Below are 55,620 nucleotides of genomic sequence, written 5' to 3' on the forward strand. Positions count from 1 at the left end.
GACGACCCCTGCTACGGCCAGACCTTCGCCGGGGAGCGCCTCGTCGGTCCCCTGCTGCCCGGCCGGATCAGGGTGCCCGAGATCCTGCAGGTCGTCCCGGACGAACAGGGTGACGACCGGTTCGCCGTCTTCGAGTTCGTCGACGGTCACACCCCCGACTGGGACGACCCCGAGGTGCTGACCGCGCTGGCCGACCGGCTCCTCGACGTGCACGCGATCCCCGCCGACGGTCTCGGCGACGTCGGCGGGCCGCTCAGCCGTACGGCGGTGCCCGCCTACCTGCTCGGCCTGCTGCGGCGCGAGTGCGAGCTGCTGCCCGCCCACGCGGGCGAGCTCACCGGCGCGGCCGGCCTGCTCACCGGCGCGATGGCCTGCTTCGAGGACGAACGGCCCTGCCTGTGCCACGGCGACGTGCACCGGGGCAACTGGCTGGTCGACCGGTCGGGGGAGCTGTGGACGCTCGACTGGGAGGCGGCGCGTTTCCGGGTCGCGGCGGCGGACTTCAACCAGATGCGCGCCGACTGGCTGACGGCCGCGCAGGAGGAGACCGTCCTGTCGCGCTACCTGGAACGATCCGGAAGGGACCGGGCCGTCTTCACCCGGCAGATCGCGATCCTGCGCCTGCTGTGGCACCTGCGGACCTACAACTTCCAGGTCCTGGTCAGAGGCCGCTCCCCGCGGCGGCACCTGGAGAACCTGGAGGCCGCGCGCGCCCTCCTCGGAGAGATCCTGGGAGAGGGCCCGTGACGATCCCCGCGCACCTGACACCCGCCGTGCCCGTCTCCGGCGACGCCGGCCTGGCCACCCCCTGCCTGATCCTCGACGAGGACCTCGTCACCGCCGCCTTCACCGGCTTCCGCGCGGCCTTCCCCTCGGTCGGCGTCCACTACGCGGTCAAGTGCAACCCCGACCCGGCGCTGCTGCGGCACCTGCGGGGGCTCGGCTGCGGCTTCGAGATCGCCTCCCACCCCGAACTCGAACTGCTCACGAGCGTGGGCGTCGACCCGGCCGAGGTGCTCTACAGCAATCCCGTACGGCCCCGCGAGCACATCTCCCGCTGCCACGACGCCGGAGTGTGGCGTTTCTGTGTCGATTCGCCGCACGAAATGGCGAAACTGTCACAGGCGGCGCCGGGAGCGCACGTCTACGCCAGGCTCGGCACCGGCCAGGCGGCCAGCGTCGTGCCGAGCGAGGGGAAATTCGGCGTCTCGAAGGACGATGTCTGCGACCTTCTCCTCGGCGCCGGAAAAATGGGGTTGAAACCCCATGGAATCGCCTTTCACGTCGGTTCCCAGATGACGGATCCGCACGCCTGGGACGCCCCGCTGCGCGACGCGGCCGAAATCATGGAACGGCTCGCCGAAAAAGGCGTGAGAATCGCCATGCTCGACATCGGCGGCGGATTTCCGGCGCGCTATGACAAGCCGGTCCCCGGCATCGGGGAATTCGGACGGCACATAACCGGTCTTCTCAATGCGCTGCCGTACCCCGTCGAGGTCGTCGCCGAGCCGGGACGCGCGCTGGTCGCCGAGGCCGGGGTCATGGTCTGCCGGGTCCTGCAGGTCGTCCGCAGGGGCGGGACCTGGTGGGCCCACACCGACCTGGGCGTCTTCAACGGGATGATGGAGGTCCTGGAGACCGCGGGCGCGCTGGTCTACCCGATCTCCGGAGAGCGGGAGAGCGGCCCGCCGCGCAGGTACAACGTCACCGGGCCCACCTGCGACAGCCAGGACACCTTCGCGACCGGCGTCGAGCTGCCCGAGGACCTGGCCGAGGGCGACCTGCTGTTCGTCGGCTCCGCGGGCGCGTACACCACCGCCTACTCCTCGCAGTTCAACGGCTTCTCCACACCCCACACCGTGCTGCGCCGCCCGTCGGGCCCCCGCGTGACCACCGACCGTCCCGAGTTCGGAGAGTGAGACAAGTGAGTGCTCTGACCGGCGCCGAGGAACTGCTCGGCGACGTCGAGGACGCCGCGGCCAAGGCCCGGTGCGAGGTCGCCGCGGCCTGGAACGTGGCGGGCCTCGAACTGGACGTGCGCTGCGGTGACCAGGCCCTGTTCGAGGCCCTGCACGCCTACCTCGGCTCGCACACGGGCCCGCCCGCGGGGGGACGTCCCGACGTCGAGATGACGTTCGTCGCGGACGACGCCCTGGTGGGGCGCCTTGAGGAGGCCGCCGCCCGGCTGGCCGCCCCGGCGCCCGCGATGATCTCCTACTGCAGCACGGAGAAGGGCAGGCTCCCCGTCGAGCACTGGCGGGCGGGGGAGGCCGTGCTGCTGCGCACGGTGAAGACCCCCACCTGGCTGCTGGCCGACGCGGGCTACACCCGCCTGACGTTCGTCGTCGGCGGCGCCTACCCGGCCGCGCCGACCGTCCACAAGGACCTGGCGCTGCTGATCCTGCACGTCATCCAGCGCACCCTGGAGGTTCGCGGGCAGCTGCAGGTCCACGCCTCGGCCGTCGTCGTCGACGGCAGGGCCGTCCTGTTCTCCGGGCCGAAGCGCTCGGGCAAGACGACCTGCTTCCTCGACGCGATCGTCAGGACCGGCGCCAGGCCGCTGTCGGTCGACAAGGTCCACCTGGCCGAGGACCCGGCCACCGGGCGGCTGCGGGTCTTCGGCGTCCCCACCCGCCTGCGGGTTCTGGCGGGCACGCTGCAGAAGTATCCGGGAAGCTGGGACACCTTCATCCCCGAGGACTACCGGGGAGTCGACGAGGAGCGCCTGTGGCGCGGCGAGAGCGACTCCAAGGTGACCGTCCCGCTGACCAGCCTGCGTTCGATCACCGGCGCCGACTTCGAGCTGAGCGCGCCGCTCGGCATGATCGTCCTGCCGGACGTCGCCAGGGGACGCGACCCCCTGCTGCGCGAGGTCACGGACCCCGGGGAGATCGCCTCCCTCATGCGGCCCAACGTCTACACCCCGGACAACCCGGAGGAGGACTGGTGGTCCGGGATCGGCGAGCACCTGGCCGCCGACCTCAGGGCGCGGGCCGAGGCGTTCCTGACGGGCGTCGGTTCCAGGGTGCCGATCCTGCGTCTTGAGGGAGCAGAGCGGATCGACCACCTGCTCCAGGACGCCTGGCGCAGGCTCGCCGCCGTACCCGTCACCGTTCCGGGCCCATGACCAGGGCACTGGTGCTCGGCGGCACCCGGTTCGTCGGGCGGGCGGTGGTCGAGGCGCTGCTGCCCTCCTGCGAGGTGACCGTGCTCAACCGGGGGACACGGCCGCTGTGGGACCCCAGGATCGTCCAGGTCGTCGCCGACCGGCGGGACGCGGCCTCGACGCGCGCCGTCCTGCGCGGGAGCTACGACGTGGTCGTGGACGTCTCGGGCACCGAGCCGGTCCACGTGCGCAACGTTCTGGACACGCCCGCCGTGGCCGGGGCCGTCCGGTACGTCTACGTCAGCTCGGCCGCGGTCTACCGGCGCGGGCACGCGGGCCCGCCCTTCCACGAGGACGACCCGGCGGACGGCGACCCCGCCTGGGGCGGCTACGGCGAGGACAAGGCGCGGTGCGAGCGGCTGCTGTCCGGCCTGCCCGGCCTGACGGTCCTGCGGCCGCCCTACGTGTACGGCCCACACAACACCGAGCCGAGGGAGAGCTTCCTGTGGGCCAGGATGCTCACCGGGCAGCCGATCTTCGTGCCGGGCGACGGTCGTACCGGGATCCAGTTCTGCCACGCCCGCGACCTGGCGGAGACCGTGGCCGCGGCGTGCGCAGGAACGCTTCCCCCCGGCGTCTACAACGTCGGCGGGCCGGGGAGGTGCTCCTTCACCGACTATCTCGGCCTGCTCGCGGAGATCGCGGGGACCGGGCACAGGGCGGTGCACGTCCACGACGAGGAGGTCCCGGCACGGGCCTACTTCCCCTTCCGCGACCTGGAGCTGACGCTCGACACCACCCGTCTCGACCGGACGGGCGCGGGGGCGGCCACCCCGCTCGCCGACGGCCTGCGCGAGACGCTGGCGTGGCTGCGCGCGCACGGCTCCCTGGCCGACGAGCCCACCGAACAGGAGAAGAAATGGCGAGCGACGACGCTCTAGCGGACGTCGTGGCGGCCGTACTGGACGCCTACGGCCTGCCTGAGGCGTCCCTGGAGCCGCTCGCCGGGCAGGTGCTCACGGCGGCGCGGGAGCGCGGGCTCGGCTCGGCGGACCTGGCCGGGGCGGGCGTACGCGGCTGGGAGGACCTCAGGCGCGTCCTCGACGGCCCCGACGAGCGGGCCCGCGCGTCCGCCGAGTCGGTGTGCGCCTGCGTCAACGACGTGCTGTTCTCATCCCCGCGCTGGCGGAGGGAGGTTGGCTATGAGCACCCGATGGACGAGCTCGGCTGACGCGGTCGTCGTCGGTTTCGGGCTCACCGGCGCCCCCGTCCTCGAACGGCTGCTCGGCGCCTCCGGCGCCGGCGACGTCGCCGTCCTCGACCGGGGCGCCTTCTGGGAGCCGGAGGGCCACGCCTTCCCCGGCGAGCGAAGCCTGATCCTCGACCGCCCGCTCACTGTCGATCCCCGGGAGGACCACGTGCTCCTGCGGACCCCCGGCGCGGGCCCGGCGCGGCTGCGCAAGTGGTGGGCCTCCCGGCTCGCCGGCGGCGGCTCCTGGCTCTGGTACGGCCAGCTGTCCCGCTTCCGCCCCAGTGACCTGCGGATGCGTTCGGCGTACGGCGGCGCCCTCGGCCCCGAGGTGCGCGACTGGCCCATCGACTTCGCCGAACTCGACCGGGCCTACGCCCACATCCAGGGGAGGCTGCGGCCCTTCGGCTGCGCCTACGGCCACACCGAGGCCGCCTACCGGGACTTCGACGGCGGGCCGTACCTGGAGAGGCCGGGGCCGAGTCACCTCGAACGGCTGATGGTCGACCGGCTCGGCCGTGACGGCCTGAACGCCTACGTCGGGCAGAGCTGCCTGGGCGGGCGCGCCTGGGACACCTGCCCGGTCTCGCCCGTCACCGGGCGCCCCGCCGAACGCGGCCGGCCGATGCTGGCCCGCCCCAACTGGTACGTCGACCTGTACGGCACGCTGCGCGAGGACCCCAGGGTGCGCCTGCTCGGCGGCTGCTACGTCTCCCGCGTCCTGGTCGACGGGGGAGCCGTCCAGGGCGTGGAGTACCTCCAGCGCGACGACGCCGGAGACCTGCGGATCCGGCGGATCAGGTGCGGCACCGTGGTGCTCGCCCCGGGCGCCCTGGAGACCAACCGCATCCTGCTCAGCTCGGACCTGCCCGACCGCAACGGCCTGCTCGGCAGGCGCTTCACCTTCACCCTGGAACGCACCGCCTACCTGGTGACCGCGGAACCGCGCGAGCGGGACCTGGCCGACCGCCTGGCGGGACTCTACGGAAACGTCGTGATCAAGGACTTCTACGACCTCGGGGAGACGGGCCCGCTGCGCAAGGGCGGCAAGTTCGCCCTCTACGACGCCTACGTCGCCGAGTCACCGGCCAGGCACGTCCGCAACCTGCGGATGCGCGGCCCGGAACTGGCCCGCTTCCTGCGGGCGGAACGCGGGCACTACGTGGTCAAGGTGAGCTTCAAGGGCGAGTCACTGCCCTCGGCGGGCAAGTTCGTCTCACTCAGCGCCCGCAGGAACGCCTTCGGCGCCAGGGTGCCGACGGTGACCTACACCCCCCACCCGGCCGACCTGCTCCTGCAGGAACGCGTCACCGCCATCCTCCCCAGGATCGGGCGTGCCCTCGGCGCCGTCGAGACCCGGGTGCACCCCGTCCCCTCCGGCGAGGACCTGGTCTCCGCGCACCACCACGGCGGCGCGGTCTTCGGCGACGACGCCGCGCAGGCCGTACTGGACCGCGACTGCGAGTGCTTCGAGGCCAGAGGGCTGTTCGTGGCCGACTCCAGCTTCATGCCGACCTCGGGCGCGACCAACTCGTCCCTGACCGCCATGGCGAACGCCCACCGGGTGGCCGGCGTCGTCGCGGCGCGGCTGTCATGAGCGGCCTCACCCGCGAGGGCGGGACCCCCGCGGACCAGGCCACCGGGGACCACCTGCTGGCCGTCACGGACCTGTCCTTCGCCTACGGCGACTCCCCGCCCGTCCTCACCGGCGTCACGCTGCGGCTGCGCGGGGGCCAGGTGCTGGGCGTCCTCGGCCGCAACGGCGCGGGCAAGAGCACCCTCATCAACGCGATCCTCGACATCGTGCCCGGCAGGCGCGCCGGAGAGGTCGTGCTCGGCCAGGAGGGGACGGGCGGGGACACCCGGCGGCACGTCGGCGTCGCCGGCCAGCGCATCTCCCTCTACAAGAAGCTCACCGTCGCCGAGAACCTCACCCACGCCGCCAGGCTCGTCCTGCCGCGCGGGCGGGTCGCCGCCGCGACGGAACGGGCGATCGAGGACTTCGGCCTGGCGAAGGTCGCGCGGACCCCGGTGCACCGCCTTTCGGGAGGGTGGGAGCGGCTGTCCCACATCGCGGCGAGCTTCGTCCACGCCCCAAGGCTCCGCTTCCTCGACGAGCCGACCAGCGCGCTCGACTTCGAGACCAGGACCAGGCTGGTCGCCCTGATGGCCCGGTGGCGCCAGGACGGCGACGCGATGATCGTCACCTCGCACTACCCCGAGGACATCGAGGAGACCTGCACCCACGTCGCGGTCGTCTCCGGCGGCACCGTCGTCGGCGTCGGCCCGCTGCGGGACCTGATCGGCGGCTACCACAGCGAGCTGCTCATGCGGGTCGGCGGCGAGGACGGCCCGCTGACGCTGCGCGCCCCGGCCCCCGGGACGGTCGGGCAGGCCGCAGAGACCCTCGCCCGCTGGGCGCGGGAGGGCCACGCCGCCTCCGCCGTCGAGTCCGTACGGCTGACCAGCAGGAACCTGCGGGAGATCATCTCCCTGGACCCCGAACTACGCGGGAGCGTCGGTGAGAACGACTGAGGGCTCTACCAAGGACAGGGCCGGGTTCTGGTCGGTCGCCGCGGGTTACGCCACGACCGAACTGCTCGTGCTGTGGCGGATGCGCACCCCGCTGGTCTTCATGTTCGCGGTGCCCGCCACCCTGGCCCTGACCCTCGGCTCCGCCGTGGCGGGGGAGGGCAGCCACGGGCGCGCCATGCTCGGCATCGCGGTCATGTTCAGCTTCACCACCACCCACTACACGGGCCTGGCGCTGTTCCGCGAGTTCGGCAGCAACACCTGGGTGCGGCAGGCGCTCCACCGGCCCCCCAGGGGCGCCTTCCTGCTCGGCAAGATCCTGCCCATCGCGGGGATCGGCCTGACGCAGCTGAGCCTGTTCACCGCCATCGCCGTCGTCTTCTACGGCACGCCCGTCCACGGCTCGGTGTGGCAGCTGCTCGCGATCGCGGTCACGCTGCTCGGCGTCAGCTGCGCCATGGGGGTGGTGCTCTATCTCGTCACCGCCGACACCTCGACCTTCGAGAGCCTGTTCTACATCTTCCTGATCACCGCGGGCAGCGTCGGCGGCGCGATCGTGCCCGACGGGAACCTGCCCGCCCTGTCCAGGGCCGTCGGTGTGCTGACCCCGCACCACTGGGCCCTGCGCGCTTTGGACGAGGCGACCTCGGGGCGGGGGGAGTGGGGTCCGGTCCTGCAGTCGATCGGCGTCCTGGGCTGCTGCGCCGTGGTCCTGGGGGTCGTCGCCGCGACGGCCTTCGACTACCGGCGCCAGAAATACGACCTGTACTAGAAGGAGACCCCTTGACATCGCCTGACGACATGGCGCGATATCTCGGCGCGCGCCTGGCCGCGCACGGCAGGACGACCGGCGACCTCGTCGCGGAGGTGGACACCAGCTTCGGCGAGCCCCTGCTGATGTCGGCGGCCGGCTCGGTGGTGCACGGGTTCGGCACCCCGATGAGCGACGTCGACGTCCACGTCGTCGTCGAGAGCACGAAGGTGACGGGCCTGCCCATCACCTCCTTCAGCCTCGGCGTCGCCGTCGACGTCAACTACATCAGGGCCGACTCGATCCGGCGCGCGGCCGACGCCCTGAGCGCCCCCGGCGAAACGGCGAAGGCGGACCGCTCCGCCTGGCGGGACTACCGCAGGAAGCTCGCCCAGCTCAACCGGCTGATCCTCGGCCTGCCGCTGCGGGGAGACCAGGACTGGCTCGACTGGCAGCGCGAGCGGCGCAAGCCCGTCGCCGACGCGACGGTCCGCTGGTGGCGGACGGAGGCGGTGCGCTACCGGCTGGCCTGCGAACTGCTGCGCGAGACCAGGCCGCTGGCCGCGGCCGAACGGCTCGGCAGGGCCGGAGTCGCCGCGCTCGACGCGCTGGCCACCGCCAGGGGCGAGCTGTGCTTCGGGCAGAAGTGGGTCGGAGCCAAACTCGACCGGCTCGGCGACACCGAACTGGCCGCGCTGTACGGGCGCTTCCTCGACCTGCCCGCCGGAACCGGGGACGCCCACGACTACCTGCGCCGGACCGGGGAGCTCTTCGACGGGCTGGCGGCCAGGCTCGACCTGCCGGAGGACCCGGCGGTGTGCCTGACCCCCGCCGCGGGGCTGAAGACCTGGCACACCCACGGCGGGCGCGCCCTCGTCCACCGGTGGGCGCTGCGCGGGGCCGAGGGGCCGGAGCGGGAGCTCGCCCCCCTCGGCGAACCCGGCTGGAGCTGGACCGGCGCGAGCACGGAGATGACGCGGACGCACCGCGAGCTGGCACGGGAGGACCTGCTGTGGCTGTCGATCGACTGGAGCACGACGTGAACGACGAGAGCCGCGAGACGGGCCTGACCCCGGTGCGGGACCCGCGCAGATGGGCCGCCCACGAGTGCTTCGGCGTCTTCGAGCTGCTCTTCGAGGTCCACGCCAGCTACGAGGACCTGCTCGGCACCCTCGACGAGGGGCTCCTGCAGGTGGCGAGGTTCGTCGCCAGGGACACCGTCGTGCGCGCGCTGGCCGTACGGTCCCTGCTGCGGGAGGGGCTGCCGCCCGACGAGCACGACGTGCTGGCCGACCCGTACGCGGGACTCGACGAGGAGGAGATCGAGCGCGGCCTGTCGGCGGCCCGCGCCGTGGCGCTGGCCGCCGACGTCCCCGCCGCCCGCGAGGCCGCGGCCAGGGTGGGCGACTACGTCGCCGAACTGGAGCGCGACCTCGGCTTCACCACGCCCCCCGCCTCGATCCGCGGGCCCTCCGGCCTGTTCCCCGCGCTCAGGCTCACCAGGACGCTGCTGCCCCTCAACGAGGCCTCAGGACTGCCCACCGCGTTCCCCGCGGCCTGGTCCTGACGCCCCCGAACCCGCCCGCCGAAGAGAGAAGAGACGACAGTGCCCACCGTGACGACGACGCACACGAGCGCCGAGCCCGCCCAGCGGATCTGGGAGGTGCTGCTCGACTGCGAGGACTACCCCACCTACATGGACGAGGTGGTCGACGTGACGATCCTCGACCAGTCGGAGACGGGCAGGACCAGCCGATGGGCGGTGCTGCTGAAGGGCTCCGAACTGGAGTGGGTCGAACGGGACAACGTGGACCACGAGCGCCGCAGGATCGAGTTCGAGCAGATCGAGGGGGACCTGGCCTACTTCGACGGCTACTGGCAGGTCACCGACGACGGCGCCGGACGGACGACGATCGAGCTGCACGTCGAGTTCGACATCGGCATCCCGCTCATGGCGGACATGCTCAACCCGGTCGCGGCCCGCGCCCTTGAGGAGAACTCCAGGGCCATCCTGACCCGGCTGAGCACCCGCAACAGCGACGTCAGTCCCGTCGCCTGACCGCGCCTGACCGCACGGCACAACGCGGGTCCGTGTTCTCACCGGGCACGCAGAAGGTAAGGAAAGGGAAACGTTGGATCGCCACGTGCTGGAACCGTCCGCCCCGCCGGGGGCCGCGGCTCCCGACATCGCACGGGTCACCTTCCGCAGGATTCAGCGGCACATGTCCCCGGGGATCGCACTGAGCGGCAAGTTCGCCGGCCAGGGCGCGGTCGAGGAGAGCGCCTCGGGCTGCGAGGTGCTCCTGTCGGACGGCCGCTCGGTCCTGGACTTCGGCTCCTACGCGGTGACCCTCCTGGGCCACCGCAACCCGGCCGTCGTGGACGCCGTACGGCGCCAGCTCGACGTCATGCCGACCTCCACCAGGAGCCTGGCCAGCCCGGTCTCCGCCCTGGCGGCCGAACGGGTCAGCGAGTATCTCGGCGGCGGCCTGAACCGGGTCTACTTCGGCATCAACGGCGCCGACGCCGTCGAGGCCGCGGTGAAGCTCGCCCGCCTGGCGACCGGCAGGCGCGTCGTCGTCGCGGTCGAGGGCGGCTACCACGGCAAGTCGCTCGGCGCGCTCGGCCTGACCCACCACGACCGTTTCCGCGACGGCCTGACCGGGCTGCTCGGCGGTGTGGTGCACGTCGCCCCCGACGACCCGGAGGCGGTGGCGCGGGTGACGGCCGAGACCGACGTCGCGGCGGTCGTCTTCGAACCCGTGCAGGGGGAGAACGGCGTGCGCCCGCTGGAGACCGAGGTGCTGCGGCGCTGGAGCGCCGACGCCAGGCGGGCGGGCGCCTTCACGGTCTCCGACGAGATCCAGTGCGGCCTGCGGCGCTGCGGCGACCCCTCGGTCGCGCTCGCGGCCGGGATCGAGGTGGACGCGGTGCTGCTGGGCAAGCCGCTCGGCGGCGGCGTCGTGCCGGTCTCCGCCCTGGTCTGCTCCGACGCCCTCTACGAGCCGCTGCTGAAGGACCCGTTCCGGCACACCGCGACCTTCGGCGGACACCCCCTGGCGACGGCCGCGGTCCCGGCCGCGCTGGCCGAGATCGAGGCCGCGGCGGACAACGGCGCCGAGCTGGCCCGGCTGATGGAACAGGGCCTGCGGACGCTGCGCGAGGACAATCCCGGGCTGGTCGCCGACGTCCGCGGCAGAGGACTGCTGTGGGGCGTCGACTTCGCCGGGACCGAACTGGCGGGCGAGGTCCAGATGGGACTGGCCAGACGCGGCCTGCTGGTCTCCCCGTGCCTGAGCAGGCCGCGGACCCTTCGGCTGCTCCCGCCGCTGGTGGCGGGCCCGGCCGAGGTCGGACGGGCGATGGCCGTACTCGACGACGCGCTGAAGGAGGCCGGGGCGGCATGGGGAGGACGCGGGTGAGCACGACGGCGAGCACCGGCCTCCCGTCCGGTGAGCTGTGGCCGGACGTCGGCGCCCTCATGCCCGCAGACGCCCTGGAGAGCATCGCGGCGGGCGCGGCGGCGGCCGACGAGAGCGGCCGCCCCGACCCGGCGAGCCTCGACCTGCTGCGGAGGATCGGCTGGCCCGCCCTCGCGATCCCCACGGACTTCCAGGGCAAGGGCGCGAGCCTGCTGGAGTCGTGCGCCGCGCAGCGCCTGCTCGGTAGGGCCGACCCGGCGCTCGCGGTCGCGGTGAACATGCACATCTTCACCATCGGCCTGACGGTCGAGCACTGGCGGCGCAACACCGACGTGTCGTGGCTGCTCATCGAGGCCATCGCGACCCAGAACCGGCTGGTCGCCTCCGCCTTCGCCGAACCCAACCTGGGCGGCTCGGCGACCAGGTCCACACTGACCGCCGAGCGGGTGCCCGGCGGCTGGGAGGTGACCGGCAGGAAGTACCCGTGCTCGCTGGCCGCGGAGGCGGACCTGGTCTGCCTCCAGGTGGCCGCCCCGGGCCAGGACGGCGCCGCCCCGCAGGTCCTGGTCGCGATGCTGCCGACCAACGCCCCCGGGCTGAGCGTGGTGGAGAACTGGGACGCGATGGGCATGCGCGGCTCCGCCTCCAACACCCTGGTGCTCGACCGCTGTGTGATCCCCGACGAACTGGTCTTCTACCAGGCCCCCGCGGGCGCCGAGGACGACGACGTCCTGGCGGCGGGCGTCATCTGGTTCTCGCTGACCGCGACCGCGGTCTACCTCGGGCTGGCCGAGTCGGCCCTGGGTGCCGGGCGCGACCTGCTCGGCACCCAGCGGATCGCGCACCTGGGCAGCACCAGGGCGCGGCTGCCGAGCTACCAGGCGGCGCTCGGCGACCCGTACGCGGCGCTGCTGACCCTGGAGGCGGGCTGCGCGGCCGTCGCCGCCGGGATGGACGCCGGCGCCGACCCGCAGCGGCTCCTGCCCGCCGCGCTCGCGGTCAAGCAGCAGGCGGTGCGTACGGTGCCCGATCTCGTCTCGGCGATCGCCGAGGCGTGCGGCGGGGCGTCCTACGCCAGAGGGGGCGTGCTGGCGCGGCTGTGGCGGGACGCCCAGGCCGTCCGTTTCCACCCGCCGACCCCCGTCGCGACCCGGCAGTTCCTCGGCAGGCGCGCGCTGGGCGTGCCCGCCTCGCTCGACCTGGACGAGTGCGCGCCGTCCCTGGCCCCCAAGCACCACACCTGATGAGAGAACGACGATGAACCGAGCCGAAATATCCGAGTTGATGATCGAGAAGGTGTCCGAGGTCCTGGGGGTCGACCAGGCCGAGATCGGCGAGCAGACGGACCTGGGCGCGGAGTACGCCGTGGACAGCCTCGAACTCATGGAGATCGGGGCACGGCTCGAACGGGCGCTCGGCGTCCGGATGCAGATCGAGGACCTCCTCGACATGCGCAACATCGGTCACGCCGTCGACCTGGTGGCCGCGCGGATCTCGGCGCACCCGGCATGAGCGGCCGCAGACGGGTCGCGGTGACCGGCCTCGGGGTGAAGTCCCCTGCGGGCAACACCGTCGAGGCGCTTCTGGGGCGGTTGATCGAGGCCCGGCCGACCGCGGCGACGGTCGAGGAGCTGGTCAGGAGCGAGGTCGCGGTGACGTTCGCGTGCACCGTCCCGGAGTTCGACCTCGACCACTACCTCACCCTCCGCCAGCGGCGCCAGATGGACCGCGGCACGACGCTCGCCCTGGCCGCCGCGGCGGACGCCGCCGAGGGGGCCGGGCTGGAGGACCTCGCGCCCGAGCGGGTCGGGGTCGCGGTCGGCACCGGGGTCGCGGGCCTGGGCGCGACCGAGGAGGTGCTGCGGCGCTGCGAGCACGACCCGGCCAGGATTCCGGCGTTCACCGTGCCGCAGATCATGTCGAACTCCGCGGCCGCCAGGATCGGCATGCGGCTGGGGGCCAGGGGCACCACGCTGACCTACGCCACCGCCTGCGCCAGCGGGGCGACGGCCATCGGCGAGGCCATGCTCAAGATCCGTTCCGGTGAGTGCGACGTCATGGTCGCCGGGGGTGTCGACGCCCCGGTCACCCCGATGGTGATGGCCTCCTTCGCGCGGATCGGCGCGCTGTCCGGCCGCAACGACGACCCGGCGGCTGCCTGCCGCCCCTTCGACGCCGACCGCGACGGCTTCGTGATGGGGGAGGGCGCGGCGTTCCTGGTTCTTGAGGACTGGGAGCACGCCAGACGGCGGGGCGCCGCCGTACTGGGGGAGGTGCTCGGCTACGGGAGCACCTCCGACGCCCACCACATCGTCGCGCCCCGGGAGGACGGCGAGGCCGCGGCCGCCTGCATGGCCATGGCCGTACGGGACGCGGGGCTGTCCTTCTCCGACGTGGGCCACGTCAACGCGCACGGCACCTCCACCTACCTCAACGACCGGGCCGAGGCCCGCGCGCTGGCCACCTGCTTCGGCGACCGCTGCCCGCCGGTGACCGCCCCCAAGGGCGTCGTCGGTCATCTGATCGGCGCGGCCGGGGCACTGGAGGCGGTGATCTCGCTCGGTGTGGCCCAGGCGGGGCTGGTGCCGCCGGTGGCCAACTTCGGCAAGAGCGAGTGCGCCGACGGGATCGACCTCGTCGCGGGGGCGCCGAGGCGGATCGGCTCGCCGGTCGCGCTGTCCAACTCCTTCGCCTTCGGCGGGCACAACGTGTCCCTGGTGCTGCGGGCCGCCGTATGAGCGGCCGTGTGGGCGGCGCGAGGCGGGTGCTGCTGACGGGATCGACCGGGGTGGTCGGCACCGAGCTGTGCCGTGCCCTCGGGAGCGCGCCCGTCGAGCTGGTCCGGGTGGCCAGACGCCCCCAGGGGGAGGGCGAGATCGGCTGGGAGATCGGCGTCCGGCCGCCCCCCGAGGAACTGCGGGGTCCCTGGGACGTCGTCGTGCACGCCGCGGCCTCCACCCGGTGGACGATGAACGCGCAGGAGGCGCTCGACTCCAACGTCCGGCCGCTCGACGCGGTGCTCGGCCTGCTCACGCCGGAGACCCACCTGGTGCACGTCTCGACGGCCTACGTCGGCGGCTCCGACGACCCCTACGCCAAGGACGAGGGGTTCGGGCGCTACCGCAACGGCTACGAGTGGTCCAAGGCCAGGTGCGAGGAGCTGGTGCGGGAACGCCACCGGGGCCCGGTCACGATCGTACGGCCGCCGCTGATCCTCGGCCGGGACGACGACGGGTCGATAGCCCGCTTCTCCGGCCCGTACACGCTGCTGCAGACCCTGGTCTCCGGGCTCGCCGCGGCTGTGATCGGCGAACCGGGGGGATACGCGGAGGTGGCGCCGGTCGACCTGGTGGCCGACGTGATCGCGGAGGCCGTCACCGGGCCGCCGCCGGAGGGCCTCAGGGTCGAGACGATCGCGGGCGGCGGCGCCTGCATGACCCTGCAGACGCTCCTGGACGTCACCTGCGGCACGCTCAACGGCTGGCGCGCGGAACGGGGCATCCCGCCGGTGGCCGTGCCGCCGTTCATCTCGCCCAGGCGCTGGCACCGCTTCTTCCTGCCCTTCGCCGAGCAGCACCTGTCGCCCATCCAGCTCCAGGCGGTGCGGCTGCTGGGCATGTTCGAGAGCTACACCAGCATGGCCGACCCGTTCGAGCCGACGCGTCAGGTGACCGACCCGGCGGCGACCCTGGCCAGGTCCGTCCTGTGGTGGGCCGACGCCAAGCCGCGCCTGGCCTCGCGGATCTCGGAACCGTGGGGCCTGATCGCCTGAGACCCCTCCCAGGCCCGGTCCCGGCGAGGACCGGGCCGGGGAACGGGTCAGCGCCCGGTGATCACGCCGCAGCCGATCCGCCCGCCCGCGTCACCGGTCTTGAGCGTCGCCTCGTCCGGCCCCGTCTTGCCGTTGGCGTCGGCGTAACGGGAGGGGATGTTGGCGAGGTTGTCGGGCAGGCCGTGGACGATGACCGCGCTGCCGTCCTTGTCGAGGAGCTGGCCGATCCGGAAGCGGTCGGTCACCACCGACGCGTTCCCGGTGCCGTCCGCGCCGACCAGCAGGGCGGGCAGGTCGCCCGTGTGGTCGCCGTGGCCGCCGGTGCCGAGGTTGAAGTGGCCGCCCGCGCTGAAGAAGGGGCTGCCGGTCGCCGGATCGGTCGACTTGGGGTCGCAGATCCCGGCGGTGTGGATGTGGAAACCGTGGTAGCCGGGGGTCAGGCCCTTGACGGCCACGGTCACCCTGGACTTGCCGTAGCGTTCGTGGTCGATCCTGAGGGTGCCGACGGCCGCCCCCTCGGCGTTCTTGATCACGGTGTACGCCTGGTATCCGGAGTGGCCTGACGCCGATTCGGCCGCCGCCGCGGCGCCGACGGAGACGACGCCGGCGCCGAGGGCCACGATCAGGGCCAGATGGGTCTTGCGTAACATGGCAGACCTCCCTTGGGTCCGTGCTGGGTTGTCCGTGAGCGGTCTTTCAGGGAAATCCTTCTGCACGCTACGGTGCCGACGCCGTATCTGGCCGGATTCGGCCGGTAACGGGCACCCAGAGCACGGTGAGGGCCGGGAGGCTCAGACGTACAGCCGCAGGAGGTCCTCCTCGGTCTCCCTGCGCACGATCACCCGGGCGGACCCGTCGCGGACCGCGACCACGGGCGGGCGCGTCACGTGGTTGTAGTTGCTGGCCATCGAGCGCTGGTAGGCGCCGGAGGCGGGGACGGCGAGCAGGTCGCCCGGCCGGACGTCGGCGGGCAGCGGCAGGTCGCGGACCAGGACGTCCCCGCTCTCGCAGTGCTTGCCGACCACGGTGACCTCCCGGGCGGGGGCCGAGGAGGAGCGGGAGGCCAGGACCGCGGTGTAGGCGGCGCCGTACATGGCGGGGCGGGGGTTGTCGCTCATCCCGCCGTCCACGCTGACGTAGGTGCGGGCGCCGGGGATCTCCTTGACCGTGCCGACCTCGTACAGCGCGACGGCGCTCGGCCCGGCGATGGAGCGGCCGGGCTCGACGGCCAGCCGCACGTGGGCCGGTACGGCCTCGCGCACCGCGGCGATCACCTCGGCGGGACGCGGGGGGAGCGGGTCGCCGGGCCGGTGGACGATGCCCAGGCCGCCCCCGAGGTCGAGCTTGGGGATCGTCACGCCGTTCTCGTCCTCCATGGTCCGCAGGAAGGCGGCCATCCGGCGCGAGGCCAGGGTGAACCCCGCCAGGTCGGTGATCTGCGAGCCGATGTGGGAGTGCAGCCCGGCCAGTTCGAGCGACGGCTCGGCCAGGACCCGGCGGACGGCCTCGGCCGCGAGCCCGGCGCGCAGTGAGAAGCCGAACTTGGAGTCGTCGCCGCCGGTGGCGATGAACTCGTGGGTGTGCGCCTCGACCCCGGGGGTGACGCGGATCATGACGCTCTGCCGTATCCCCGCCTCGGCGGCGACGGCGGCCAGGCGCCCGATCTCGGCGAAGGAGTCGACGACCACGCAGCCGACCCGCCAGGAGACGGCGCGGAACAGCTCGGCCGGGGACTTGTTGTTGCCGTGGAAGACCACCCGCGCCGGGTCCATGCCGCCGGCCACGGCCACTGCGAGCTCGCCTCCGGTGCACACGTCGAGGCAGAGCCCGGCCGTGTCGAGCCAGCGCACCACCTCGGGGCAGAGGAAGGCCTTGCCGCCGTAGTGCACCTCCCCGTCGGGCAGCGCCCGGCGCCACTCGGCGCAGCGGGCCAGGAAGTCCTCCTCGTCGAGGACGTAGGCGGGGGTGCCGAACTCGGCGGCGAGCTCCCGCACGCCCACCCCGCCGATGTGGAGTTCCTCACCGGCCCACGTCGTGGTGCGCGGCCAGCCGTTCTCGATCACCAAGGTCATGGGGTCGAAGGTAGGGCTTTAAGGCATTTGTCCGGTCTGAGCATCGAAGTTTTCGATGCTCAGACTCGCAAGCATTCACCTGCATTGGGACCGTTACCTGCCGTCGGCAGCATAAGCTCAACTATTCGCAAAACAGGAGCTTAAATGACAAAAAGGACTTATTCCGTCATTGCTGCCGCCCTGATCGTCACGGCGCTCGCGGGCGGTTGCGGGCGCTCGGCGTCGGAGACGGACGCGAACACGGGCGCGGCCGCCGCGGCGGGCAAGACCGCCAAGGACCTGGTGCCCGAGGCCGTGCGCAAGACCGGTGAGCTGCGCATGGCGACCTCGGAGGGCTACCCCCCGATGGAGATGTACAAGGAGGGCACCCAGGAGCTCATCGGCGTCGACCCCGACCTCGCCGCCGCGATCGCCGCCAAGCTGGACCTGAAGATCAAGGTGACCAACGCCGCCTTCGACGGCCTGATCCCCGGCCTGCAGGCCAAGCGCTGGGACATCGTCATGTCCTCCATGAGCGACACCGAGGAGCGCCGCGCGGCCGTCGACTTCGTCGACTACTTCAACGCGGGCGGGGCCGTCATGGTCAAGAAGGGCAACCCCGAGGGCGTCAAGAACCTTGAGGACCTGTGCGGCCGCGTCGTCGTGCTCGCCAAGGGCAGCTCGAACCTCGCGATCGGGCAGCGGCAGAACGACAAGTGCGCCAAGAAGATGCAGATCATGCAGAGCGAGGACGCGCCGACCGGCCTGCTGAGCATCGACTCGGGCCGCGCGGTCGCCACCATCGTCGACTCGCCCGTCGCCGCCATGTACGCCAAGGAGACCGGCAAGTACGACGTGCTGCCCGAGCAGTACGACGCCGGACCCTGGGGCATCGCGATCGACCGCAACAACGCGGGCCTGCGCGACGCCGTCGCCAAGGCCATGCAGGAGCTGCTGGCCGACGGCGGCTACAAGGAGGTCCTCGAAAGGTACGGCGTGACCTCAAACGCCGTGTCCGAGACGATGGTCAACACCAAGCCGTGGAAGTGACAGGCGCCCCCGAGGTGGCCACCGGCGCGCGGACGGCGCCCGAACCGCACCTGCCCATCGACGCGATCCGCCCGCCCAGGCCCGGCAGGTGGATCGCGGCGGTGGTCGCCGTCTTCGCCATGGTCTGGCTGCTCTACACGATCATCGTCAACGAGAACCTGCACTGGGACGTCATCGTCGAGTACCTGACCGACGGCAGGATCCTCGGCGGTCTGTGGGTCACCATCCAGCTCACCGTGCTGTCCATGGTGATCGGCCTGGCGCTGGGCGTTCTCGCCGCCGTGATGCAGCTGTCCGGCAGCCCCGTCCTGCGGGCCGCCTCCGGGCTGTACACCTGGTTCTTCCGCGGCACCCCGCTGCTGGTCCAGTTGATCTTCTGGTTCAACATCGGGCTGGTCTTCCCCTCCTTCGGCATCGGCGTGCCCTTCGACGGCCCCAAGCTGATCGAGTGGCAGGCCAACGAGCTGATCACGCCCTTCACCGCGGCGCTGCTCGGCCTGGCCATCAACGAGGGCGCCTACATGGCCGAGATCGTCAGGGCGGGCATCCGCTCGGTCGATCCGGGACAGCGTGAGGCCGCCGAGGCGCTCGGCATGTCGCACCGGCAGGTGCTGCGCCGGGTCGTGCTCCCGCAGGCGATGCGTGTGATCATCCCGCCGACCGGCAACCAGTTCATCTCGATGCTCAAGACCACCTCGATGGTCTCGGTCATCGCCGGAGCCGAGCTGCTGACCGTCTCCCAGCGCATCTACCTGGGCAACTTCGAGGTCATCGCGATGCTCATCGTGGCCTCCATCTGGTACATCGTGCTCACCACCATCGCGAGCGTCGGCCAGCACTTCATCGAGAAGCGGTTCGAGCGCGGCCACCACGCGCTGCAGACCAGGGTCCGCCGCAACCTGCGGCCCTTCGGCAAGGGGAGTGTGTGATGGCCGCGGCAGTCACCGGGAGCGCGTCCACGCGGCCCATGGTGCGGATCCGTTCGGTGCGCAAGTGCTTCGGCCCCGTCGAGGTGCTCAAGGGCATCAGCCTCGACGTGCCCGTCGGCGGCGTGGTCTGCGTCGTCGGTCCCTCCGGCTCGGGCAAGTCCACGCTGCTGCGCTGTGTCAACCGCCTGGAGACCATCGACTCGGGCCGCATCTGGGTCGACGGCGACCTGATCGGCTACACCGAGCGGGACGAACGCCTGCACCACCTGCGTCCCGCCCAGCTGTGCGCCCAGCGGCAGGACATCGGCATGGTCTTCCAGCGCTTCCACCTGTTCCCGCACCGCACGGCGCTGGAGAACGTCATGGAGGGCCCGGTCGTCGTCAAGGGCGTCCCCAGGGAGGCCGCCAGAAGACGGGCGATGGAACTGCTCGAACGGGTCGGCCTCGCCGAGCGGGCCACGCACTACCCGGCCCAGCTGTCCGGCGGCCAGCAGCAGCGCGTGGCCATCGCCCGCAGCCTGGCCATGGACCCCAAGCTCATGCTCTTCGACGAGCCGACGAGCGCCCTGGACCCCGAACTGGTCCAGGAGGTCCTGGCGGTCATGCGGGACCTGGCGGCCAGTGGCATGACGATGATGGTGGTGACCCACGAGATGGGCTTCGCCCGCGAGGTCGGCGACAACCTGGTCTTCATCGACGGCGGTGTCATCGTCGAGCAGGGCGACCCCCGGCAGGTGCTCGCCAACCCGGCCAACGACCGCTTCCGCGCCTTCCTCGGGCAGGTGTTGTGAACCACTTCGACCTGCTGCTGCGCGGCGGCCTCGTGATCGACGGGACGGACTCCCCGGACGCCGCGCGCCCGGCCGACGTCGGCGTCGCCGGCGGACGCCTCACCCTGCTTCCCCCGGGAGCCCCGGCCACCGCCGACGAGGTCGCCGACGTGACCGGCCTGGCCGTCGCCCCCGGCTTCATCGACGTGCACACCCACTCCGACGGCGTCACCCTGATCGACGGCGAGCTCGGCCGCGAGATGGTCATGGCCTCGGTGCTGCAGGGCGTGACCACCGAGATCTCCGGCAACTGCGGTTCGAGCCTGTTCCCCGCGCTGCCGGGACGGCTGGCCGCCATGGGCGCGGAGAACCGGGTCTACTTCGGCGGTGACGTCGGCATGTACGAGGGGTTCGCGGAGTTCGGCGCCGCGCACGCCGCCGTGCCGAGAGCCAACCACCTGGCCTCCCTGGTCGGGCACGGCACGCTGCGCAGCGGGGTGATGGGCCCCGTCGACCGGGCGGCGACCCCCGAGGAGCTTGAGGCCATGTGCCTGCTGCTCGACCGGGCGCTGACCGCCGGGGCGGCAGGGCTCTCCACCGGGCTGATCTACACCCCCGGCACCTACGCGGGCACGGACGAGGTCGTCGCGCTCGCAGCCGTCGCGGCCCGGCACGGCAAGCCGTACGTCACCCATCTGCGCGACGAGATGTCCCGGGTGGAGGAGGCGCTTGAGGAGGCCGTCGAGATCGCCGCCAGGAGCGGCGCCCCGCTGCACGTCTCCCACCACAAGACGGCGGGAAAGTACGCATGGGGCCGTACGGAGCGCACTCTCCCCAGAATCTCCGCTCTTCGTGCAGACGGGATGGATGTGACATGTGACGTCTATCCCTATACTGCGGGGAGTACGGCGCTGGGCGCGATGCTTCCGCCATGGGCTTCCGAGGGCGGGATCTCCGCGCTGACGGCACGCCTGGCCGACCCCGGCCAGCGCGACCTGATGCGCCTTGCCATCGCCGAAGGTGTCCCCGGATGGGAGAACACCGTCGGCAACGGAGGTTGGGATCGCATCTCGATCGCCTGTGCGCCGCGCCACTCCGAAACGGAGGGGCTCACGATCGCCGAGCTGGCCGTCACCCGCGGCCAGGACCCCCTCGACGTGGCCGCCGCCCTGCTCGTCGCCGAGCAGGGCGAGGTCACGATCATCAGCCACTCCATGGTCGAGGAGGACGTACGGCGGGTGCTCGCGGCGCCGTACTCGATGATCGGCTCAGACGGTGTGCCCAAGCCGGGCGGACGTCCCCACCCCCGCTGGGCCGGGACCTTCCCCCGGGTGCTCGGCCACTACGCCAGGGATCTGGGGCTGCTCAGCCTGGAGACGGCCGTGCACAAGATGACCGGCATGGCCGCGGCCAGGTTCGGCCTGCGGGGGCGCGGTGTGATCGCCGACGGCGCCCACGCCGACCTGGTCGTCTTCGACCCCGCCACGATCGCCGACCACGCGACCTTCACCGACCCGCTCCTGCCGCCAGCCGGGGTGCACCGGGTGGTCGTCGCCGGGCGGACCGTGGTCCGCGACGGCGCGGAGACCGGCGCCAGGCCGGGAAGGGTGCTGGCCGCATGAGCGCCGAGGTGGTGGACCAGGAGGGACCGGGCACCCTCGCGGTCTCGGTGCCCGGACTGCTCGCCCTCCGGGAGGACACCGAGATGGTCCTCGCCAGCGCGGGCAAACTGCTGCTGCTGGCCGTGACCGCCCGGCGGATCGTCTCGGGGGAGCTCGACCCCGCCGAACCGGTGGAACTGCGCCAGGAGGACCGCTGCGGCGGCTCGGGGTTGCTCGGTCTGTTGTCGGCCCCCTCCTGGACGGTCGCCGACCTGGCCGTGCTCGTGGCCTCGGTGAGCGACAACACCGCGACCAACGCGCTGCTGCGCCGCGTCGGCCTGGAGGAGGTGGCGCGCGGCGCCGCCGAACTGGGCTTCGTCCGGACCCGTGTCCTCGACCGCATCCGCGAGCCCCGGCTGCCCTCGCACCCGCCCACCTTCGCCGTCGGCACGGCGGGTGAGCTGGCCGCGTTCGCGGCAGGGCTCGACGGGCGCACGGAGTGGACCCGGCTCATGCTGCGCTGGATGGCGCACAACGGCGACCGGAGCCTGGTCCCGGCCCTGCTGCCGCACGAGGCCGAGGACCGTGAGGTTCCCCAGGCGCCTCCCCGGGGGATGGTGTGGGTGGCCAACAAGACCGGAACCGACACCGGGGTGCGGACCGACGTCGGGGTGATGATCGGCCCCGGCGGCAGGATCGGCTACGCCGTGCTGGCCAACGGCCCCGCCGGGGGCGAGCACGCCCTGGTCCGGCGCGTCCGCGAGGCGGGCCTGCGCGTCGGAGCCCTGGCCGGGCTCACCGGACAGGACTCCTGAGGCCCCGTACGGCGGGCGGCTCCTCCGTCCGCCGTACGGGCAGGGAACCCCGGCTGTTTGTCACTCTTCGCCAGAAAAGCCCAAGAAACAGTGGAAATCCATCGCTGGAACGCGCTAACACTGTTCGAAGGCAGGAGCGGGACGACATGACACGGGCCCGCCGACGGGAGGAACGCCAGTGGAGCTCCACGAGTACGCACGTCACGACGCCGTCGGGCTGCGGGACCTGATCGCGGCGGGCGAGGTGACGGCGGCCGAGGTCGAACAGGCCGCCAGAAGGGCGCTGGAGGCGGCCGACGCCGAACTCAACGCCCTGGCCCTGCCGCCGTTCTCCCCGGCGCTCGACCACGCGGCGGACGGGCCGCTCGCGGGCGTGCCCTTCCTGATCAAGGACAGCGGGCCGATGGCGCGGGGCGTGCCGTCCTTCCTGGGCAGCAGGGGCCTGAAGACGGTCCCCGGCCACGACAGCGAGCTGATGACCCGGCTGCGGGCCGCGGGCCTGGTCACCCTGGGCCTGACCACCGTGCCGGAGATGGTGGTCAGCTTCTCCACCGAGTCGCTCAAGCACGGGCCGACCCGCAACCCCTGGGACCTGGAACGCGGCGTCGGCGGATCGAGCGGCGGCGCCGCCGCCCTGGTCGCCGCGGGCGCCGTGCCCCTCGCGCACGGCACGGACGGCGCGGGCTCCATCCGCGTCCCCGCCTCCTGCTGCGGCCTGGTCGGGCTCAAGCCCAGCCGGGGCCGTGTCTCCAGCGGCCCCGACGCCGCCGAGGTGACGTTCGGGATGTCCTGCGACTTCGGGCTGACCCGCACCGTCAGGGACGCCGCCGCCCTGCTCGACGCCGTCCACGGCCCCGCCGCGGGCGACAAGTACACCGCGCCGCCCCCGGCCAGGCGCTACACCGAGGAGATCGGCGCGGACCCCGGCAGGCTGCGGATCGCCGTCACCACCACGGCCTGGTCGGGCGCCGCGGTCGACCCCGAGGTGGCCGCCGCGGCGGTCGCGACCGGCAGGACCCTGGAGGGAATGGGCCACCTCGTCACCGAGGCGAGCCCCGAGGTCGACTGGGACCTCGTGATCGGCGGCGTCGTGCCGGTCGCCGTCGCCTGCGTCGCCTCGGCCGCGGCCCCGGGAACGACCCCTGGGACGCCCCCTGACCCCGAACGGTTCGAGGCGGTCACCAGGCACGCCCTCGACGTCGCCGGAGACCTCGGCGCCCTCGACCTGATGGGCGCCCTCGCCGCGCAGAACCGGATCAGCCGCTCCGTCGGCGCCTTCTTCACCGGGCACGACCTCCTCATCACCCCCACCCTGGGGCAGCTGCCCGCGCCGCACGGAACCCTGCGCTACGACGACCCCGGCCACACCATGACCAGCTGGCACGAGAGCCTCTTCGAGTACGGCCCCTTCACGGTGGTGTTCAACATCGCCGGGCTGCCGGCCGTCAGCCTGCCGCTCGGCTGGAGCCGGGACGGGCTGCCGATCGGCGTGCAGCTGGTCGCGCCGTACGGCCGTGAGGACCTGCTGCTGCGGCTGGCCTCCCACCTGGAGGAGGCCCTGCCCTGGCGGGGCCGGGTTCCCGGCGTCTTCACGGGCGCCTGAGCCGCGCTCAGCGCAGGGCGTTGCGGATCTGGGCCGAGGCGTCGCGCAGATAGTCGATGAAGGACCGCAGCGCCGGGTTGGGGTTCGTCGGCCGGACCGCCGCCCCGATCCTGCGGTAGAGCCTCGGGCCGTCCAGGCGGCACATCTGGATGCCCGAGGCGCCCTGCGCGCCGAGACTGGGCACGAGGGCGACCCCCAGCCCGGCCCTGACCAGCCCCAGCGTCACCTCGTAATGGTCGCTGCGGCAGCGGATCGTCGGGTTGAACCCCTCAAGGGCGCTGGCCCGCTCAAGGACCGAGACCGGGGTGTCGGTGCCGTAGGTGGTGATCCACGGCTCATCGGCCAGGTCCGCCAGCCGTACCCGCGGGCGCTGGCCCGCCGGGTGGCCGAGCGGTACGACGAGCAGCTGCGGCTCGTCGAACAGGTGGGTGACCTCGACCCCCTCCGGGGCCTTCCACGGGTCGAGGGCGTGCTCGAAGACCACCAGCACGTCCAGGGCGCCGCGCTCCAGGTCGGGCAGCAGCTCGTGCGGCTGGCCGAGCACCAGGTCCAGCTCGACGGCGGGATGACGGGCGGTGAAGGTCGACAGCGCCAGCGGCAGCAGCCGGTATCCGGCGGAGGCGAAGAACCCGATCCGCAGCTGGCCCGCGTCGGCCCTGGCCTGGGCCAGCAGGTCCTTCTCCGCCGCCTCGATGATGTCCAGGACCTCCTGGGCCCTGGTCGCCAGCCGCCGTCCCGCCCCGGTCAGCCGCAGGCTCTGCGCGCCCCGCTCGACCAGGCCGACACCCGCCTCCTCCTCCAGCTTCGACAGCTGGTGGGACACGGCGGACGGCGAGAGCCGCAGGACACGCGCTGCCCCGGCTATGCTCCCGGTCCTGAAGACCTCAAGGAGCACCCGCAGGCGTTGACTGCTCAGCACGTTTTCAGTATCGGCGCAGGCAGGGGGTGCCGAGCACGGGGCGCAAGGACCGGAAGGTGAGACGAGAAGGTGAGAAAAAAGGGCGGAGACGCCGACCCCCGGCTCCTCGACCGAGGAACCGGGGGGACGCGAAGGGCGCGGGCCGGGTCAGGCGCTCTTGCGGCGCTGTGCGCGCAGGATGGCCAGCCGCTCGTTGAGGACCTCCTCCAGATCCTCGATGGTGCGGCGCTCAAGTAGCATGTCCCAGTGGGTCCGCGGGGGCTTTACCTTCTTGGTCTCCGGCAGTTCTCCGTCCACCCGTAGCGCCGTCGCACCGCACATCCGGCACTCCCAGGTCGCCGGGATCTCCGCCTCGGCGGCGAGGGGAACGTCGAATCGATGGCCCTTCGGGCAGGTGTAGGACACCTCCTGGCGCGGGGCCAGATCGGTGTTGCGGTCGTTCTCGTAGCTGGTCGCCCCGAGTCGGGTACCGCGTAGCGCACGCTCGCCCATGTCTCAATGCCTCCTGAGGGCCCCGTCGTGAGGGGTTCGTCTCCCACGGCGTACAACGCTTGATACCGTGTGTGGATTCCCACACCCGGGGTGATCCAATCGCGCCTTCTTGACCCGGTCTGCGGAGAGAGCCGTTCTCGGGCCGCTCAGATGCGCTCGGGAACCCTGTTGCCCGCGGCCCTGATCGCCTTCGGCAGGTTGATCGCTCCCAGCGCCACCAGGCCGACCAGGAAGAACACCAGCAACGACAGCACGCCGAGCCGGTAGCTGTCGGTCAGCTGCAGGGCCACGCCCAGGGCGAAGGAACCGAGAAACGTCGAACCCTTGTCGCTGATCTCGTAGAGACTGTAGTACTCGGCCTCCTTGCCCGCCGGGATCACATGGGAGAACAACGAACGCGACAGGGCCTGGGTGCCGCCCATCACGATCGCGATCGCGAAGGCCAGCGCGAAGAACGGCAGCGCCGAGCCCCTCGGCAGGAAGTAGGCCACGCCGACCACGGCCATCCAGGCGACCAGCGCGCTCATCACGACCCGCTTGGCCCCGTAGGAGGAGGCCAGCCTGCCCAGCAGCAGGGCGCCGCCGAAGGCGACGAACTGCACCATCAGGATCGCCGCGATCCGCGAGGTCTGGCTCAGCCCCAGCTCCTTGTCGGCGTAGGTGGCCGAGAAGGAGATGACGGTCTGCACGCCGTCGTTGTAGATCAGGTAGGCCACCAGGAAGGCCAGCGTCAGCGGATACCTGCGCAGCTCCGCGAGCGTACGGCCCAGCTGCCTGAAACTGCCCGTGACGACCGTGCCGTGCGCCCCGGCCGCCGATCCCGGGTTGCGCAGCCTCAGCATCGGGATGATCGTGAACCCCGCCCACCACAGGCCCGCCGAGGCCAGGCAGATGCGCACGGCGTCGGTCTCGGAGACGCCGAGGGTCTCGTGCCCCAGGAAGAGCGCCAGGTTGAGGGCCAGCAGCAGGCCGCCGCCGAGGTAGCCGAAGCCCCAGCCGCGCGCCGAGACCCGGTCGCGTTCGTCGGCGGTCGAGATCTCCGGCAGGAACGAGTTGTAGACGACGAACGCCGTCGAGAACCCCAGGCTGGCCACGATGAACAGCGCCCCGCCCAGCAGGTATCTCCCGTCGGAGACGAACCACATGCCGACCGTGGCCCCGGCGCCGACGTAGGCGAACAACCCCATGAGCTCCTTCTTGCGCCCGGTGTGGTCGGCCAGGGCCCCGGCCACGGGCATCAGGATGATCTGCAGGACGGCCGCCGCCCCGACCACGAAGGAGTAGTAGGCGCTGGGCCGTACGTCGAACCAGAGCACCGGCACGTACGGCCTGCCCCCGGCGGCGTTCTCGGCGATCGTCGTCAGATAGGGGCCGAGGAAGACGGTCAGCACGGTGGAGTTGAAGGCGGAGTTCGCCCAGTCGTAGAAGTACCAGCCGCGCTGCTGCCTGCGGCGGGCGAGGGGGGATTCCTCGACGGCCTGTCCTGCGGTCATGGGCGTCCTTTGCTCACGGGGGGACGGGGGTCGTGCGCTCACGGAGAGAGGGGTCAGGCGGCGCCGGGGTGCCACTGCCCTCGGGCCTGGAGCACCTCGCGCAGGCCGGAGATGTTGTCGGTCATCACACCGTCCACCCCCAGGTCGAGCAGGCGCTCCATCTCCCGGGGGTCGTTGACGGTCCACACGTGGATCTGCATGCCGAGGGCGTGCGCGGTGCGCACCAGCGCGGGCGTGGTGACGCGCAGCCCGCGAAAGCCCAGCGGGACCTGCGCGCACGGCACGCCCGCGCGGGCCAGCCGGGCCAGCAGGCGGCCGTAGCCCGAGGTGGTGGCCGCGGCGCGCAGGGCCGCGACCCCGCGCGGCCCCAGGGAGGAGCAGACCGGTCTGCCGACGGCGGCGCGGGCGCGGGCGAGCCGCTCGTCGGAGAAGGACGTCAGGCAGACCCTGTCGTAGGCGCCGGTCCGCCTGATCGCCTCGGCCAGCGGGGCGATGGCCGAGGCCTCCTTGACGTCGATGTTGAAGCGCGCCTCGGGCCAGGAGCCCAGCAGGTCGTCCATGAGCGGGATCTCGTCGACGCCGTCGATCCGCGCCTGACGCACCAGCCGGTACGGCAACTCGGCGATGCGGCCCCGCCGGTCGGTCACCCGGTCCAGGGTGTGGTCGTGGAAGGCCAGCAGCACCCCGTCCGAGGTGGCGTGCGCGTCGGTCTCCAGGTAGGTGTATCCGAGCTCGACGGCGCGGGCGAACGCGGCGTGGGTGTTCTCCCGGCCCTCGGCCGCCCCGCCCCGGTGGGCGAAGGCGAGCGGGCCGGGATGGTCGAGGAAGGCGTAACGGGGCTGCACGTGCAGGAGTATGCCCGTTACGGGCACGGCCCGTCATCGCCGGAAGCTGAACGTTCGGGAACCACCCGCCTCCGGCGGGCCGCTCACTGCCCTCCGGTCACCCCGCCCCCGGCCGGGAGCCCGGCCCACTCCCTGCGGCGCGCCTCGGCGACCGCGATGGCGGTCGCGACCGCCACGTTGAGCGAGCCGACCCGGCCGACCTGCGGGATGTAGCAGACGGCGTCGGCGGCCTCAAGCAGCGCGGGGGAGCAGCCGTGGTCCTCCCCGCCGACCACCAGGCACACGTCACCGTCCAGCTTGGCCTCGTGCAGCGGTACGGCGTCGCCGGTCAGCTCGATCGCGACCACCGTGAACCCCTCGGCCCTGGCCGCCCGCACCGCCTCCGCCGAGGGGACCGGCTCCTCCCAGGCGACCAGGCGGTCGGTGCCGAGGGCGGTCTTCTGCGCCTTCGGGTTGGTCGGGGGAGTGGCGTTGCCCGCCAGCCAGATCCGGTCCACACCGAACGCGGCGGCCGTACGGAAGATGGAGCCGATGTTGAACGGGCCGGTCACCGACTCGACGATCAGGGCCAGGCGTCCCCCGGTGTTCCTGCGCCAGGTGCGGTTGAGCCGCTTGACGTCGGTCGGCCGCAGCTGCCTGCGCGGGTTGGCGGTCATCGGTCGTTCACCGTTCCTCGTCCGTTGTCGTTCTTCGTCTCGCCCATCGGCCCGCTCACCGCTCCTGGTCCGCGGGGCGGGCGCCGACCCGGAGGATCCGGTAGGAGGAGCGGGAGGCGGCGCGCTCGGCGGGCCAGCCCTGATCGTTCAGCCAGCGCTGCAGGGAGTCGGAGCCCAGGTGCTTCTGGACGACCAGATGGGCCTGGCCGTCCGGGGTCAGCCGGGACAGCCAGCGGGCCAGCATCTCGTGCAGCGCGGCCTTGCCGATGCGGATCGCCGGGTTGGACCAGATGGCGGAGAAGCGCACCTCGGAGGGGACCTCGTCGACGTGCACCGACCTTACTTTGTCAAGGGCGGCGGTCCGGGCGTTCCTCGCACAGAGCTCAACCGACCTGCGGTTGACGTCCACGGCCCACACGGTCGCCTCAGGGGCGCGTGAGGCCATCGTCAGCGCGATCGGCCCGTAACCGCAGCCCAGGTCGAGCAGGTCGCCCGTCGCGGGCGGGGCGGGCACGCTCTCCAGCAGGATGCGGGTCCCCTGGTCGACCCGCTCGGGGGAGAAGACCCCGCTGTCGGTCTCAAGTCTCAGGTGCAGGTCGGGGAGCACGAGCGTGACCGAGCCCGGGCGGCTGGCGGTCTGGGGACGCTCCTCGAAGTAGTGGGCCACGTCGTAGAACGTTACCAACGGTGGAGACCCGGTCAGGGCAGCCGTGATCCCAGCAGCCCCGCCGTCACGGCCACCAGCAGCCCGGTCACGATCGCCGCGACCACGAACCACTGGCTGACCTCCTGGTTGACCGTGCGGTAGCCCAGCGAGGTGCCGATCTGCTCGTACACCTCCCGCAGCTGGCTGCCCGACTCCGCCTCGTAGGCCCGTCCCGAGGTGCCCTCGGACAGGGACTGCAGGGTGGTCTTGTTGACCGGCACGTTCACATCGCGGCCGTCGATCGAGACGGTGCCCTCCTGGGTGCCGTAGGCGATGGTCGAGACCGGCACGCGCGCGTTCATCGCGGCGTCGATGGCGTCGCCGACCGAGCGGCCCGAGGTGTTGTCGCCGTCGGACAGCAGCACGATCGCCGCGGGCGGCGGGTCGGTGACGGCCTGCTGGTCGAAGGAGCGCAGGGAGTCGATCGAGCTGAAGACCGCCTCGCCGATGGCGGTGCCGGCCCTGGTGGTGAGGTTGCCGATGGAGGTGACGACGGCCTGGTGGTCGGTGGTGGGGGAGACCACGACCGAGGCCGAACGGGCGAAGGCGACGACGCCGACGTTGAAGCGCTCGGGCAGGTCCCTGACGAACCGCTGGGCCGCCTCCTTGGCGGCGCTCAGCCTGCTCGGCGGGACGTCGGCGGCCTCCATCGACAGCGAGACGTCCATCGCGATGATGATCGTGGCGCGGTCGCGCGGGACCCGTACGGAGTCCGCGGGCCGGGCGGCGCCGACGACCAGCAGGCCCATCATCAGCAGGAACAGCAGCGGAGCCAGGTGCCTGCGCCAGTCGGGCCCGGAGGGGGCGACCAGCGTCAGCAGCGGCAGGTTGGTGAAGCGCACCGCGTAGCGCCGCCGGGCGAACTGGGCGACCACATAGCCCGCGACGAGCAGCGCGAGCACCGCGAACAGCCACAGCCACGCCGGTGAGAGGAAGGTCATCTGGCCGCTCCGGGGACGATGGACCGGTGCGCCAGGTGGGCCGTGCGCCGCTGCCGCAGGACGAAGCGGGCGATGTCCGCCACCCAGTCGCGGTCGGTGCGCAGCACCAGGTGCGAGACCCCGCAGCGCCGCAGCGCCACCGCGGTGGCCTCCCGCTGGGCGGCGGCGGCCCGCGCGTAGGCCGCGCGGACCCTGCCGGTCAGGCGGATCCTGCGGGCGCGGCCCGTCTCCGGATCGGTCAGGGTGACCAGGCCGACCGGCGGCAGTTCGAGTTCACGCGGGTCGATCACCTCGACGGCCAGCACCTGGTGCCGGGCGGCCAGGCGGCGGATCGGCCGTTCCCAGGGCGGCTCGGCGCCGGGATCGAGGACCGGGGCGGCGTCGAGGAAGTCGGAGACCACCACCCGCAGGCCGCGCCGCCGCCGCGCCGAGGCCAGCACCTCGATCGCCTCGGCCAGGTCGGGGGCGTCCGCGACGGGACGGCCCCTGGGCGCCTGGGCCAGGGAGTTCAGCAGGCCGTACAGGGCGGGCCTGCCGCCTCTGGCGGGCATCCGGTGGACGTACTCGTCGTGCAGGACGTAGGCGCCGAACCGGTTGCCGATCCGGCTCGTCAGGAAGCCGATCGCACCGACTGCGGCGACCACCAGGTCCCTCTTCTCCATCGTGTCCGTGCCGAAGTCCATGCTGGGCGACAGGTCGGCCAGCGCCCAGGTCTCCAGCTCCCGGTCGGCGATCAGGTCGCGCACGTGCGGGACGGTCGTGCGGGCGGTCACCGCCCAGTCCATCCTGCGGATGTCGTCCTCACCGGGGACGTAGACCCTGCTGTCGCCGAACTCGCCGCCGGGGCCGGGCAGCAACCCCTGGTAGGAGCCGTGCAGCAGGCCGTCCAGGCGTCTGACGATGGTCAGTTCGAGCCGTCGCAGCGCCCGCTCCGAGGCGCCGGTGACGCCCGTCACCGTGAGTCCTGGTTCCACACGACCAGGGGCGGGGGCACGGCCGCCAGCACCCGCCCGACCACGTCCTCGGGGTTCACCCCGTCGGCGAGGGCGTCGAAGGTGAGCATCAGGCGGTGGGACATCACGTCGGCGGCCACGTCGCGGACGTCGTCGGGCAGCAGGTAGTCGCGGCCCCGCAGCAGGGCCAGGCCACGGCCTGCGGCGACCAGGCCGAGGGTGGCGCGGGGGCTGACCCCGATCTCGATGTCGTCGGCCAGCTCCGCCAGGCCGTACTCGGCGGGGGAGCGGGTGGCCATCACCAGCCGGACCACGTAGTCGGCGACCAGGTGGTGCACCGACACCTGTTCCGCGGCGGCCTGCAGCGCGATCAGCCGCGCCGGGTCGAGCACGGTCCTCGGCTCAGGCGGGGTCACGCTCATCCGGTGCAGGATCTCCAGCTCCTCGTGGGCGCTGGGGTGGGCGACCCGGATCCTGAACAGGAAACGGTCGCGCTGGACCTCGGGCAGCGGGTAGACGCCCTCGGACTCGATCGGGTTCTGGGTGGCCAGCACGATGAACGGCCTCGGCAGCCGGTGGGTGCGTCCCGCGAGCGTCACCTGGCGCTCGGCCATGACCTCAAGCAGCGCCGACTGCACCTTGGCCGGGGCGCGGTTGATCTCGTCGGCCAGCAGGAAGTTGACGAACACGGGCCCGAGCTCGACGTCGAACTCCTCGCGGGAGGGATGGTAGACCCGGGTTCCCACGATGTCGCTGGGCACCAGGTCGGGGGTGAACTGGATGCGGGCGAAGTCACCGCCGACGACGGTGGCCAGCGTCGAGGCCGCCAGCGTCTTGGCCACCCCGGGCACGCCCTCCAGCAGGCAGTGGCCACGGGCGAGCAGGGCGACGAGCAGGCGTTCGACCATGTGCTCCTGGCCCACGATGACCCGCCGGACCTCGGCCAGGGCCTCGCGCAGCAGTCCGGCGTCGGTCTCGCTCGGCAGTTCTTCCGCGACGGTCATGTTGACATTCCACCAAATGAAGTGCCGGGTCGCACGGCTGGTCGGGTGCCCATTTCCCGTTCCTACCCACAACGCGGTGCCCGTGTGGACGAGGGGACGTCCGCGCCGTGTGCTTTCATGGCAGGCGTGGCCAGTCCGCTTCAGCACGGTGACCCGCCCCACCTGGGGCCCTTCGTGCTGCGGGCGCGGCTGGGGGTCGGTCCCGCCGGGCTGGTCTACCTCGGGCAGGGCTCCGACGGCAGGCAGGTCTCGGTCGCGGTGCTCACCAGGGGCGCCGCGCACGACCCCGCGGCCCGCGACCGCTTCGTCACCGGCATCCGCGAGGCGGCGGCGAGCCGTTCGGGGATGCGGGGCTGGATGGTCAGGGCGGCCCGCGGCCGTACGGCGGTCGCGGACACGATGCCCCAGGTTCTGGCGATGGACGGCGGAGACGCGCCGTGGGTGGCGACGCCGTACGAACCGGGCAGGGCGGGGGCGGAGCGCTTCCTCGAACCGGTGCTGGTGCGCGGCACACTGATCGGCGAGCGGCACGGCCCCGACTTCGCGCCGCACTGGGTGAGCGATCGCTCGCCCGCGCTGCCCGCGCCGCCGGTCGGAGCGCCGCCACCCGTCGAGACGCGTCGTTCCGTGCTTTTCGCCACGGCCACGCTCGCCGTGCTGCTGGTACTGCTGGCCGTGATGCTGCTGGTGCTGCTGCGCAGGCAGGAGGAGGGGGCGCCGCCACCGAGGCCGCGCCCGCAGACGACGTTCGTGCCGACTCCGCCGCCGGTTCCCGCGACGACCGAGCCGGGGCAGCCGACCCCCTCGCCGTCCCCTTCGGAGAGCGGCGGTGGCAGGCCGGGGCCGGGGGAGGGCGACGAGGACGACGGTTCCCCCATCTGAGGCGTCCCGCCGGGTGGCTCACGGAGCCTGCGGTGTCACCTGGGGGAGACGAAGCCCGACTCGTAGGCGGCGATGACGGCCTGGGGGCGTTCGCGGGCGTCGAGTTTGGACAGCACCTCGCTCACGTGCGTCCTGATCACGTCCGTGCCGACGGCCAGTTCCACGGCGATCTCACCGTTCGACAGGCCGCATGCCATCAGGCGCAGTACGTCCGCCTCACGTTCGGTGAGCCTGCCGATGCCGGGGACGGTCCTGCCGTCGCCGTGCAGGGCGGCGAGGGTGCGTACGGCGGAGGGGAAGAGCAGGCGGTCTCCGGTGGCCACGGTCCTGATCGCCTGGACGAGTTCGTCGGGGCGGGTCCGTCTGAGCAGGAAGCCGCTCACCCCGGCTCGCAGCGCCTCGTAGACGAGGTCGTCGTTGCCGAAGGTGGTGATCACGATGATCTTGGGGGGTTCGGGCAGGGAGAGCAGGTGCCGGATGGCCTGGACGCCGTCCACCGCGGGCATCCGCACGTCCATGAGCACCACGTCGGGGCGCAGTTCGTGTGCGGCGGTCAGGGCCCCGGCGCCGTCGGCCGCCTCGCCGACCACGGTGAGCCCGGGTTCGGAGTCGATGATGATCCGCAGCCCCGTGCGGGTCAGGTCCTCGTCGTCGGCGATCACCACGCGCAGGGTCATGGCCATGACCATACAGACCGCGCCCGCAGGGGCCCGCCCCGCATCGGTGGAGGTCTTTCCCAGGCCGCTGCTGCAGGGAAAGGGCAGGGCTCATCGGTGATTTACGAGCTTGCCGGGAATTGCGAGGAAAGCTGGGCTATCGCCTTTTGGTGTGGCATGCCCGTCAAGTCTCAAGTTTGAGAAGTGACATGAAAAGGCGTGCCGCGCCCGGTTTGTCGTGCTTGGGGCATGAAAAACCCCTGACGAGAAAAGCGCTGGCCAGTCACTCTTCGCGTCAGGGGTTGGTGCTACGTGAGAATCCTCGTGCCTCTATGACGGTGCCCGCTGTGCACATGAGCGGCCGTCACAGGCGCCTAGTTGTTGTTGCTGCTAGGGCTGAGGATGGGGATGTTGACGTCGCACAGGTTCAGGCCGAGGCCGAGGCCCAGGAGCAGGCCGAGACCCTGGTTGTTGGTGGAGCAGGTGGTCTCGCTGCTGGTGACGTCGACGTCCTGGTCGTGGCCGACGTGGAACGGCGGCACGTGGTAGGGCGACGGGAAGGGGTCGGTAGCAGCGGAGGCCGCGGTGGCCTGCGTCATGGCGGCGACAGCCAGGGCGCTTGCGACGGCCGCGCCGACGATAACGCGACGGATCATGGTATTCCTCCATGGAGACTAATGGGAAATTCTGGGCGAATCAGCGTGAGTGCCTTTCGGCTCCCTGCGGATCGCCAGGGACAATGATTGTGCATCGAGGGTCTGGATTTCAACGTTGTCGAGCAACTGGAAAGTAAAGTACTGAGGGTTTATCTCAAAAAATAGAATATGATCGTTTTGGTCCTTTGGGGACGACAGTGATATGTCATCGATGGCGCTTTTTTCTGTCTCCGGTGTATCTGGTACTGACATGTCGTAAAAGCGCGACAAACGAGCCCTTTGTGGGAATTGGCGCGCGGATATTTCCCGAAATTTCCGACGAGATCGACCACGTCGATCGCGTCAGGCGGCGTCCCGTACGCCGTGCGAGGCCGGAGATCGTGGCCCGCTCCGGCTGGGAGACGGGTGGAACGTGACCTGTGCCATATCCATGTCGTGGCCGTGTCGTGGTCGTACGGCCGGGCCGACGGGTGCCCTGAGGGCGTTCGGCGGACGGCCCGGGAGGGCCGCCGGCCTCCGGCGGCCGTCATCGGCGGGCGGAAAGGAGCGCGGAGGTTCGGAGATCGTGCCCCTGACGGGCGGCTTCTCAGGGAAATCCGAGGTCAAGACGCCCCGATTTTTCCCCCGAAAAGGTATGAATGTACTTCCTGCGGGCACGCGATCCAGAAGCCGAGCCGCCAACCGTCGAGCTTCCTCACCGTCATTGGATCGCCTATGTCTCTTCAGGGCAACGTCATCCCCATCATCCACTGGTCGCGCCGTTCTCTCTGTCTCACCGAGGACCCCGAACTCTTCTTCCCCGTCTCCACGGAGGGGCCGGGGCGGGAGCAGTACGAGCAGGCCAAGGCCGTGTGCCGCCGCTGCCCGGTGCAGCACCGCTGCCTGGAGTACGCCCTGAACACCCACCAGATGTACGGGGTGTGGGGTGGGACGAGTCCCGACGAGCGCAGGGCGGCGATGACGGCGCCCAGACGCGGGGCCAGGTGACGGATCACGGGAACGGGGCCGTACCCCTCAGCGGGGGCGGCGCCGCGCGGCGGGGTGGGTGAGGACCCCGGCGCGGAAGGAGGGCGCGGCGTCCCCGGCCTGCCGTGACTCCTCGATCAGGGCGGCCAGCCGGGCGGCGGTGCGCTGCGAGGTGTCACCGCAGCAGACGTTGGTGAGCACGTGGGTCGTCTCCGCGCTCCGGGAGAGCGCGAGGATCCGGGAGGCCCACCGCCTGAGCTCGGTCTCGGTGTACCGGTAGGAGAAACGCTCCTCGACGTTCCCGCCCACCCACCGCGACGAGTGGCCGTGCAGGCGGACCACGGCGAGGTCGGAGGTCACGGCCGTCACCGGAGGGATCGAGGAGGGGTGTCCCTGGGGCATGTCGACGCACACGTAGGGGATGTCGTGCTCGGCGAGGAAGCCCAGGGTCGCGGCGCGGCCGGCCCCCTCCATCCAGGTCCGGTTGCGGAACTCGACACAGATCCGCATCGGCGCGCATCGGCGGGCGCATTCGAGGACGCGCCGCCTGCCGTGCTCCCCGGCGGGCAGCCACGGCGGGAACTGGAACAGCAGGGCGCCCAGCTTGCCCGCCTCGTGCAGCGGGGTGAGCGCGCCGAGGAAGCGCCGCCAGACCTCCTCGGCGACCCGCGGGCCGACGCCGTCCAGATAGAGGCGCTCCGGTACCTCGCCGAGCGTGTCCCGCAGGTCCTTGTAGAGCGCCTCGGGGCGGGTCGGATGACCGGTGAGCAGGGAGAACGCCTTGACGTTGAAGACGAAGCCCGCCGGGGTGCGGTCCCGCCAGGCCTGCACGGTCCGCAGTGACGGCGGGTGGTAGTAGGTGGAGTCGACCTCCACGATCGGGAACCGCGAGGCGTACCAGGCCAGTCGCGCGGCCGGGGTCGAGGCCTCCTCGGGATACCAGCCCGACTCCAGCAGCGACCTGTCCGTCCAGGAGGCCGTACCGACCAGAATCCGGCCCGGGCGGGCCGTCCGGTGGATGGCGTGTGTCATGCCCCGCCCCTGCCCCCGCGCCGGCTCCTCTCACCCGTGAGCCGACCGTGCACCGACCGTGAACCACCCGCCCGCCGTTCGAACGCCGTCCGGGAGGCCCTCTGTGCGACCGGTTTACCGAAGTTTCCAGCTTTAGTGAAATGTCGCCGTTTCCGAGGGTCGGTCACTAGGGTTGCCCGGGTGGGGGCGGATACGGGGACACGGGTGTGGAGCGAACTGCGGGTTTCCTCGGCGCCGAGGGTCTCGGTGTCGATCTCGCCGAATCTGACGGCCCTGGCCGTGATCGCCGACGCGCTGGCGGGCAGACGGAGGGGGCTGCCCGAGCGGTGGCGGCGGGTGATCCAGGAGTCGGTCGGCCCGCAGGCACGTGAGGCGGTCAGGCCGCTCGGCGCGCCGGGATACTCGGTCGTCCCCGACAGCGTGGTGCCCCAGACCCCGATCGAGGGCTTCTCCGTCTCCTCGCAGGCCGAGCTGCTGCGCGCGGTACCCGAGGAGCAGCTGACCGCCGACCTCGAACAGGCCTTCGGCGAGCAGGGGGTGCCCGAGCACTGGCGCTGGGCCGCCGACCGGCCGAAACGCTGGCTGGCGGGGTACGCGGCGGCGCTCGGGGACGTGTGGGACGCGACGGGGCCGGTGTGGGCGCGAGCCGCGTCCCTGCTGGACCGGGAGGTCGAGCGGGTCGGCACCGCCGTCGTCAGGGGCGGCCTCGACGTACTGCTGAGCTCCCTGAGCGAGCGGATCCAGTACGGCGAGGACGGGCTGCTGATCGCGGACCTGGAGCCGAGCCGGTACGACCTCGGCGACCGCAGGATGATCCTGGTGCCGATGCTGGCCGGGCGTGACGCCGTGATCGTGAAGCTGGACCACCCCGAGGTGGTGTGGATCGCCTATCCGGTCCCCGGAGCCGAGACGCTGTGGCACGGGCCCAACCCCCGGGCGGCCGACGAGCTGACGGCGCTGATCGGGCCGGTGCGCGCGGCGCTGCTGCACACCCTGGACCAGCCCGCCACGATGAGCGCCCTGGCCGCCGGGGCGGGGATGGTGCCCAGCGCGATCACCTACCACTGCGAGCGGCTGGTCGCGGCGGGCCTGGTCAGCCGCGAACGGCGGGGCCGTGAGGTGTGGATCGTCCGTACCCGCAGGGGTGAGGAACTGCTGGACCTGTTCCGGCACTGAGGCCCGCCGGGGCCGAGGCCCGCGCGATCCGTCGCGAGGGCGTGTGCGAACCTTGGCCCATGGCTACTGCGCGCTGGAACGGCGAGATCATCGCGGAAAGCGACGAGACGGTGATCGTGGAGGGCAACCACTACTTCCCGATCGAGTCCGTCTCCTCCGAGTACCTCAGGCCGTCGGAGACCACCACCGTCTGCGGCTGGAAGGGCACGGCGAACTACTACACGCTGCACGTCGAGGGAGCGGAGAACCCCGACGCCGCCTGGTACTACGCGGACCCGAAGGAGGAGGCCGCCCAGATCAGGGGACGGGTGGCCTTCTGGAAGGGCGTCGAGGTCACCGGCTGAGCCGGCTGCGGGACGGAGCGGAAAAGGAAAGGGGACGGCCGCGGTGCCGTCCCCCTTCCCGTGGCCGGGCGCCGGCGCACCGGTTCAGTGCACCAGTTCGGCCTCGACCTCGTGGCCGTACAGCCAGGCGTTCTGCCGCAGCGGGTCGCCCTTGGCGAAGCCCTCGTCGCGCCTGCGCTGTTCGGGACCGTCGGGCAGGTGGTTGACCACCTCGCGCCCCCGGCTGCCGAGCTGCACCTGGGAGGCTCTCGGCTTGCGGATCTCCTCGTAGCGCAGCAGCGCCCGCGCCGCGGTCTCCGGCGTCGCCTCCCGCAGGCATCCGGCCAGGACCGTGGCGTCCTCGACCGCCTGGCAGGCCCCCTGACCGAGGAAGGGCAGCATCGCGTGGGCGGCGTCCCCGAGCAGGGTCACCCGCCCGTCGGTCCAGCGGTCGAGGGGGCCGCGGTCGTACATGGCCCAGCGCTTGGTCTCCGACGCGGCGGCGATCAGTTCCCCGAGCCGGGGGTCCCACGTCTCGAACTCCCGGGCCAGGTCCTCAAGCCGGCCGTCCGTCGTCCACGACTCGACGCGCCACTCGCCGGCGGGCACGACCGCGACGACGTTGACCAGCCGTCCCCGGCTGACCGGGTAGTGCACGAAGTGCCTGCCCGGCCCGAGCCAGATCGTCTGAGACGGCCTGGTCATCAGGGAGGGGGCGGCGTCGGCGGGGACCAGGCACCGGTAGGCGCACAGCCCGGAGAAACGCGGCGGCGCCTCGGTCACGACCGTGGGCCGTACGGTGGAGTGGATCCCGTCGGCGCCGACGACCACGTCCGCGACGGCCGTGCTCTCCCGGCCCGCCGAGTCGGTGAGGGTCAGCTCGACCTCCCGCTCGTCCTGCCGCAGGCCGGTCAGCCGCCGGTCGAGCCGTACGATCTCCTCGGGCAGCGCCTCGGCCAGCATGGCCAGCAGGTCGGCCCGGTGGGCGACATAGCAGTCGACGCCGTACAGCTTGCGGCACTCCGCCCCCATCTTCTGGGCGAACAACACACTGCCGTCCTGCCAGCGCCGCATCTCCCAGGCGGTCTCAAGGCGTACGGCGAACTCGGCCAGCCGTTCGCCGAGCCCGGCCCTGACCAGGGGGCGCACCATGTTGGGGGCGACGATGATGCCCGCGCCGACCTCACGCAGCTCACCGCTCTGCTCGTAGACGGTCACCTCGACCCCCGCCCGGCTCAGCAGCAGGGCGGTGGTCAGCCCGCCGAGTCCCCCTCCGACGACGGCGACTCTCATCGGGCACCTCCGCTGTTCACAGGCCCCGCCAGACGGCCGAGCCCTCCGTCAACTCTGATTCTGGACGGTCCCCCGCCGGGCAGCGGCGGCAGCCCGTCGTCGTCGGAGCGCCAGTCCTGTACGGGCACCAGCCCCGGGGCGAGCAGGTCGAACGGGCCGAAGAGCGCGCGGACCCGCTCGTGCGGGCGGAAGGTCACCTGCATGGGGGTGTTCGCCGTTCCCGAGGACAGCTGTGCCCGCGCGGCGGGCGTGCTCTCGGCCATGACGTGTGAGAGCGCGAGATGGCTGCCCGGCGCCACCCGCCGGGCGAACTCCTCGACGAGGCCCTCCGGGTCCTCCTCGTCGGTGACGAAGTGCAGCACCGCGACCATGACCAGGCCGACCGGCTCGGAGAAGTCGATCAGCCGGGTGACCTCGGGGTCCTCGACGATGTCACCGGGCCTGCGGACGTCGGCCTGGACGCTCGTCACGTTCTTGCCGCCGGCCAGCAGCACCTCGGCGTGCAGCCGTACGACGGGGTCGTAGTCGACGTAGACCACGGTGGCAGACGGGTCGGTCGCGTGCGCGATCTCGTGCACGCTGGGGGAGGTCGGGATGCCGGTCCCCAGGTCGATGAACTGCCGGACGCCCTGTTCGGCCATGACCTGGACCGCTCTGACCAGGAAGTCGCGGTTGGCCCTAGCCGTCGTCCTGGCGTCGGGGGCGACCGTGAGCAGCCGTTCGGCGAAGGTCCGGTCGACCGCGAGGTTGTCCTTGCCCCCCAGCAGGTAGTCGTAGACCCGCGCCGAGCTGGGCACGGTCGGATCGACCCCCGGGGGAACACGTTCCAACTTGGTCACCGCGACTCCTCCGTCGGCGAAGGCCAGCGCGTTGATCATACTGGTGGAATTACCACTCAGGATGGCTTATCAGGACCAAGTATCCGTTCTCGCTATCCCCTTCCGTACGGCCCCGCCAACGGGCGCGGGCCGTACGGAAAGAGGGTGTTCAGCGTGTCTGGACCTGGACGGAGACGATCTGGTGTGCGGTGATCCAGGTCGAGGAGGTCGTGCCCGCCGGGGCCCATTCGCTGTAGATCGGGATGTATCCGACCTCGGCGAGGAAGTGCTTCTGCAGGACGAAGACACGGTGCTCGCCCGTGCCACCCGAGCAGTAGCTGCTGGCGGTCTGGCCGTTGATCTGGTAGCTGCAACCCGTTGGGGCCGCCGAGGCGCTCGTCGCGGTACCGGTCACCATCGTGGCGGTCAGCAGCGCGGTGGCGCAGACGGCCGAGACCCGGCTTCTGGCGTTCATGCGTGACTCCTGGGGGGTGGGCGTCAGGTGTGCCGCCCGCCTTTCCGGTCCGCGCCGGGGTCGCGGCCTTCCTGGGCGGGCAAGAAGGCGGCCCCCGGGGCGGGGCGCGCCGAAGTCGCCGTCGAAGGCGATTAGATGAGGATGATGTCGCAGGTCAGCGCGCTTATGGTTAGGAAAGTTTCTTTAAAGAAAAGATAAACCGGGTCTTGGGGGGCGTCAATATCCCGTTTGGGGGAGTGCGCGGGCCGCCGTTTTCCTGTCCGGATCGGGGGTCGTGCGGGTCCCCCGGTGACGGTGCCCGGGAGGCGGCGGGTCTTGTGGCGGGTGCCGGTCACATCTGTCCCCCCGCCGCCACGTCTGGGCTGTCCGTCCCCGGATGGCCATCACTTCGGGTGATCCCCCCAGCCTCTTCTCGTGTCCGCGGGAGTCGTGGGGTCGCCGACAAGAAGGATGGAACGGTCTAGAGTGTGCTCTCCAGGCGTAACACCTTGTATGCGGCCAGAAGCAGGGAAGGACGAACGGCTCGGCAGGGCATTACGGACCCGCCGATTCCAGCAATTCGCCCGTGGCCGAAAACGGGCGGCGCGAGATGAAAATCATCCGCGAACGCCTTGACCTGCTCGTTTACTGGAAAAAGGTGCATAGCGTGAAGTTATAGAAAACTGTGGGGTTCAACCCACTCCCGCACGGTGTCAGCTTTGGTCCAGTCCAGGCTGCCTGGTTCGTTCGGCCCGCCCGTGGCGGCATCGCACATCGCCGGTCCCTCACCGGCCTCGTCGGCGCCGTGCGCGGCCGGGAGGAGCGGCCAGGCACGACCCCCCGAAGGCCAAGGAGGCCATTGTGGACGCCGAGAACACCCCCGTCGAGGAATTCGACGAAGAGAATGACACCAGGGGCATCAGCCGTAAGACCCTGCTGAAGGCCGCCATCATAGGTGCCCCGATCCCGCTGCTGATGGGTGGGGTGCCCGCCCTGGCTCGGGACGCCAAGCAAGAGGGCAAGCTGCTCGACCCGACGCCGTTCTGCGGCACCGGCGACCCCGCCACGATCGCTCAGACCGAGGGCCCGTACTTCAAGCCGGGTTCCCCGCTGCGCGACACGCTGACCGGCGCCGGAACGCTGCTGACCGTGAGCGGTTACGTGTTCAACCGCTCCTGCCAGCCGGTCGCCAACGCGCTGATGGACTTCTGGCAGGCGGACAACGCCGGTAACTACGACAACTCCGGCTACACCTTCCGCGGTCACCAGTTCACCAACGCGCAGGGCTTCTACAAGCTGACCACGATCGTGCCGGGTCTGTACCCGGGCCGCACCCGTCACATCCACGTGAAGGTGCAGGCTCCCGGCCGGGGCATCCTGACCACGCAGCTGTACTTCCCGGGCGAGCCGCGCAACAGCACGGACACCATCTACGACTCGCGTCTGCTGATGAACGTCAAGACGGTCGGCTCGGGCAGGGAGGGGACCTACGACTTCGTGCTCAACTTCACGGGCACGCCGCAGACCCCCACGCCCACCCCGACCAACAGCAGCACCCCGACCCCGACCAGCAACCCGGGCGGCACCTGGGCCGCGGGCACGAGCTACGCCGCCGGAGACGTCGTCTCCTACGGTGGCTCGAACTACCGCTGCATCCAGGGCCACACCGCCTACCCCGGGTGGGAGCCGCCGAACGTCCCCGCCCTGTGGCAGCGCGTCTGACGCGCCGGCCCGTCATGACCGGTGTCCGCGTGCGCGCGGCCACCGGTGCCGGATACTCCGGCCGGCGCACCGTGGGGCCGGTGCAGCGCGGACCGGTGGGCGGGACGGCCAGCCGTCCCGCCATGGCGGCGGTCTCCCTCCGCCGCGCGAACCCCGTAGTCACCGTGCCAGGGCGGGCGCTCATCCGGTGACACAGCGGGACGCGCGGGCGGCGGGGGACCGGCGCCGCGTCCGCGGATCGGGTGCCACGCCTGGGCGTGGCACCCGATCCCGTCGTGGTCTTCCCCGGTGCGCCCGGACCCTCCCGGGTCCGCACCCCCTTTTTCCGGGGAACGCCGGGAGGCGGCCCGTCCGTCCAGGACGCGCCTCCCGGCGGCCAGGAAGCGGTCAGCGGTTCTGCTCGGTGACGAGGAAGGCCACGGAGCCCCCCTCGCCGATGTCCGCGTCCAGCGCCTTGTCGTCGAGCATGTCGGCGGCCGCCCGGTCCAGGAAGATCCGGGCCCCGTCCGTCTCGACCACCTTGTCGTCCGTCTCCGGGCCGTTCACGACCGACAGTGTCAGTGAGCCCGTGCCGTCCGCCTGCGAGGCGATCCGGACGCCGGTGTCCTCCGATTCCGCCACCTGAGAACTGAGGTCCCTGATCACCTGGGCAGCGGTGTCCGTCAATGTGAGCATTGTGACTCCTTGTCGGGATCTCGGGTTGATTACTCGCCCTTGCCCGCTGTGAAAGTGCCCAACCTCCTCGCCGGTCGTTATTTCCTCCGCCGTGCCGTACGAGGTCCCGGACGGGAAACCGGTGCCGAGGAGTTCGGCGGCGCTTGGCGACGTTTGGTGGCGCCCTTCACGCGCTCACCCGAACGGACGCCTCGCCGGGTGGTCGGCGAGGGTGGCATCGCTATATTTGCTATATTTAGTACATGCTAAATATGACCGATGCGCTGTCGTTCGACGGGTGTGACCTGCGTTACGGCGACAGCGGCGGTGAAGGGGTGCCGGTGGTCCTCACGCACGGCGCCGGGGCCGACCACGTGATGTTCGACGCCCAGGCCGAACATCTGCGCGTCCGGGGGTTTCGCGTCGTCGTCTGGGACATGCGCGGTCACGGCCTGTCCCAACCGGCCGCCGGCCCGTTCACCGCGGAACGGGCGCTGGCCGACCTGCGCGCGCTCATCGAACACCTGGCGCTGGACCGGCCCGTGCTGGCAGGCCAGTCTCTAGGCGGCAACCTCGGCCAGGCCCTCGTCCGGCGGGACCGCCACCTGGCGCGGGCCCTGATCGTCATCGACTCCGCATGGAACACCGGGCCGCTGTCCTGGGGCGAACGCGTGCTGCTCAAGATGGCCGCGCCGATGTTGCTGGCGCTTCCGGCCAGGCGTCTCCCGGAGCTGATGGCCAACGCCTCAGCGGTCACACCGGCCGCCCGGGCGGACGCGCGGCGCGCCTTCTCCCAGATGCCCAAGGAGGACTTCGTCCAGGTGTGGAAGGCCGCCGTCGAGCTGGTCGTCCCCGATCCCGGCTATCGCACGCCCGTTCCGCTGTGCCTGATCCGCGGCCTGCACGACCGAACCGGCAACATCGCCTCGGCCATGCCCAGATGGGCTCAGGCCGAAGGTGTCGAAGAGATCGTCATCCCTGACGCGGGCCACATGTCCACCCAGGACAATCCGCGAGCCGTCAACGCGGCGATCGAGACGTTCCTCGACACGCTGACCCGTCAGGAGCGGTGATGGACGCCGACAAGCGCGACTCGTTCACCGTCTCGGTGGGTGACCTGCTGGCCTCCTGGAACCTGCCGCACGCCACCGGCCGCGTCTACGGGCTGCTCCTGGTGAGCGAGGAGCCGCAGTCCCTGGACACGATCGCCGCCGAGCTCTCGCTGAGCAAGGGATCGGTGAGCACCGCCGTGCGCCAGCTGGACTCCTGGGGGCTGGCCAGGACCATTCCCCAGCCGGGAAGCCGCAGGCTCCTGGTCGAGGCCGCCGGTGGAATCGCGTCCCTGCTGGAGGCCAGCCACGCGCGCGCCGGGACCCTGATCGCCGCCCTGCGAGAAGGAGAGGACCTGGTCGGCCCCGGTCCCGCGCGACGGCGGCTCCAGGACGTGATCGGCCTGTTCGAAAGTTATGTCGACGTCGGAAACCAGATGCTCACCGCGTACCGCAGGCAGCGGGAACGCCGGCCGTGAGCTCCGGCGGGTCGTCCTCGCCGGACACGTGGGGGAGGGGCACCCGCCCGGGGGACGCAGGGGGACACAGGGGGACATCGGGGACGCCGGGGAACGCTGTGGGGCGGCTGCGGGACAATGGTGCGCATGCGTGCGAGTCGCCTGCTGTCACTGCTGCTGCTTCTGCAGACCCGGGGGCGGATGACGGCCACCGAGCTCGCGGGAGAGCTTGAGGTCTCGATCCGCACGGTCTACCGGGACGTCGAGGCGCTGTCGTCGGCGGGTGTGCCGGTCTACGCCGACCGGGGGCCCGCCGGGGGATACCAGCTGCTGGACGGCTACCGCACCCGCCTCAACGGCCTGACGGCACAGGAGGCCTCCTCGCTGTTCCTCGCGGCGCTGCCGGGGCCCGCGGCGGAACTGGGCCTGGGGGAGCTCGCGGCGAACGCCGAGCTGAAGCTGCTCGCCGCACTGCCGCCGGAGCCGCGTTCTCACGCCACCCGGATGCGCGAGCGCTTCCACATGGACGTCCCCGGGTGGTACCGCGACGCCGACGAGACCCCTTTCCTGGCCGACGTCGCGGAGGCGGTCTGGGAACAGCGGCCGATCCGCATGACCTACCGGCGCTGGGGGCCTCGCGAGGTCGTACGGCTGGCCCAGCCGTACGGCCTGGTGCTCAAGGGCGGGACGTGGTACCTCGTGGCGGCGGCCGACGGGGGAGGCCCGCGCACCTACCGCGTGTCGCGGATCGTGACCGCCGAGATCCTCGACAGCCGCTTCGAACGGCCCGAGGGCTTCGACCTGTCCGCGTTCTGGAGGGACTACTCGGCCGAGTTCCGTGCCCGCATGCACACCGGGCACGCCCTGGTGCGGGTCGCGCCGGAGGCGACGAAGATGCTCCGTTACGCCGTCGGCGCCGAGATCGTCGACACCGCCCTGGCCGACGCGGAGCCGCCGGACGAGCGGGGCTGGACCACACTGCTCCTGCCGACCGAGTCGACCAGGCACGCCCACTGGCTGCTGCTGCGAATGGGCGCGGACATCGAGGTGCTCGAACCGCCCGAGCTGCGCGCCATGATGACCGAGACGGCCGCCGGGCTCCGCGACCTGTACGGTCCCCGGGAGGAGCCCGGAGAAGGCGTCTGAACAGCGGAAACGCCGGGAGGAAAAACCGTCGCCCATCGCAGGGCCGCTGCCCTACTCTGTCCGGATGCCGAAGCCTTTCTCCCCCGCCTTTCCCATTCGCACCGCCCGTCTGATCCTGCGCCCCTTCACCCACGACGACCTGGAGGAACTGCACGTCATCCGGTCGCTGCCCGAGGTCGCACGGTACGTGCCCTGGGAGCCGGGTGACCTGGAGAAGACCGCCAAGGCGCTGGAGGCCAGGATCGGGCAGACGACGCTGACCGAGGAGAACCAGCCGCTCACCGTCGCGGTCGAGGTGGCCGAGACCGGCGAGCTGATCGGCGACGCCATGTTGTTCTGGGTGAGCGAACAGCACCGCTGCGGAGAGGTCGGCTACGTCTTCCACCCCGCCCACCACGGCAGGGGATACGCGACCGAGACGGTCATGGCCCTGCTCGAACTCGGCTTCGACGGCCTGGGCCTGCGCCGGATCATCGGCCGTCTCGACACCCGCAACGAGGCGTCCGCCCGGGTGCTGGAGCGCGTCGGCATGCGCCGTGAGGCCCACCTGGTGGAGAACGAGCTGTTCAAGGGGGAGTGGACGGACGAGTTCGTCTACGCGATCCTGCGGCGCGAATGGGAGTGCCGGTAGGGCCCGTGCGACCAGGTACACCCGTTCAACGGATCTTTCCGTGATCGTCGGGCGTACGTGGTCGTGCACGGCCGGTGCTGATCCGGATTCGTGAGGGTTGCGGCGGCGTGGCCGACCGCTTCACGAGAGAGCCGGACGCCGCGTGCGCCATCCCGGCGCACCCCCGGGCTACTTCGGCGACGGAGGAACCGCAGGTCGAAACCCCTCGAAGTCAGACTCTGAGCAGCCCCGGCGGGGCACACCGCGCCCCGGTCATCGACGCCCGGTGTTCGCTGGACCGATCTGTCGCGTGGGAAGCGGTTCGCCCCGGGCGAGGGCGGGTGTGGTCAGCCGACGCCTTCGACGATGCGGAAGTCGCGCTCGACGCCGTCGGGGAGGGCCACCAGCGCCTTCTGGTACGCCTCGCTCTCGTATGCCGCGACGGCCTGTTCAAAGCTGTCGAACTCGATCAGAACGACGCGTTGCGTGATTCCGGCCTCGTGGGCGACGACTCGACCGCCACGGGACGGCAGGAGGGACAGGTTGCGCCCGCCCCCAGCCTGGACAGCCAGACCGGCCAGCTTGTCGTAGGCGGTCAGCCTCTCAGGGTCGGAGACGGCAGGGTAGACACTGACCCAGTAGCCCTTGGCCATGGAAACCTCCTGTGTTCGGCCGGACACGTCCGACTTCGAATCGGCACTCGGATCGATCGATCCCGGCGGCGGGTACCGCGGTCGGCCGAATCGCCGTACACGCAGGTTAGGGCTTGATGCGCGGCCGAGGGAAAGACCGGTCCGGGATAGACTCAGAACAGATCGTTATCAATCGGCAGGGGGCACATGGCGCCGGACACGGTGAGCCTGCGGTACTTCCTGGTGCTGGCACAGGAGCTGAACTTCACCCGCGCGGCCGCACGGATCGGTATCGCACAGCCCGCGCTCAGCGCCCGGATGCGCCGACTGGAGGCGGAACTCGGTACGGCCCTGCTGGTCCGCAACACGCGTAGCGTCGCGTTGACCACGGCCGGGGCGGCTTTGGCGGAGTCCGCGCCGCCCGCGTTGGCGGCGCTGGACCGGGCATGGGGCACCGCCCGGAGCGCGGCGGCCGGTGAGCTGGGCACGCTGCGCATCGGATACAGCCTCACCGCCGGGGCCGAGACGGCACCGGCCCTGGTGGACAGGCTCATTCGCAGCAGCCCGGGACTCAAGGTCGGCGCGGTCCCGATGGCGACACCGGAGATCTGCCCCGCGGTCGCCGACGGCCGCATCGACGCCGGGATCACCCGCGGTGAACAGCCGGGCCGTGGCGTGCGCCGGTTCCTGCTGCGGCGTGAGCGCGTCGGGGTCCTGCTGGCGCGGCACCATCCGCTGGCCGAACACCCGGAGATCGAGATCGCCGACGCGGCCGCGTATCCGCTGCGACTCCCGGACCGTGCGGCCAACCCCGTGATCTACGATCAGCTGTCCGCGCTGTTCCGAGACACCCGGCCACACCCCCGGTTCCACACGCCCGCGGTCACTGTCGACATGTCTCTGCGCGACCTGCGCGACGGGGTCACCCTCGCCCCGGGCGGAGAAGCCGCGGTCACGGCACAACCGGCCGGTCTCACCTGGCGGCCGCTGCGGGGCGCGCCCAGCCTGACGATCCACCTGGTCCTCCCACGTGAGCCGTCGCCGCTGCACCGCCGCATCCGTGCCGTCGCCAAAACCCTGGCGCACGAACTGCACTGGCTGCCGGACTGACGCGCGAGAGGTCAAGCGAGACGGACGCCTGCGGTGGCGGGGCCGAAGACCTTGCCCCGTCCGCTGACCCGGCTCAGTCCTCGATGCCCGGGTTCGCCGCGAGGACGTGGTCCCTGAGCCGTCTGAGGCGCGGCAGGAAGTCACGGACCCGCAGCGCCCGTTCGCGCAGCCCGGCGGCGGAGCCGACGCCCAGGTCCTCGGTCAGGTCGAGGAAGCCGGGCATGAACGCCTCGGCCGCCCCGGGGCCGCCGTGGGCCAGGATCTTCAGGCAGCGGGCGTAGGTCGCGGCGATCCAGAAGACCGCCTCCCGATGGTGCCCGTGAGCCAGAAGGTCGTGACCGCCGCCGACCGCGATCGGCCGCGCCGCCGCCGTGACGTCCGAGGCGAAGGGGTACGGCGTGGCGGGCCCGGCGGAAGCGGCGTCGAAGGCCCGTGTCATCGTCCCCAGGTGGTGCGCCACGCGTTCCGGGGTCAGATGCGCGCAGCCGAGCAGCGCGAGCAACTCCTCGTGGGCCTCCGGCCTGCCGTACTCGATCAGCAGCGCCCGTGCCGCCAGGTAGCGCAGCCGTACGGTGGGATTGCGCAGCCCCGCGGTGAGCAGGACATGCGTGGTCACACCGGTCGGGAACAGCCAGCCCGTCACCCGGTCGTACGGCGGAGCGGAGACGTCGAGTGCCGCGAGCCCGTCGGTCACCCTGCGCTCGGCCTCCTCGCAACGCCTGACGACCCACCTCCGCCTGGCGTAGTCCCCGGCGGCCGCGGCCCGCAGCGCGGTCAGGGCACCCGTGGGGTCGGCCAGGACCGTCTCTCCCCGCAACGCGCCCGCGAGGTGGTAGGAGGCCAGGATCTCCTCACCTGAGGGCATCGGTTCCCAGCCCAGATAGGTGACTTCGAGCAGGGCCCCGCCGTAGCGGAACTTGCCGGGCTTGCGAGGGGTCCGCCTGGCCGACAGGACGACCATGACGTCGACGTCGGAGGAGGGGGAGAGCTCGGCCTCCGCGGGCAGCCAGGCCGTCGACCCGCTGAGGAAGGCGCCCGCGAAGTCAGGGATGTCCGGGGAGTGTTCGGCGACCCACCGCTCCGCCACCGCTCGTGCCTCTCCAGCGTTCACCGGTTCATCTTATTGATTTACTTTGTAAAGGCGTCGGGTCCGGACAAACCCGTCACAACGGAAACCACAAATAAACTGGCCTTGAGGCCGGGAAGCTGGAGGCGGGATGGAGTTCGTCGTGCAGGCGCCACCGCCTGTTTTGCGGCCCTTTGTCGCGAGCTACACCGGCTATCGGGAGGCGGGGCCGGAGCCGAGGGTGCACCGTGGCCTGCCGTCGCCGTACCTCACGTTGATCGTCACCCTCGACGAGCCGCTCGTGATCGCGGTGCGTTCCGACGGGAGGGCGGGGCCGGAGCGGTACGACGCGTTCGTCGGCGGTCTGCACACCAGCTCGGCGCTGATCACCCATGACGGGCGTCAGTCGGGCATCCAGCTGGCGTTGACCCCGCGGGGTGCGCGGGCGCTGCTCGCCCTTCCCGCGGGGGAGATGGCGGGCGCCGACCTGCATCTGTCGGAGGTCGCGGGAGGCTGGGCGGGGCGGTTGCGTGAGCGGGTGCTCGAAGGCGGGGCCGACGGCTGGGCCGGGCGTTTCGCGGCTCTCGACGCGGAGCTGCTGGCCCGGGTGAGTGTGGAGCGGGTGATGCCGGCCGAGGTGGCGCGTGCCTGGGGGTTGCTGACGGCCTCCGGTGGTACGGCGAGCGCGGCCGAGCTGGCCCGCGCGGCGGGCTGGAGTGGCCGTTACCTGAGCCGGAGGTTCGCCGCGGAGATCGGTCTCCGGCCGAAGGAGGCGGCGCGGGTCGTGCGTTTCGACCGGGCACGGCGGAGGTTGCGGCGGGCGGCGGCGCTGGGGGAGAGGCTGACGCTGGCGGATCTGGCGGCCGGGTGCGGTTACTGCGACCAGGCTCATCTGGCCAGGGAGTTCGGTGCGCTCGCGGGGTGCCCGCCGAGTCGCTGGCTGGCGGAGGAGTTCCGAAACGTCCAAGCCTGGGGTGCCGCGCTGGCGGAAGACTCGGGTTCATGAGCAACAACACTTCACAGCCCCGGGTGTGGCCCATGTTGCGCGCCCGGAATCCTCGTGATCTCATCCGTTTCCTCACCGAGGCGTTCGGTTTCGAGGAGAGCGTGGTGTACGGCGACGGCGAGCGGGTCGACCACGCCGAGCTCTCCTGGCCGCTCGGCGGCGGTGTCATGCTCGGCGGGACGCGCGACGTAGCGGACGATCCGTGTGGGCTGGTGCCGGGTACGTTCGGCGCCTATGTCGTGACGGACGCGCCCGATGAGCTGTTCGCCAGGGCGGTCGCCGCGGGGGCGCGTCCGGTTCGCGAGCTCACGGACACCGACTACGGTTCCCGTGACTTCGTCGTCGCCGATCCTGAGGGCAACCGGTGGTCGTTCGGTACCTACGGGGGGCATGTCGCGGAGTGAGGTGCGGGCCACGGGGTCGTCCCGTGGCCCGCGCGTTCACCGGCCTTCGGTTCCGGCCAGAAGGTCAGTGGGTCAGCCCGACCGGTAGGTCAGGGGGTCAGGATGTCGTCGATGGCGGCGTGCAGGTTGGGCTGCGGGCCGATGTGGTGGGGGTCGCCGGTGGGCTGGGCCGTTCCGGTGAGCTTGAGGGTGTCGCGGACCTGGGCGGGGGTGAGCACGCCGCTGTTGGCCTTGGCGACGCCCTGCAGGGCGGCGACGGTTCCGGCGATGACGGCGCTGGCGCTGGAGGTGCCGTTGAAGGAGCCGTTGTAGAGCTTGTTCGGGTTGGTCTCCGAGGGGGTCAGTTCCTGCCAGCCGGGGACGCCCAGTGTCGCCACGCAGGCGCCGTAGGCCTGGACGTCCAGGCGGGAGCCGTAGGTGGAGAAGGACAGGGCGGTCCGTTCGGCGGCCGGGCTTGAGCCGGTGCAGTTGGTTCCGCCGGGGCTCGGGGGTGCTCCGGCGCCGACCATGATGGCGCCGGAGTCGGGGCGGCCCATGATGGTGGTGGCGTAGGTGTCGGTGGTGTCGTCGAGGTTGTTGCCGCCGTTGCCCGCGGCCTCGACCACGGTCACTCCGGCGGCGACGGCCAGGACGGTCTGGTCGTAGACGCTGCCGTCGACCTCCCACGGGTACCAGGGGCCGCCGCCGCCGGACGGGGTCACCGCGACCTCGTACAGGATGACGTCGCCCGGTCCGGAGTGGGCGGTGGCGTAGGCGACGCTGTCGGGTACGGCGGTGCCGGACACGTGGAGGGTGGCGTTCGGGGCGATGCCGGCCATGCCGACGCCGTTGTCGTCCTGGGCGGCGATCACTCCGGCGACGGCGGTGCCGTGGGCGACGGAGGAGTCATGCGAGCAGGGGTCGCCGAACAGGGACGGCACCTGGACGATCTCGCCGGTCGCGACGCGTCCGGCGAGGTCCTCGTGGCAGAGGTTCCACTGGTTGGTCAGCCCGTTCAGTTCGACGGGGCTGTGCCGGTTGGTGGTGGTTCCGTCGCCGAGCTGGCCGCTGCTGTTCATGCCCCAGACGTAGAACCACTGGCCGAGTTTGGTGATGGTGTGGGCCAGGCCCGCCACGGCCGCCTCGCTGTTGGCGGTGGTGGCGGTGGGGGAGTGTCTGTCGGTGGTGGTTCCGTCGCCGAGCTGTCCCTGGTTGTTGTCGCCCCAGGTGTAGGTGGTCGAGGAGACCGAGGAGGTGGTGGCGACGCTGTGCTTGGTTCCTGCGGAGACGCCGTTGACGTTGGTCAGGCCGGTGACGGAGACCGGGGTGGTGCGGGTGGTGGTGGTTCCGTCGCCGAGCTGGCCTTCGCTGTTGTCGCCCCAGGCCTTGACGGTGCCGCCGGTGATGAGGGCCAGGTTGTGGTCGCCGCGGCTGCTGACCTGGCCGACGTTGGTCAGGCCGGTGACGGTGGCGGGGGTGGTGTGGTTGGTGGTGGTTCCGTCGCCGAGCTGGCCTGCGCCGTTGTTGCCCCAGGCCTTGACGGTGCCGTTGGCCATCAGGGCCAGGGAGTGGACGCCGCCCGCGGCGATCGTGCCCGGTCCGGCGGCCACGCCGGTGAGGCCGGGGACGGCGATGGCGACGGGGGAGTCGGAGCCGGCGTAGCCGAGCTGTCCCTGGCTGTTGTCGCCCCAGGCGCGTACGGTGCCGTCGGACAGGACGGCGAGGGAGTGGCCGATGCCGGCGCTGATGCCCACGGCGTTGTAGATTCCGGCGACCTGTACCGGGACGGTGCTGTCGGTCAGGGTGCCGTTGCCGAGTTGTCCTTGGCTGTTGTCGCCCCAGGCCCAGACGGTGCCGTCGCTCTTGAGCGCGAGTGAGTAGGCGGCGCCGGCGGAGACGGAGGAGATGTCGGTCAGGCCGGGGACCTGGGAGGGGACTGTCTTGGCCGTGGTGTTGCCCAGGCCGAGTTGTCCCTGGCTGTTGTCGCCCCAGGCCCACACCTGTCCGAGTGTCGGTGACCAGGAGACCATCAGGGAGTGGTCCTCGCCCGCGGCGATCGTCTGCGCGCCGTAGGAGGGGATGACCGGGGACTGGACCTCGATGTCGGTGACGGTGATGCCGTCGCCCTTGCCGCCGGTCTGGGCGTTGGCGTAGTCGGCGTCGACGCCGCCGCCGGCCGGGGAGCCGGTGGCGTTGCGGTACTTCTGGTGTGAGGCCAGGGGTTCGGTGGGGGAGACGAGGTTGGGCCTGGCCTGGGCGATCTCGACCGAGGGCAGGGCGTTGAGGTCCTTCAGCAGGCCTTCGACGCCGCTCTTGGGGGCGGTGACGACGAACCAGGAGTTGAGGTCGGGCAGTTGCCTGCCGGTCTTCTTCTCCAGCTGGAGGCGCCGTTCGGTGGTCTTCGTCTCGGAGGTCGAGGACAGGGGCCTGATGGAGGCGTCCTTGTACTTGGCCAGGACCTTCTGGATGTCCGCGGTGTCTCCGGAGTCCTTGGCGACCAGGCCCTGCCCGCGCAGCCGTACGGTGAGGCCGGGTTTGAACTTCACCGTGAGCTGGGTGGTCGAGAAGCCCTTGGGCAGGGGGGCGTGGGTTCCGGGGGCGGTGGCCTTGTCCTTGCTGTGGTCGTAGGCGGGGGCGGGTTCGGCCGAGGCGGGGCCCGCGGTGACCACGCCGGACAGTGCGCCGACGGCTATGGCGAGTAGAGCGGCGGCGAGTCGTCGTCCGGTTCGCCGTTGTGGGGGAGATCCCGCGTGACCCCGGGTGGCGGAGTGATCTGGCACCGAATTCTCCTCTTTTCTTGCTCGTCGTCCTCTGTGGTGCGTGGGTGCCGCCCGGTGTTCGTGACTTTGGGCATGCGGGCACGCCGAATGGCGCGTTTCCCACGCGATGGGTGTTTGTTGTGAAACCAAGGGAGCCGACGGGTCAGCATAGGCCGATCATGTGTGTGAAAATCAACTGTGAATTTGATTTACACGGTTGGCTTCCAGGTGGATGCGCAGCGTCATTGCGCCGGCCCTTGTTGTGGGAGATTGGCTGTCCACCGGCTTGACAAAATGGATTGCGCACCATATTGAATCTGTTGATTCACTGAGGGTGACGCGTTTCTGTGAAGGAAGAGTAATTCGGGGTTTCCCGGTGTGTTCCGTCCTGCGGAAATCACTCTGGCGGCATTTCCCGCCATATGGGGAGTTTTCCGGGAGGGGGTCAGCGGGGCGGGCGCAGGGCGCCTGCCGAGGCGGACATGAACGCGGCGAGCAGTACGGGGATGCCCAGCGCGGCGGGCAGGCCGACGATCTCCGCAGCCCCGCCGATGAGGGCGGGCCCGGCGACCAGGCCCGCGTAGCCGATGGTGGCGACCTGGGCGATGGAGGCTCCGGCCCGCTGCGGGTCGTGGTTGCCGGCCGCGGAGAAGACCTGGGGCACGATCGTGGACAGGCCGAGGCCGAACAGGGTGAAGCCCGCGACGGCGACGGGGATCTGGCCGACGAGCAGCGCGGCGCCCAGGCCTGCGGCGGCCAGCAGGCCGGAGACGCGGACCAGGCGGACCGGGCCGAAGCGCAGGGCCAGCCGGTCACCGGCGAGGCGGCCGATCGTCATGGCGGTGGAGAAGGCGGCGAAGCCGAGGGCGGCGACGCCCTGCGAGGAGCGCAGGTCCTCGAAGAGGTAGACGGCGGTCCAGTCGACGGCGGCTCCCTCTCCGACAAGCCCGGCGAAGGCGACCACGCCGATGAGGACGATCCAGCCGTTTCTGCGTGTCCCGGCGGTGGCCTGGTCCTGTGACGGCGCGGCGGGCGGGGCGGGGGGCAGCAGGTGGCGTCCGGCCAGGAGCGACGCCAGGGCGAGGGTGACGCCGGTCGTGGCCAGGGTGGGGCCCGCTCCGGCGCCGAACCAGGCGAACAGGCCGCCGATTCCCGCGCCGAGGAGGCCGCCGACGCTGTACATGCCGTGGAAGCCGGACATGAGGGGGCGGCCGCAGGCGCGCTCGACCTCGACGCCGTGGGCGTTCATGGAGACGTCGAGGGAGGCGTTGACGACGCCGTACAGGAAGAGGGCGGCGATGAGCAGGGGCAGGGTCGGGGCGTAGCCGGGCGGGATGACGGCCAGGGCCGTGACGACGGCGGCGGGGGTGATGACGCGGGCGCTGCCGAAGCGGTCGGTGAGGCGTCCGGCGAAGCGCATTCCGACGATGAGGCCGGTGGTGAGGGCGAACAGGCCGTAGGCGAGCTGCCCGTTGCTGAGGCCGAGGTCGCTCTTGACGGCGGGGATGCGGGCGGCCCAGGCGCCGGAGACGGTGCCCAGCGCCAGGAAGAAGAAGGACACGGCCAGGCGGGGAGCGGTGAGGGCGGCTCCCCGTTCGCGGTTCAGAGGACGTCCCGACGGTCGAAGGCGGCGGTGGCCGCCTCGATCCTCGTCATGACGCTGAGCGCGTCGCGGAGGGTCTGGGTGTCGAGGAAGCCGAGGAGGTGGCGGAAGTCGGCCAGGCCCGCGTCGGTGATCCGCTCGACGAGGGTGCGGCCCGCGGAGGTCAGCTCGACCCGCCGCACGCGGCGGTCGTTGGGGTCCTCCCGGCGGGTCACCAGGCCGTGGCCGACGAGGCGGTCGACGATGCCGGTGACGGTGCCGAGACCGACGTCGAGGTGGTGCGCGAGGTCCTGGCCCGAGGCGGAGTCCCGGTAGGCGAGGAGCATGACCACTTTGAGCTGGCGCATCGTGAGGTTGGTGTCGAAGAGCGGAGAGGGCGCCCTGCGCTGGGCGAGGAATCGTCCCAGGTCGCGCTGTAGCTCACCGATGCGGCTGATCAGTCGGTCGCGTTCGTCGTCCACACTCACCCTCTCGCTTCCTGAGAAGGTTATCAGGAAAGCTAGACAGCGTTAAATATTCGCATAATGCGAAGTGTTAGGCTGGAGAGAACTTACTGTGTCGTACCCCTCAGGCCCTTAGGAGTCCGCCCCCATGACCGCCCTGGCCAGGTTGAGTCTTGCCAACCGCAGCCTTGTCATAATGATCGCGGTCGTGTTGAGCGCGTTTGGCGCCTTCGCGATCCCCTCGCTCAAACAACAGTTGCTGCCCTCGCTTTCGTTTCCCGGCGCCTTCGTGGTCGCCCCCTACCTGGGAGCCTCCCCCGAGATCGTCGAGGAGCAGGTCACCAAGCCCATCGAGGACAGCTTCCAGGGTCTTGAGGGGGTCACCGAGGTGACCTCGACCTCCCGCGAGGGGATGGCGCAGGTCCAGGTGTCGTTCGAGTACGGCACCGACATCGACGCCTCGGTGAGCGAGATGCAGCAGGCGATCTCCCGGATCGGCTCCCAGCTGCCCGACGGCGTCGACCCGCAGGTCCTGGCAGGCGGCACCGACGACATCCCGGTGCTGGTGCTGGCGGTGTCCGCGGGCGGTGACCAGCGGGCCACGGCGGACAGGCTCAGGCGGATCATGGTGCCCGCGCTGCAGGGCGTCGACGGGGTGCGCGAGGCCACGGTCACCGGCACCCGGGACGAGACCGTGGTGGTCACCCCCGACACCAAGAAGCTCGCCAAGCACGGCCTGGCGCCGACCGCGGTCGCCGACGTGCTGCGCGCCAACGGCCAGCCGATCCCCGCGGGCAGTCTCACCGAGGACAACCTGTCCCTGACCGTCCAGGTCGGCGACCGGATCACCTCCATCGAGGACCTGGAGAACCTTTACCTGCAGCCCGCCGCCCCGGCGCAGCTCCAGCAGCAGGGGGCTCCGCAGAGCCGTACGGCGCAGGCTCAGGCGGCGCAGGCTCAGGGCGCCCGTGGCGCGGGGGCGCAGCGGCCGCCGGTCGCCGTGGCGGCCCCCAAGCCGCCCAAGCCCGTCAAGCTCGGCGACGTGGCCACGATCGAGCGCTCG

Annotated in this window: 58 protein-coding genes (2 of these 58 only partly in view); 35 read left to right on the forward strand and 23 right to left on the reverse strand. The window is 71.5% G+C overall.

The window, feature by feature from the left end; translation table 11 throughout:
* From ABZ470_RS16090 to ABZ470_RS16165, 16 genes are all read left to right on the forward strand, one after another.
* Positions 1-747, forward strand: the 3' portion of a protein-coding gene (locus ABZ470_RS16090; RefSeq protein ID WP_362911838.1) for a phosphotransferase. 132 nt of this gene lie to the left of the window's left edge; the window shows 747 of its 879 coding nt (coding positions 133-879); its start codon lies beyond the left edge, outside the window; its stop codon occupies positions 745-747.
* Entirely contained in the window at positions 744-1,919 is a 1,176-nt protein-coding gene (locus tag ABZ470_RS16095) for a type III PLP-dependent enzyme (RefSeq protein WP_362783813.1), read from the forward strand. Before ABZ470_RS16090 ends, ABZ470_RS16095 begins: the two co-directional genes overlap by 4 nt.
* A gap of 5 nt (positions 1,920-1,924) precedes the next feature.
* Complete coding sequence (locus ABZ470_RS16100; protein ID WP_362783816.1) at positions 1,925-3,127, forward strand: hypothetical protein; 1,203 nt, start codon at positions 1,925-1,927, stop codon at positions 3,125-3,127.
* A complete protein-coding gene (locus ABZ470_RS16105; protein WP_362911839.1) occupies positions 3,124-4,047 on the forward strand; it encodes an NAD-dependent epimerase/dehydratase family protein in 924 nt (307 codons plus the stop codon). Before ABZ470_RS16100 ends, ABZ470_RS16105 begins: the two co-directional genes overlap by 4 nt.
* Positions 4,026-4,337 carry a hypothetical protein gene (locus ABZ470_RS16110; RefSeq protein ID WP_352013252.1) on the forward strand — a complete coding sequence of 104 codons (312 nt, stop codon included), beginning with the start codon at positions 4,026-4,028 and terminating at the stop codon, positions 4,335-4,337. Before ABZ470_RS16105 ends, ABZ470_RS16110 begins: the two co-directional genes overlap by 22 nt.
* The gene (locus ABZ470_RS16115; RefSeq protein WP_362911840.1) at positions 4,309-5,952 is read left to right on the forward strand and encodes a GMC oxidoreductase; all 1,644 of its coding nucleotides are present in this window, start codon (positions 4,309-4,311) and stop codon (positions 5,950-5,952) included. Before ABZ470_RS16110 ends, ABZ470_RS16115 begins: the two co-directional genes overlap by 29 nt.
* Positions 5,949-6,890, forward strand: a complete 942-nt coding sequence (locus ABZ470_RS16120; RefSeq protein WP_362911841.1) for an ABC transporter ATP-binding protein — start codon at positions 5,949-5,951, stop codon at positions 6,888-6,890. Before ABZ470_RS16115 ends, ABZ470_RS16120 begins: the two co-directional genes overlap by 4 nt.
* Positions 6,877-7,659, forward strand: a complete 783-nt coding sequence (locus ABZ470_RS16125; protein WP_362911842.1) for an ABC transporter permease — start codon at positions 6,877-6,879, stop codon at positions 7,657-7,659. Before ABZ470_RS16120 ends, ABZ470_RS16125 begins: the two co-directional genes overlap by 14 nt.
* Before the next feature lie 11 nt (positions 7,660-7,670).
* On the forward strand, positions 7,671-8,681 hold the full coding sequence (locus ABZ470_RS16130) for a hypothetical protein (RefSeq protein WP_362911843.1): 1,011 nt from the start codon (positions 7,671-7,673) through the stop codon (positions 8,679-8,681).
* Positions 8,651-9,205, forward strand: a complete 555-nt coding sequence (locus ABZ470_RS16135; RefSeq protein ID WP_352013257.1) for a hypothetical protein — start codon at positions 8,651-8,653, stop codon at positions 9,203-9,205. The genes ABZ470_RS16130 and ABZ470_RS16135 overlap by 31 nt, the downstream gene beginning before the upstream one ends.
* 48 nt (positions 9,206-9,253) lie before the next feature.
* Positions 9,254-9,697 (forward strand): SRPBCC family protein, encoded by a 444-nt coding sequence (locus ABZ470_RS16140; RefSeq protein ID WP_352013258.1) that lies wholly within the window; start codon positions 9,254-9,256, stop codon positions 9,695-9,697.
* A gap of 73 nt (positions 9,698-9,770) precedes the next feature.
* Positions 9,771-11,060 carry an aspartate aminotransferase family protein gene (locus ABZ470_RS16145; protein WP_362911844.1) on the forward strand — a complete coding sequence of 430 codons (1,290 nt, stop codon included), beginning with the start codon at positions 9,771-9,773 and terminating at the stop codon, positions 11,058-11,060.
* A complete protein-coding gene (locus ABZ470_RS16150; protein ID WP_362911845.1) occupies positions 11,057-12,304 on the forward strand; it encodes an acyl-CoA dehydrogenase family protein in 1,248 nt (415 codons plus the stop codon). The genes ABZ470_RS16145 and ABZ470_RS16150 overlap by 4 nt, the downstream gene beginning before the upstream one ends.
* Before the next feature lie 40 nt (positions 12,305-12,344).
* Positions 12,345-12,572, forward strand: coding sequence for an acyl carrier protein (locus ABZ470_RS16155; RefSeq protein WP_362783838.1), 228 nt, complete (start codon positions 12,345-12,347; stop codon positions 12,570-12,572).
* Positions 12,569-13,798: a beta-ketoacyl-[acyl-carrier-protein] synthase family protein gene (locus tag ABZ470_RS16160; protein ID WP_362911846.1), complete on the forward strand. Its 1,230-nt coding sequence runs from the start codon at positions 12,569-12,571 to the stop codon at positions 13,796-13,798. The genes ABZ470_RS16155 and ABZ470_RS16160 overlap by 4 nt, the downstream gene beginning before the upstream one ends.
* Positions 13,795-14,832 carry an SDR family oxidoreductase gene (locus ABZ470_RS16165; protein ID WP_362911847.1) on the forward strand — a complete coding sequence of 346 codons (1,038 nt, stop codon included), beginning with the start codon at positions 13,795-13,797 and terminating at the stop codon, positions 14,830-14,832. Before ABZ470_RS16160 ends, ABZ470_RS16165 begins: the two co-directional genes overlap by 4 nt.
* 47 nt (positions 14,833-14,879) lie before the next feature.
* Here ABZ470_RS16165 and ABZ470_RS16170 read toward each other — a convergent pair whose 3' ends face one another.
* Both ABZ470_RS16170 and lysA read right to left on the reverse strand, forming a co-directional pair.
* A complete protein-coding gene (locus ABZ470_RS16170; protein ID WP_362911848.1) occupies positions 14,880-15,482 on the reverse strand; it encodes a superoxide dismutase family protein in 603 nt (200 codons plus the stop codon).
* A 141-nt stretch (positions 15,483-15,623) separates the two neighbouring features.
* A complete protein-coding gene (lysA, locus tag ABZ470_RS16175; RefSeq protein WP_362911849.1) occupies positions 15,624-16,904 on the reverse strand; it encodes a diaminopimelate decarboxylase in 1,281 nt (426 codons plus the stop codon).
* Between the two features lie 144 nt (positions 16,905-17,048).
* Between lysA and ABZ470_RS16180 the strand changes: the two genes are divergently transcribed.
* From ABZ470_RS16180 to ABZ470_RS16205, 6 genes are all read left to right on the forward strand, one after another.
* Positions 17,049-17,933 carry an ABC transporter substrate-binding protein gene (locus tag ABZ470_RS16180; protein WP_352013266.1) on the forward strand — a complete coding sequence of 295 codons (885 nt, stop codon included), beginning with the start codon at positions 17,049-17,051 and terminating at the stop codon, positions 17,931-17,933.
* Positions 17,924-18,862, forward strand: coding sequence for an amino acid ABC transporter permease (locus ABZ470_RS16185; protein ID WP_362911850.1), 939 nt, complete (start codon positions 17,924-17,926; stop codon positions 18,860-18,862). Before ABZ470_RS16180 ends, ABZ470_RS16185 begins: the two co-directional genes overlap by 10 nt.
* Positions 18,862-19,653: an amino acid ABC transporter ATP-binding protein gene (locus ABZ470_RS16190; RefSeq protein ID WP_352013268.1), complete on the forward strand. Its 792-nt coding sequence runs from the start codon at positions 18,862-18,864 to the stop codon at positions 19,651-19,653. Before ABZ470_RS16185 ends, ABZ470_RS16190 begins: the two co-directional genes overlap by 1 nt.
* The gene (locus tag ABZ470_RS16195; RefSeq protein ID WP_362911851.1) at positions 19,650-21,254 is read left to right on the forward strand and encodes a D-aminoacylase; all 1,605 of its coding nucleotides are present in this window, start codon (positions 19,650-19,652) and stop codon (positions 21,252-21,254) included. The genes ABZ470_RS16190 and ABZ470_RS16195 overlap by 4 nt, the downstream gene beginning before the upstream one ends.
* Positions 21,251-22,048, forward strand: a complete 798-nt coding sequence (locus tag ABZ470_RS16200; protein ID WP_362911852.1) for a serine hydrolase — start codon at positions 21,251-21,253, stop codon at positions 22,046-22,048. The genes ABZ470_RS16195 and ABZ470_RS16200 overlap by 4 nt, the downstream gene beginning before the upstream one ends.
* Positions 22,049-22,226: 178 nt before the next feature.
* Positions 22,227-23,651, forward strand: a complete 1,425-nt coding sequence (locus tag ABZ470_RS16205) for an amidase (protein WP_362911853.1) — start codon at positions 22,227-22,229, stop codon at positions 23,649-23,651.
* Positions 23,652-23,658: 7 nt separating this feature from the next.
* Here the strand turns inward: ABZ470_RS16205 and ABZ470_RS16210 are convergent, their stop codons facing one another.
* From ABZ470_RS16210 to ABZ470_RS16250, 9 genes are all read right to left on the reverse strand, one after another.
* On the reverse strand, positions 23,659-24,570 hold the full coding sequence (locus tag ABZ470_RS16210) for a LysR family transcriptional regulator (RefSeq protein ID WP_362911854.1): 912 nt from the start codon (positions 24,568-24,570) through the stop codon (positions 23,659-23,661).
* A 147-nt stretch (positions 24,571-24,717) separates the two neighbouring features.
* Positions 24,718-25,062 carry an RNA polymerase-binding protein RbpA gene (locus tag ABZ470_RS16215; protein ID WP_352013273.1) on the reverse strand — a complete coding sequence of 115 codons (345 nt, stop codon included), beginning with the start codon at positions 25,060-25,062 and terminating at the stop codon, positions 24,718-24,720.
* Between the two features lie 146 nt (positions 25,063-25,208).
* Positions 25,209-26,555: an MFS transporter gene (locus tag ABZ470_RS16220; RefSeq protein WP_362911855.1), complete on the reverse strand. Its 1,347-nt coding sequence runs from the start codon at positions 26,553-26,555 to the stop codon at positions 25,209-25,211.
* Between the two features lie 53 nt (positions 26,556-26,608).
* A complete protein-coding gene (locus tag ABZ470_RS16225) occupies positions 26,609-27,400 on the reverse strand; it encodes a glycerophosphodiester phosphodiesterase (protein ID WP_352013275.1) in 792 nt (263 codons plus the stop codon).
* Positions 27,401-27,483: 83 nt separating this feature from the next.
* Positions 27,484-28,056 (reverse strand): TrmH family RNA methyltransferase, encoded by a 573-nt coding sequence (locus ABZ470_RS16230; protein ID WP_362911856.1) that lies wholly within the window; start codon positions 28,054-28,056, stop codon positions 27,484-27,486.
* A 55-nt stretch (positions 28,057-28,111) separates the two neighbouring features.
* Positions 28,112-28,723 (reverse strand): methyltransferase, encoded by a 612-nt coding sequence (locus tag ABZ470_RS16235; protein ID WP_362783870.1) that lies wholly within the window; start codon positions 28,721-28,723, stop codon positions 28,112-28,114.
* 32 nt (positions 28,724-28,755) lie between these two features.
* Positions 28,756-29,703 carry a VWA domain-containing protein gene (locus ABZ470_RS16240; RefSeq protein ID WP_352013278.1) on the reverse strand — a complete coding sequence of 316 codons (948 nt, stop codon included), beginning with the start codon at positions 29,701-29,703 and terminating at the stop codon, positions 28,756-28,758.
* The gene (locus ABZ470_RS16245) at positions 29,700-30,659 is read right to left on the reverse strand and encodes a DUF58 domain-containing protein (protein ID WP_362783874.1); all 960 of its coding nucleotides are present in this window, start codon (positions 30,657-30,659) and stop codon (positions 29,700-29,702) included. The genes ABZ470_RS16240 and ABZ470_RS16245 overlap by 4 nt, the downstream gene beginning before the upstream one ends.
* On the reverse strand, positions 30,656-31,660 hold the full coding sequence (locus ABZ470_RS16250; RefSeq protein ID WP_352013280.1) for a MoxR family ATPase: 1,005 nt from the start codon (positions 31,658-31,660) through the stop codon (positions 30,656-30,658). Before ABZ470_RS16250 ends, ABZ470_RS16245 begins: the two co-directional genes overlap by 4 nt.
* Before the next feature lie 117 nt (positions 31,661-31,777).
* Between ABZ470_RS16250 and ABZ470_RS16255 the strand changes: the two genes are divergently transcribed.
* The gene (locus tag ABZ470_RS16255; RefSeq protein ID WP_352013281.1) at positions 31,778-32,542 is read left to right on the forward strand and encodes a hypothetical protein; all 765 of its coding nucleotides are present in this window, start codon (positions 31,778-31,780) and stop codon (positions 32,540-32,542) included.
* Positions 32,543-32,577: 35 nt separating this feature from the next.
* On the opposite strand, the gene ABZ470_RS16260 is transcribed toward ABZ470_RS16255, so the two are convergent.
* A complete protein-coding gene (locus tag ABZ470_RS16260; RefSeq protein WP_362911857.1) occupies positions 32,578-33,219 on the reverse strand; it encodes a response regulator transcription factor in 642 nt (213 codons plus the stop codon).
* A gap of 353 nt (positions 33,220-33,572) precedes the next feature.
* Positions 33,573-33,854: a hypothetical protein gene (locus ABZ470_RS16265; RefSeq protein WP_352013283.1), complete on the reverse strand. Its 282-nt coding sequence runs from the start codon at positions 33,852-33,854 to the stop codon at positions 33,573-33,575.
* Positions 33,855-34,568: 714 nt separating this feature from the next.
* Between ABZ470_RS16265 and ABZ470_RS16270 the strand changes: the two genes are divergently transcribed.
* A complete protein-coding gene (locus ABZ470_RS16270; RefSeq protein WP_352013284.1) occupies positions 34,569-34,841 on the forward strand; it encodes a WhiB family transcriptional regulator in 273 nt (90 codons plus the stop codon).
* Between the two features lie 27 nt (positions 34,842-34,868).
* On the opposite strand, the gene ABZ470_RS16275 is transcribed toward ABZ470_RS16270, so the two are convergent.
* Positions 34,869-35,852, reverse strand: coding sequence for a DUF72 domain-containing protein (locus tag ABZ470_RS16275; protein WP_362911858.1), 984 nt, complete (start codon positions 35,850-35,852; stop codon positions 34,869-34,871).
* A 180-nt stretch (positions 35,853-36,032) separates the two neighbouring features.
* On the opposite strand from ABZ470_RS16275, the gene ABZ470_RS16280 reads away from it, so the two are divergent.
* Complete coding sequence (locus tag ABZ470_RS16280) at positions 36,033-37,028, forward strand: winged helix-turn-helix domain-containing protein (RefSeq protein WP_362911859.1); 996 nt, start codon at positions 36,033-36,035, stop codon at positions 37,026-37,028.
* Between the two features lie 59 nt (positions 37,029-37,087).
* Positions 37,088-37,372 carry a DUF427 domain-containing protein gene (locus ABZ470_RS16285; RefSeq protein WP_352013287.1) on the forward strand — a complete coding sequence of 95 codons (285 nt, stop codon included), beginning with the start codon at positions 37,088-37,090 and terminating at the stop codon, positions 37,370-37,372.
* A gap of 84 nt (positions 37,373-37,456) precedes the next feature.
* On the opposite strand, the gene ABZ470_RS16290 is transcribed toward ABZ470_RS16285, so the two are convergent.
* The 3 genes from ABZ470_RS16290 to ABZ470_RS16300 form a co-directional block, all read right to left on the reverse strand.
* Complete coding sequence (locus ABZ470_RS16290; RefSeq protein ID WP_352013288.1) at positions 37,457-38,644, reverse strand: FAD-dependent monooxygenase; 1,188 nt, start codon at positions 38,642-38,644, stop codon at positions 37,457-37,459.
* Positions 38,641-39,483: an SAM-dependent methyltransferase gene (locus tag ABZ470_RS16295; RefSeq protein WP_352013289.1), complete on the reverse strand. Its 843-nt coding sequence runs from the start codon at positions 39,481-39,483 to the stop codon at positions 38,641-38,643. The genes ABZ470_RS16290 and ABZ470_RS16295 overlap by 4 nt, the downstream gene beginning before the upstream one ends.
* A gap of 148 nt (positions 39,484-39,631) precedes the next feature.
* Positions 39,632-39,937: a hypothetical protein gene (locus ABZ470_RS16300; protein WP_352013290.1), complete on the reverse strand. Its 306-nt coding sequence runs from the start codon at positions 39,935-39,937 to the stop codon at positions 39,632-39,634.
* 840 nt (positions 39,938-40,777) lie between these two features.
* Here ABZ470_RS16300 and ABZ470_RS16305 point away from each other — a divergent pair.
* Positions 40,778-41,638, forward strand: a complete 861-nt coding sequence (locus ABZ470_RS16305) for a carbohydrate-binding protein (RefSeq protein ID WP_362911860.1) — start codon at positions 40,778-40,780, stop codon at positions 41,636-41,638.
* A 387-nt stretch (positions 41,639-42,025) separates the two neighbouring features.
* Here ABZ470_RS16305 and ABZ470_RS16310 read toward each other — a convergent pair whose 3' ends face one another.
* A complete protein-coding gene (locus ABZ470_RS16310) occupies positions 42,026-42,313 on the reverse strand; it encodes a Fe-S cluster assembly protein HesB (RefSeq protein ID WP_352013292.1) in 288 nt (95 codons plus the stop codon).
* Positions 42,314-42,564: 251 nt separating this feature from the next.
* Here ABZ470_RS16310 and ABZ470_RS16315 point away from each other — a divergent pair, with 251 nt between their 5' ends.
* The 4 genes from ABZ470_RS16315 (at position 42,565) to ABZ470_RS16330 (ending at position 45,576) form a co-directional block, all read left to right on the forward strand.
* Entirely contained in the window at positions 42,565-43,365 is an 801-nt protein-coding gene (locus ABZ470_RS16315; RefSeq protein WP_362911861.1) for an alpha/beta hydrolase, read from the forward strand.
* Complete coding sequence (locus ABZ470_RS16320; protein WP_362783896.1) at positions 43,365-43,820, forward strand: transcriptional regulator; 456 nt, start codon at positions 43,365-43,367, stop codon at positions 43,818-43,820. The genes ABZ470_RS16315 and ABZ470_RS16320 overlap by 1 nt, the downstream gene beginning before the upstream one ends.
* Before the next feature lie 126 nt (positions 43,821-43,946).
* Positions 43,947-44,945, forward strand: a complete 999-nt coding sequence (locus ABZ470_RS16325; protein ID WP_362911862.1) for a YafY family protein — start codon at positions 43,947-43,949, stop codon at positions 44,943-44,945.
* A 64-nt stretch (positions 44,946-45,009) separates the two neighbouring features.
* Positions 45,010-45,576: a GNAT family protein gene (locus tag ABZ470_RS16330; protein WP_352013296.1), complete on the forward strand. Its 567-nt coding sequence runs from the start codon at positions 45,010-45,012 to the stop codon at positions 45,574-45,576.
* 326 nt (positions 45,577-45,902) lie between these two features.
* Here the strand turns inward: ABZ470_RS16330 and ABZ470_RS16335 are convergent, their stop codons facing one another.
* Positions 45,903-46,208 carry a DUF1330 domain-containing protein gene (locus tag ABZ470_RS16335; RefSeq protein ID WP_362911863.1) on the reverse strand — a complete coding sequence of 102 codons (306 nt, stop codon included), beginning with the start codon at positions 46,206-46,208 and terminating at the stop codon, positions 45,903-45,905.
* 186 nt (positions 46,209-46,394) lie between these two features.
* Here ABZ470_RS16335 and ABZ470_RS16340 point away from each other — a divergent pair, with 186 nt between their 5' ends.
* Positions 46,395-47,297 (forward strand): LysR family transcriptional regulator, encoded by a 903-nt coding sequence (locus ABZ470_RS16340; protein ID WP_362911864.1) that lies wholly within the window; start codon positions 46,395-46,397, stop codon positions 47,295-47,297.
* 73 nt (positions 47,298-47,370) lie between these two features.
* Here ABZ470_RS16340 and ABZ470_RS16345 read toward each other — a convergent pair whose 3' ends face one another.
* Positions 47,371-48,408: a hypothetical protein gene (locus ABZ470_RS16345; protein WP_362911865.1), complete on the reverse strand. Its 1,038-nt coding sequence runs from the start codon at positions 48,406-48,408 to the stop codon at positions 47,371-47,373.
* A 106-nt stretch (positions 48,409-48,514) separates the two neighbouring features.
* Here ABZ470_RS16345 and ABZ470_RS16350 point away from each other — a divergent pair, with 106 nt between their 5' ends.
* Complete coding sequence (locus ABZ470_RS16350; RefSeq protein ID WP_362911866.1) at positions 48,515-49,369, forward strand: helix-turn-helix domain-containing protein; 855 nt, start codon at positions 48,515-48,517, stop codon at positions 49,367-49,369.
* On the forward strand, positions 49,366-49,773 hold the full coding sequence (locus tag ABZ470_RS16355; protein WP_362911867.1) for a VOC family protein: 408 nt from the start codon (positions 49,366-49,368) through the stop codon (positions 49,771-49,773). The genes ABZ470_RS16350 and ABZ470_RS16355 overlap by 4 nt, the downstream gene beginning before the upstream one ends.
* 89 nt (positions 49,774-49,862) lie before the next feature.
* On the opposite strand, the gene ABZ470_RS16360 is transcribed toward ABZ470_RS16355, so the two are convergent.
* The 3 genes from ABZ470_RS16360 to ABZ470_RS16370 form a co-directional block, all read right to left on the reverse strand.
* Positions 49,863-52,532, reverse strand: coding sequence for a S8 family serine peptidase (locus ABZ470_RS16360; protein ID WP_362911868.1), 2,670 nt, complete (start codon positions 52,530-52,532; stop codon positions 49,863-49,865).
* A 424-nt stretch (positions 52,533-52,956) separates the two neighbouring features.
* The gene (locus ABZ470_RS16365; protein WP_362911869.1) at positions 52,957-54,072 is read right to left on the reverse strand and encodes an MFS transporter; all 1,116 of its coding nucleotides are present in this window, start codon (positions 54,070-54,072) and stop codon (positions 52,957-52,959) included.
* A 41-nt stretch (positions 54,073-54,113) separates the two neighbouring features.
* Positions 54,114-54,581, reverse strand: a complete 468-nt coding sequence (locus ABZ470_RS16370; RefSeq protein WP_362911870.1) for a MarR family transcriptional regulator — start codon at positions 54,579-54,581, stop codon at positions 54,114-54,116.
* A gap of 124 nt (positions 54,582-54,705) precedes the next feature.
* Here ABZ470_RS16370 and ABZ470_RS16375 point away from each other — a divergent pair, with 124 nt between their 5' ends.
* On the forward strand, positions 54,706-55,620 hold the 5' portion of the coding sequence (locus ABZ470_RS16375) for an efflux RND transporter permease subunit (RefSeq protein WP_362911871.1). Its footprint extends 2,349 nt past the window's final position; 915 of the gene's 3,264 nt are visible here — the first part of the coding sequence; its start codon is at positions 54,706-54,708; the stop codon falls past the right edge of the window.

Source organism: Streptosporangium sp. NPDC020072 (assembly GCF_040631445.1).
GTDB lineage: Bacteria > Actinomycetota > Actinomycetes > Streptosporangiales > Streptosporangiaceae > Streptosporangium.

Bases quoted from the DNA above. Each gene is read 5' to 3' on its own strand.
- ABZ470_RS16105 (WP_362911839.1), top strand. From the start codon at position 3,124: ATGACCAGGGCACTGGTGCTCGGCGGCACCCGGTTCGTCGGGCGGGCG.
- ABZ470_RS16110 (WP_352013252.1), top strand. From the start codon at position 4,026: ATGGCGAGCGACGACGCTCTAGCGGACGTCGTGGCGGCCGTACTGGAC.
- ABZ470_RS16115 (WP_362911840.1), top strand. From the start codon at position 4,309: ATGAGCACCCGATGGACGAGCTCGGCTGACGCGGTCGTCGTCGGTTTC.
- ABZ470_RS16120 (WP_362911841.1), top strand. From the start codon at position 5,949: ATGAGCGGCCTCACCCGCGAGGGCGGGACCCCCGCGGACCAGGCCACC.
- ABZ470_RS16155 (WP_362783838.1), top strand. From the start codon at position 12,345: ATGATCGAGAAGGTGTCCGAGGTCCTGGGGGTCGACCAGGCCGAGATC.
- ABZ470_RS16160 (WP_362911846.1), top strand. From the start codon at position 12,569: ATGAGCGGCCGCAGACGGGTCGCGGTGACCGGCCTCGGGGTGAAGTCC.
- ABZ470_RS16165 (WP_362911847.1), top strand. From the start codon at position 13,795: ATGAGCGGCCGTGTGGGCGGCGCGAGGCGGGTGCTGCTGACGGGATCG.
- ABZ470_RS16170 (WP_362911848.1), bottom strand. From the start codon at position 15,482: ATGTTACGCAAGACCCATCTGGCCCTGATCGTGGCCCTCGGCGCCGGC.
- lysA (WP_362911849.1), bottom strand. From the start codon at position 16,904: ATGACCTTGGTGATCGAGAACGGCTGGCCGCGCACCACGACGTGGGCC.
- ABZ470_RS16180 (WP_352013266.1), top strand. From the start codon at position 17,049: ATGACAAAAAGGACTTATTCCGTCATTGCTGCCGCCCTGATCGTCACG.
- ABZ470_RS16190 (WP_352013268.1), top strand. From the start codon at position 18,862: ATGGCCGCGGCAGTCACCGGGAGCGCGTCCACGCGGCCCATGGTGCGG.
- ABZ470_RS16200 (WP_362911852.1), top strand. From the start codon at position 21,251: ATGAGCGCCGAGGTGGTGGACCAGGAGGGACCGGGCACCCTCGCGGTC.
- ABZ470_RS16215 (WP_352013273.1), bottom strand. From the start codon at position 25,062: ATGGGCGAGCGTGCGCTACGCGGTACCCGACTCGGGGCGACCAGCTAC.
- ABZ470_RS16220 (WP_362911855.1), bottom strand. From the start codon at position 26,555: ATGACCGCAGGACAGGCCGTCGAGGAATCCCCCCTCGCCCGCCGCAGG.
- ABZ470_RS16230 (WP_362911856.1), bottom strand. From the start codon at position 28,056: ATGACCGCCAACCCGCGCAGGCAGCTGCGGCCGACCGACGTCAAGCGG.
- ABZ470_RS16240 (WP_352013278.1), bottom strand. From the start codon at position 29,703: ATGACCTTCCTCTCACCGGCGTGGCTGTGGCTGTTCGCGGTGCTCGCG.
- ABZ470_RS16250 (WP_352013280.1), bottom strand. From the start codon at position 31,660: ATGACCGTCGCGGAAGAACTGCCGAGCGAGACCGACGCCGGACTGCTG.
- ABZ470_RS16255 (WP_352013281.1), top strand. From the start codon at position 31,778: ATGGCAGGCGTGGCCAGTCCGCTTCAGCACGGTGACCCGCCCCACCTG.
- ABZ470_RS16260 (WP_362911857.1), bottom strand. From the start codon at position 33,219: ATGACCCTGCGCGTGGTGATCGCCGACGACGAGGACCTGACCCGCACG.
- ABZ470_RS16265 (WP_352013283.1), bottom strand. From the start codon at position 33,854: ATGATCCGTCGCGTTATCGTCGGCGCGGCCGTCGCAAGCGCCCTGGCT.
- ABZ470_RS16270 (WP_352013284.1), top strand. From the start codon at position 34,569: ATGTCTCTTCAGGGCAACGTCATCCCCATCATCCACTGGTCGCGCCGT.
- ABZ470_RS16275 (WP_362911858.1), bottom strand. From the start codon at position 35,852: ATGACACACGCCATCCACCGGACGGCCCGCCCGGGCCGGATTCTGGTC.
- ABZ470_RS16285 (WP_352013287.1), top strand. From the start codon at position 37,088: ATGGCTACTGCGCGCTGGAACGGCGAGATCATCGCGGAAAGCGACGAG.
- ABZ470_RS16290 (WP_352013288.1), bottom strand. From the start codon at position 38,644: ATGAGAGTCGCCGTCGTCGGAGGGGGACTCGGCGGGCTGACCACCGCC.
- ABZ470_RS16300 (WP_352013290.1), bottom strand. From the start codon at position 39,937: ATGAACGCCAGAAGCCGGGTCTCGGCCGTCTGCGCCACCGCGCTGCTG.
- ABZ470_RS16310 (WP_352013292.1), bottom strand. From the start codon at position 42,313: ATGCTCACATTGACGGACACCGCTGCCCAGGTGATCAGGGACCTCAGT.
- ABZ470_RS16315 (WP_362911861.1), top strand. From the start codon at position 42,565: ATGACCGATGCGCTGTCGTTCGACGGGTGTGACCTGCGTTACGGCGAC.
- ABZ470_RS16320 (WP_362783896.1), top strand. From the start codon at position 43,365: ATGGACGCCGACAAGCGCGACTCGTTCACCGTCTCGGTGGGTGACCTG.
- ABZ470_RS16325 (WP_362911862.1), top strand. From the start codon at position 43,947: ATGCGTGCGAGTCGCCTGCTGTCACTGCTGCTGCTTCTGCAGACCCGG.
- ABZ470_RS16330 (WP_352013296.1), top strand. From the start codon at position 45,010: ATGCCGAAGCCTTTCTCCCCCGCCTTTCCCATTCGCACCGCCCGTCTG.
- ABZ470_RS16335 (WP_362911863.1), bottom strand. From the start codon at position 46,208: ATGGCCAAGGGCTACTGGGTCAGTGTCTACCCTGCCGTCTCCGACCCT.
- ABZ470_RS16340 (WP_362911864.1), top strand. From the start codon at position 46,395: ATGGCGCCGGACACGGTGAGCCTGCGGTACTTCCTGGTGCTGGCACAG.
- ABZ470_RS16350 (WP_362911866.1), top strand. From the start codon at position 48,515: ATGGAGTTCGTCGTGCAGGCGCCACCGCCTGTTTTGCGGCCCTTTGTC.
- ABZ470_RS16355 (WP_362911867.1), top strand. From the start codon at position 49,366: ATGAGCAACAACACTTCACAGCCCCGGGTGTGGCCCATGTTGCGCGCC.